The organism is Geodermatophilus sp. SYSU D00079 (assembly GCF_054050635.1).
Window position 1 is genome coordinate 1 of sequence record NZ_JBJGZS010000024.1, and the last position, 55559, is coordinate 55559.

At 75.2% G+C, this 55559-nt stretch carries 59 protein-coding genes, 1 tRNA gene and 1 other RNA gene (1 of these 61 running past the window's edge); 22 read left to right on the forward strand and 39 right to left on the reverse strand.

Features of this window, described 5'->3' with window-relative positions:
• Positions 1 to 133: 133 nt before the first annotated feature.
• From ACI79E_RS17330 to ACI79E_RS17340, 3 genes are all read right to left on the reverse strand, one after another.
• Complete coding sequence (locus tag ACI79E_RS17330; RefSeq protein WP_456933806.1) at positions 134 to 1132, reverse strand: ABC transporter substrate-binding protein; 999 nt, start codon at positions 1130 to 1132, stop codon at positions 134 to 136.
• A 46-nt stretch (positions 1133 to 1178) separates the two neighbouring features.
• A complete protein-coding gene (locus ACI79E_RS17335; RefSeq protein WP_456933807.1) occupies positions 1179 to 2375 on the reverse strand; it encodes a cytochrome P450 in 1197 nt (398 codons plus the stop codon).
• Between the two features lie 170 nt (positions 2376 to 2545).
• The gene (locus ACI79E_RS17340) at positions 2546 to 3070 is read right to left on the reverse strand and encodes a MarR family winged helix-turn-helix transcriptional regulator (protein WP_456933808.1); all 525 of its coding nucleotides are present in this window, start codon (positions 3068 to 3070) and stop codon (positions 2546 to 2548) included.
• A 64-nt stretch (positions 3071 to 3134) separates the two neighbouring features.
• Here ACI79E_RS17340 and dhaL point away from each other — a divergent pair, with 64 nt between their 5' ends.
• Positions 3135 to 4838, forward strand: a complete 1704-nt coding sequence (gene dhaL, locus ACI79E_RS17345) for a dihydroxyacetone kinase subunit DhaL (protein ID WP_456933809.1) — start codon at positions 3135 to 3137, stop codon at positions 4836 to 4838.
• Positions 4839 to 4842: 4 nt separating this feature from the next.
• On the opposite strand, the gene ACI79E_RS17350 is transcribed toward dhaL, so the two are convergent.
• From ACI79E_RS17350 to ACI79E_RS17360, 3 genes are all read right to left on the reverse strand, one after another.
• A complete protein-coding gene (locus tag ACI79E_RS17350) occupies positions 4843 to 5355 on the reverse strand; it encodes a DinB family protein (protein ID WP_456933810.1) in 513 nt (170 codons plus the stop codon).
• A 107-nt stretch (positions 5356 to 5462) separates the two neighbouring features.
• On the reverse strand, positions 5463 to 6032 hold the full coding sequence (locus ACI79E_RS17355; RefSeq protein ID WP_456933811.1) for a hypothetical protein: 570 nt from the start codon (positions 6030 to 6032) through the stop codon (positions 5463 to 5465).
• A 148-nt stretch (positions 6033 to 6180) separates the two neighbouring features.
• Entirely contained in the window at positions 6181 to 6738 is a 558-nt protein-coding gene (locus tag ACI79E_RS17360) for a hypothetical protein (RefSeq protein ID WP_456933812.1), read from the reverse strand.
• A gap of 200 nt (positions 6739 to 6938) precedes the next feature.
• On the opposite strand from ACI79E_RS17360, the gene ACI79E_RS17365 reads away from it, so the two are divergent.
• Both ACI79E_RS17365 and ACI79E_RS17370 read left to right on the forward strand, forming a co-directional pair.
• Positions 6939 to 8909 carry a hypothetical protein gene (locus ACI79E_RS17365; RefSeq protein ID WP_456933813.1) on the forward strand — a complete coding sequence of 657 codons (1971 nt, stop codon included), beginning with the start codon at positions 6939 to 6941 and terminating at the stop codon, positions 8907 to 8909.
• Between the two features lie 59 nt (positions 8910 to 8968).
• Entirely contained in the window at positions 8969 to 9370 is a 402-nt protein-coding gene (locus ACI79E_RS17370) for a hypothetical protein (protein ID WP_456933814.1), read from the forward strand.
• A 22-nt stretch (positions 9371 to 9392) separates the two neighbouring features.
• On the opposite strand, the gene ACI79E_RS17375 is transcribed toward ACI79E_RS17370, so the two are convergent.
• Complete coding sequence (locus ACI79E_RS17375) at positions 9393 to 9614, reverse strand: hypothetical protein (protein ID WP_456933815.1); 222 nt, start codon at positions 9612 to 9614, stop codon at positions 9393 to 9395.
• A gap of 105 nt (positions 9615 to 9719) precedes the next feature.
• Entirely contained in the window at positions 9720 to 11891 is a 2172-nt protein-coding gene (gene helR, locus ACI79E_RS17380; RefSeq protein WP_456933816.1) for an RNA polymerase recycling motor ATPase HelR, read from the reverse strand.
• Positions 11892 to 12116: 225 nt separating this feature from the next.
• On the opposite strand from helR, the gene ACI79E_RS17385 reads away from it, so the two are divergent.
• Positions 12117 to 13181: a DUF2332 domain-containing protein gene (locus ACI79E_RS17385; protein ID WP_456933817.1), complete on the forward strand. Its 1065-nt coding sequence runs from the start codon at positions 12117 to 12119 to the stop codon at positions 13179 to 13181.
• Positions 13182 to 13255: 74 nt separating this feature from the next.
• Here the strand turns inward: ACI79E_RS17385 and ACI79E_RS17390 are convergent, their stop codons facing one another.
• Positions 13256 to 13819, reverse strand: a complete 564-nt coding sequence (locus ACI79E_RS17390) for a dihydrofolate reductase family protein (RefSeq protein ID WP_456933818.1) — start codon at positions 13817 to 13819, stop codon at positions 13256 to 13258.
• Positions 13820 to 14196: 377 nt separating this feature from the next.
• Positions 14197 to 14445 (reverse strand): hypothetical protein, encoded by a 249-nt coding sequence (locus ACI79E_RS17395; protein ID WP_456933819.1) that lies wholly within the window; start codon positions 14443 to 14445, stop codon positions 14197 to 14199.
• A 143-nt stretch (positions 14446 to 14588) separates the two neighbouring features.
• On the opposite strand from ACI79E_RS17395, the gene ACI79E_RS17400 reads away from it, so the two are divergent.
• Positions 14589 to 15305 (forward strand): TIGR02391 family protein, encoded by a 717-nt coding sequence (locus tag ACI79E_RS17400; protein ID WP_456933820.1) that lies wholly within the window; start codon positions 14589 to 14591, stop codon positions 15303 to 15305.
• On the opposite strand, the gene ACI79E_RS17405 is transcribed toward ACI79E_RS17400, so the two are convergent.
• The 13 genes from ACI79E_RS17405 to ACI79E_RS17465 form a co-directional block, all read right to left on the reverse strand.
• Complete coding sequence (locus tag ACI79E_RS17405) at positions 15302 to 15862, reverse strand: hypothetical protein (RefSeq protein ID WP_456933821.1); 561 nt, start codon at positions 15860 to 15862, stop codon at positions 15302 to 15304. The two genes, ACI79E_RS17400 and ACI79E_RS17405, sit on opposite strands and share 4 nt — an antisense overlap.
• The gene (locus ACI79E_RS17410) at positions 15859 to 16983 is read right to left on the reverse strand and encodes a hypothetical protein (RefSeq protein ID WP_456933822.1); all 1125 of its coding nucleotides are present in this window, start codon (positions 16981 to 16983) and stop codon (positions 15859 to 15861) included. Before ACI79E_RS17410 ends, ACI79E_RS17405 begins: the two co-directional genes overlap by 4 nt.
• A gap of 162 nt (positions 16984 to 17145) precedes the next feature.
• Complete coding sequence (locus ACI79E_RS17415) at positions 17146 to 17439, reverse strand: hypothetical protein (RefSeq protein WP_456933823.1); 294 nt, start codon at positions 17437 to 17439, stop codon at positions 17146 to 17148.
• A 192-nt stretch (positions 17440 to 17631) separates the two neighbouring features.
• Positions 17632 to 18318: an E3 binding domain-containing protein gene (locus ACI79E_RS17420; RefSeq protein ID WP_456933824.1), complete on the reverse strand. Its 687-nt coding sequence runs from the start codon at positions 18316 to 18318 to the stop codon at positions 17632 to 17634.
• Positions 18315 to 18482, reverse strand: a complete 168-nt coding sequence (locus tag ACI79E_RS17425; protein ID WP_456933825.1) for a hypothetical protein — start codon at positions 18480 to 18482, stop codon at positions 18315 to 18317. Before ACI79E_RS17425 ends, ACI79E_RS17420 begins: the two co-directional genes overlap by 4 nt.
• Before the next feature lie 189 nt (positions 18483 to 18671).
• Positions 18672 to 19163: a helix-turn-helix domain-containing protein gene (locus ACI79E_RS17430; protein WP_456933826.1), complete on the reverse strand. Its 492-nt coding sequence runs from the start codon at positions 19161 to 19163 to the stop codon at positions 18672 to 18674.
• Between the two features lie 223 nt (positions 19164 to 19386).
• Positions 19387 to 19599, reverse strand: a complete 213-nt coding sequence (locus ACI79E_RS17435) for a hypothetical protein (RefSeq protein ID WP_456933827.1) — start codon at positions 19597 to 19599, stop codon at positions 19387 to 19389.
• A gap of 178 nt (positions 19600 to 19777) precedes the next feature.
• A complete protein-coding gene (locus tag ACI79E_RS17440) occupies positions 19778 to 20689 on the reverse strand; it encodes a WhiB family transcriptional regulator (protein ID WP_456933828.1) in 912 nt (303 codons plus the stop codon).
• Entirely contained in the window at positions 20680 to 21456 is a 777-nt protein-coding gene (locus ACI79E_RS17445; RefSeq protein ID WP_456933829.1) for a hypothetical protein, read from the reverse strand. Before ACI79E_RS17445 ends, ACI79E_RS17440 begins: the two co-directional genes overlap by 10 nt.
• The gene (locus ACI79E_RS17450) at positions 21453 to 22178 is read right to left on the reverse strand and encodes a hypothetical protein (RefSeq protein WP_456933830.1); all 726 of its coding nucleotides are present in this window, start codon (positions 22176 to 22178) and stop codon (positions 21453 to 21455) included. Before ACI79E_RS17450 ends, ACI79E_RS17445 begins: the two co-directional genes overlap by 4 nt.
• A gap of 584 nt (positions 22179 to 22762) precedes the next feature.
• Positions 22763 to 22972: a hypothetical protein gene (locus tag ACI79E_RS17455; protein ID WP_456933831.1), complete on the reverse strand. Its 210-nt coding sequence runs from the start codon at positions 22970 to 22972 to the stop codon at positions 22763 to 22765.
• Positions 22973 to 23118: 146 nt separating this feature from the next.
• On the reverse strand, positions 23119 to 23376 hold the full coding sequence (locus tag ACI79E_RS17460; RefSeq protein WP_456933832.1) for a hypothetical protein: 258 nt from the start codon (positions 23374 to 23376) through the stop codon (positions 23119 to 23121).
• Positions 23373 to 23621, reverse strand: a complete 249-nt coding sequence (locus ACI79E_RS17465; RefSeq protein WP_456933833.1) for a helix-turn-helix transcriptional regulator — start codon at positions 23619 to 23621, stop codon at positions 23373 to 23375. Before ACI79E_RS17465 ends, ACI79E_RS17460 begins: the two co-directional genes overlap by 4 nt.
• 140 nt (positions 23622 to 23761) lie before the next feature.
• On the opposite strand from ACI79E_RS17465, the gene ACI79E_RS17470 reads away from it, so the two are divergent.
• Positions 23762 to 24295, forward strand: coding sequence for a helix-turn-helix domain-containing protein (locus ACI79E_RS17470; RefSeq protein ID WP_456933834.1), 534 nt, complete (start codon positions 23762 to 23764; stop codon positions 24293 to 24295).
• A gap of 3 nt (positions 24296 to 24298) precedes the next feature.
• Positions 24299 to 25438: a tyrosine-type recombinase/integrase gene (locus tag ACI79E_RS17475; RefSeq protein ID WP_456933835.1), complete on the forward strand. Its 1140-nt coding sequence runs from the start codon at positions 24299 to 24301 to the stop codon at positions 25436 to 25438.
• Positions 25439 to 25461: 23 nt separating this feature from the next.
• Here the strand turns inward: ACI79E_RS17475 and rnpB are convergent.
• Positions 25462 to 25862, reverse strand: an RNA gene (rnpB, locus tag ACI79E_RS17480) — RNase P RNA component class A.
• 53 nt (positions 25863 to 25915) lie between these two features.
• A complete protein-coding gene (locus ACI79E_RS17485) occupies positions 25916 to 26638 on the reverse strand; it encodes a PIG-L deacetylase family protein (protein WP_456933836.1) in 723 nt (240 codons plus the stop codon).
• Between the two features lie 203 nt (positions 26639 to 26841).
• On the opposite strand from ACI79E_RS17485, the gene ACI79E_RS17490 reads away from it, so the two are divergent.
• Positions 26842 to 27318 (forward strand): nucleoside deaminase, encoded by a 477-nt coding sequence (locus ACI79E_RS17490; RefSeq protein ID WP_456933837.1) that lies wholly within the window; start codon positions 26842 to 26844, stop codon positions 27316 to 27318.
• On the opposite strand, the gene ACI79E_RS17495 is transcribed toward ACI79E_RS17490, so the two are convergent.
• Positions 27315 to 28019 carry an alpha/beta fold hydrolase gene (locus ACI79E_RS17495; RefSeq protein WP_456933838.1) on the reverse strand — a complete coding sequence of 235 codons (705 nt, stop codon included), beginning with the start codon at positions 28017 to 28019 and terminating at the stop codon, positions 27315 to 27317. The genes ACI79E_RS17490 and ACI79E_RS17495 overlap by 4 nt on opposite strands.
• A gap of 160 nt (positions 28020 to 28179) precedes the next feature.
• Here ACI79E_RS17495 and ACI79E_RS17500 point away from each other — a divergent pair, with 160 nt between their 5' ends.
• The 4 genes from ACI79E_RS17500 to ACI79E_RS17515 all read left to right on the forward strand — a co-directional run bounded on the left by ACI79E_RS17500 (position 28180) and on the right by ACI79E_RS17515 (position 31801).
• Positions 28180 to 28935: a sulfite exporter TauE/SafE family protein gene (locus ACI79E_RS17500; protein WP_456933839.1), complete on the forward strand. Its 756-nt coding sequence runs from the start codon at positions 28180 to 28182 to the stop codon at positions 28933 to 28935.
• Positions 28936 to 29004: 69 nt separating this feature from the next.
• Positions 29005 to 31293 (forward strand): putative bifunctional diguanylate cyclase/phosphodiesterase, encoded by a 2289-nt coding sequence (locus ACI79E_RS17505; protein WP_456933840.1) that lies wholly within the window; start codon positions 29005 to 29007, stop codon positions 31291 to 31293.
• Positions 31290 to 31490: a hypothetical protein gene (locus ACI79E_RS17510; protein ID WP_456933841.1), complete on the forward strand. Its 201-nt coding sequence runs from the start codon at positions 31290 to 31292 to the stop codon at positions 31488 to 31490. The genes ACI79E_RS17505 and ACI79E_RS17510 overlap by 4 nt, the downstream gene beginning before the upstream one ends.
• A 92-nt stretch (positions 31491 to 31582) precedes the next feature.
• Positions 31583 to 31801, forward strand: coding sequence for a hypothetical protein (locus ACI79E_RS17515; protein ID WP_456933842.1), 219 nt, complete (start codon positions 31583 to 31585; stop codon positions 31799 to 31801).
• 16 nt (positions 31802 to 31817) lie between these two features.
• Here the strand turns inward: ACI79E_RS17515 and nadA are convergent, their stop codons facing one another.
• The 4 genes from nadA to ACI79E_RS17535 all read right to left on the reverse strand — a co-directional run bounded on the left by nadA (position 31818) and on the right by ACI79E_RS17535 (position 35642).
• Positions 31818 to 32849, reverse strand: coding sequence for a quinolinate synthase NadA (nadA, locus tag ACI79E_RS17520; RefSeq protein ID WP_456933843.1), 1032 nt, complete (start codon positions 32847 to 32849; stop codon positions 31818 to 31820).
• A gap of 120 nt (positions 32850 to 32969) precedes the next feature.
• Positions 32970 to 34064, reverse strand: a complete 1095-nt coding sequence (locus ACI79E_RS17525) for a bifunctional RNase H/acid phosphatase (protein ID WP_456933844.1) — start codon at positions 34062 to 34064, stop codon at positions 32970 to 32972.
• Positions 34061 to 34801, reverse strand: coding sequence for a zinc ribbon domain-containing protein (locus tag ACI79E_RS17530; protein ID WP_456933845.1), 741 nt, complete (start codon positions 34799 to 34801; stop codon positions 34061 to 34063). The genes ACI79E_RS17525 and ACI79E_RS17530 overlap by 4 nt, the downstream gene beginning before the upstream one ends.
• A gap of 4 nt (positions 34802 to 34805) precedes the next feature.
• The gene (locus tag ACI79E_RS17535) at positions 34806 to 35642 is read right to left on the reverse strand and encodes a Nif3-like dinuclear metal center hexameric protein (protein WP_456933846.1); all 837 of its coding nucleotides are present in this window, start codon (positions 35640 to 35642) and stop codon (positions 34806 to 34808) included.
• Between the two features lie 152 nt (positions 35643 to 35794).
• Between ACI79E_RS17535 and ACI79E_RS17540 the strand changes: the two genes are divergently transcribed.
• The 3 genes from ACI79E_RS17540 to ACI79E_RS17550 all read left to right on the forward strand — a co-directional run bounded on the left by ACI79E_RS17540 (position 35795) and on the right by ACI79E_RS17550 (position 40236).
• Positions 35795 to 37705: an FUSC family protein gene (locus ACI79E_RS17540; RefSeq protein WP_456933847.1), complete on the forward strand. Its 1911-nt coding sequence runs from the start codon at positions 35795 to 35797 to the stop codon at positions 37703 to 37705.
• A gap of 93 nt (positions 37706 to 37798) precedes the next feature.
• Positions 37799 to 39199, forward strand: a complete 1401-nt coding sequence (locus ACI79E_RS17545; protein WP_456933848.1) for a WS/DGAT/MGAT family O-acyltransferase — start codon at positions 37799 to 37801, stop codon at positions 39197 to 39199.
• 38 nt (positions 39200 to 39237) lie between these two features.
• On the forward strand, positions 39238 to 40236 hold the full coding sequence (locus ACI79E_RS17550; protein WP_456933849.1) for an NAD-dependent epimerase/dehydratase family protein: 999 nt from the start codon (positions 39238 to 39240) through the stop codon (positions 40234 to 40236).
• Position 40237: 1 nt separating this feature from the next.
• On the opposite strand, the gene ACI79E_RS17555 is transcribed toward ACI79E_RS17550, so the two are convergent.
• Positions 40238 to 41131 (reverse strand): alpha/beta fold hydrolase, encoded by an 894-nt coding sequence (locus ACI79E_RS17555; RefSeq protein WP_456933850.1) that lies wholly within the window; start codon positions 41129 to 41131, stop codon positions 40238 to 40240.
• 174 nt (positions 41132 to 41305) lie between these two features.
• Here ACI79E_RS17555 and ACI79E_RS17560 point away from each other — a divergent pair, with 174 nt between their 5' ends.
• On the forward strand, positions 41306 to 42109 hold the full coding sequence (locus ACI79E_RS17560) for an esterase/lipase family protein (protein ID WP_456933851.1): 804 nt from the start codon (positions 41306 to 41308) through the stop codon (positions 42107 to 42109).
• Between the two features lie 48 nt (positions 42110 to 42157).
• On the opposite strand, the gene ACI79E_RS17565 is transcribed toward ACI79E_RS17560, so the two are convergent.
• From ACI79E_RS17565 to ACI79E_RS17585, 5 genes are all read right to left on the reverse strand, one after another.
• On the reverse strand, positions 42158 to 42958 hold the full coding sequence (locus ACI79E_RS17565; RefSeq protein ID WP_456933852.1) for an alpha/beta fold hydrolase: 801 nt from the start codon (positions 42956 to 42958) through the stop codon (positions 42158 to 42160).
• Between the two features lie 10 nt (positions 42959 to 42968).
• Positions 42969 to 44216 (reverse strand): LLM class flavin-dependent oxidoreductase, encoded by a 1248-nt coding sequence (locus ACI79E_RS17570; RefSeq protein WP_456933853.1) that lies wholly within the window; start codon positions 44214 to 44216, stop codon positions 42969 to 42971.
• Between the two features lie 179 nt (positions 44217 to 44395).
• Positions 44396 to 44467, reverse strand: a tRNA-Val gene (locus ACI79E_RS17575).
• Between the two features lie 106 nt (positions 44468 to 44573).
• Positions 44574 to 45035, reverse strand: a complete 462-nt coding sequence (locus ACI79E_RS17580; protein WP_456933854.1) for a peroxiredoxin — start codon at positions 45033 to 45035, stop codon at positions 44574 to 44576.
• Between the two features lie 52 nt (positions 45036 to 45087).
• Positions 45088 to 45513 carry a DUF3052 domain-containing protein gene (locus ACI79E_RS17585; protein ID WP_097204297.1) on the reverse strand — a complete coding sequence of 142 codons (426 nt, stop codon included), beginning with the start codon at positions 45511 to 45513 and terminating at the stop codon, positions 45088 to 45090.
• A 385-nt stretch (positions 45514 to 45898) separates the two neighbouring features.
• Here ACI79E_RS17585 and aceE point away from each other — a divergent pair, with 385 nt between their 5' ends.
• Positions 45899 to 48700 (forward strand): pyruvate dehydrogenase (acetyl-transferring), homodimeric type, encoded by a 2802-nt coding sequence (gene aceE / locus ACI79E_RS17590; protein WP_456933855.1) that lies wholly within the window; start codon positions 45899 to 45901, stop codon positions 48698 to 48700.
• Between the two features lie 52 nt (positions 48701 to 48752).
• On the opposite strand, the gene ACI79E_RS17595 is transcribed toward aceE, so the two are convergent.
• Genes ACI79E_RS17595 through ACI79E_RS17605 form a run of 3 tightly spaced genes read right to left on the reverse strand, consistent with a single transcriptional unit; the run spans position 48753 to position 51221 of the window.
• The gene (locus ACI79E_RS17595; RefSeq protein WP_456933856.1) at positions 48753 to 49955 is read right to left on the reverse strand and encodes a M20 metallopeptidase family protein; all 1203 of its coding nucleotides are present in this window, start codon (positions 49953 to 49955) and stop codon (positions 48753 to 48755) included.
• A 31-nt stretch (positions 49956 to 49986) separates the two neighbouring features.
• Complete coding sequence (locus tag ACI79E_RS17600) at positions 49987 to 50535, reverse strand: pirin family protein (protein ID WP_456933857.1); 549 nt, start codon at positions 50533 to 50535, stop codon at positions 49987 to 49989.
• Positions 50532 to 51221 carry a phosphatase PAP2 family protein gene (locus tag ACI79E_RS17605; protein WP_456933858.1) on the reverse strand — a complete coding sequence of 230 codons (690 nt, stop codon included), beginning with the start codon at positions 51219 to 51221 and terminating at the stop codon, positions 50532 to 50534. Before ACI79E_RS17605 ends, ACI79E_RS17600 begins: the two co-directional genes overlap by 4 nt.
• 72 nt (positions 51222 to 51293) lie before the next feature.
• On the opposite strand from ACI79E_RS17605, the gene ACI79E_RS17610 reads away from it, so the two are divergent.
• The 5 genes from ACI79E_RS17610 to ACI79E_RS17630 form a co-directional block, all read left to right on the forward strand.
• A complete protein-coding gene (locus tag ACI79E_RS17610; RefSeq protein ID WP_456933859.1) occupies positions 51294 to 52469 on the forward strand; it encodes a PucR family transcriptional regulator in 1176 nt (391 codons plus the stop codon).
• A 149-nt stretch (positions 52470 to 52618) separates the two neighbouring features.
• On the forward strand, positions 52619 to 53821 hold the full coding sequence (locus ACI79E_RS17615; protein WP_456933860.1) for an acyltransferase domain-containing protein: 1203 nt from the start codon (positions 52619 to 52621) through the stop codon (positions 53819 to 53821).
• The gene (locus tag ACI79E_RS17620) at positions 53818 to 54786 is read left to right on the forward strand and encodes a beta-ketoacyl-ACP synthase III (RefSeq protein WP_456933861.1); all 969 of its coding nucleotides are present in this window, start codon (positions 53818 to 53820) and stop codon (positions 54784 to 54786) included. Before ACI79E_RS17615 ends, ACI79E_RS17620 begins: the two co-directional genes overlap by 4 nt.
• A gap of 75 nt (positions 54787 to 54861) precedes the next feature.
• Positions 54862 to 55101, forward strand: a complete 240-nt coding sequence (locus ACI79E_RS17625; RefSeq protein ID WP_456849652.1) for an acyl carrier protein — start codon at positions 54862 to 54864, stop codon at positions 55099 to 55101.
• A 53-nt stretch (positions 55102 to 55154) separates the two neighbouring features.
• A protein-coding gene (locus tag ACI79E_RS17630; RefSeq protein WP_456933862.1) for a beta-ketoacyl-[acyl-carrier-protein] synthase family protein crosses the window boundary here: on the forward strand, positions 55155 to 55559 show its start. The gene runs 837 nt beyond the window's last position; 405 of the gene's 1242 nt are visible here — the first part of the coding sequence; its start codon is at positions 55155 to 55157; the stop codon falls past the right edge of the window.

Genomic DNA, 55559 nt, shown 5'->3' on the forward strand with positions numbered 1-55559 from the left:
CCCCCCCCCCCCCCCCCCCCCCCCCCCCCCCCCCCCCCCCCCCCCCCCCCCCCCCCCCCCCCCCCCCCCCCCCCCCCCCCCCCCCCCCCCCCCCCCCCCCCCCCCCCCCCCCCCCCCCCCCCCCGGGAGGTGCTCAGCCCTGCTCGTGGTACGCCAGGAGCCCGTCCAGTGCGGTGGCGCCGTCCTCCAGGACGCCGTTGCGCTCCGCGACGTCGGCCACCCGCTCCAGCGGCTCGCGGGGCAGGTCGCTGCTGAACCGGGTCAGCACCATGGTCGGGATGAGCGCCGGGTCGATCTGCGTGAAGTTCGGCAGCTCGGCGCGGACCTCGTCGTCGTGCCCGGCCGCGTACTCCATGGACTCCTCGACCGCGGCGGTGAAGGCCTCGACCAGCTCGGGGTCCTGCTGCGTCTTCCGGTCGGTGGTCACGTACAGCGCGGTGATGAAGTCCGGGTCGGTCTCCACGAACTGGGACGCGACCAGGCGGTTGCCCTGGGCCTTGGCCACCCCGAGGAAGGGCTCGCTGGTGGCGATCGCGTCGACCTGGCCGGCGGCCATGGCACCGGCCATGTCCTGCAGCGGCAGCTCGACGAACGACACCGAGTCCGGGTCGGCGCCGGCCGCCTCGACCGCCGCGCGGGTGGTGAGCTCGTGCAGGCCGAGCAGCGCGTTGACCGCGACGCGGCGGCCGGCGAGGTCACCGGCGTCCTGGATGTCGCTGGCCTCGGGCACCAGGACCCCGCCGTGGTCGGCGCCCTCCTCACCGGTGGACCGGCCGCCCTCGGCCACGGCCGACAGCGGCAGGCCCTCGTCCCGCGCCTGCAGCAGCGTGACCACGTTGGCGTAGACGAAGTCGTAGGAGTCGTTCATCAGGCCGGGGACGAGGGCGGCGCCGCCGGTGCCGAACTGGATGTCGAGCTCGATGCCGCGGTCGGCGAAGAAGCCCTGGGCCTCCCCGACGTAGAGCGAGGCGACGTCGACCACCGGGACGACGCCGACGGTGACCGTCTGCAGCTCGCCGGCGCCCGTGGTCGCGGCGCTGCCGGCGGCGTCGTCGTCACCGCCCCCGCAGGCGGACAGGGTGAGCGTCGCGGCGGCCAGGCCGGCCAGCAGCGTGCGCGTGGGGGTTCTCATGTCGTCCTCCGTTGGTCGACGAGGGGTCGGGTGGTGCGCGGGTCGGTCAGGCGGCGTGGGCGCGGACGGGCAGCGACCGCAGTCCGCGCAGCCAGTTGTTGGCGATCAGCTCGGGCTCGCCGGTGAGCTCGAGGCGCTCGACGCGGCGGGCCAGCGCGGTGAGCAGGCACTCGGCCTCCAGCCGGGCGATGAGCGAGCCGACGCAGCCGTGGACGCCGGTGCCGAAGGCGAGGTGGCCGGTCGCGCGGCGGGTGATCCGGAACTCGTCGGGGTCCTCCCACCGTCGCGGGTCGCGGTTGGCCGCGCCGAGGAAGAGCAGCACCTTCTCGTCGGCGCCCAGCTCGATGCCGCCGAGCTCGACCGGGACGTTCGTCGTCCGCCCGATGATCGGGCTGGGGGCGGTGTGGCGGAGGCCCTCGTCGAAGGCGAAGCGGGCCAGCGTGGGCGTCTCCCGCAGCAGCTGCCACTGGTCGGGGTTCTCGATCAGCGCGCGCAGCGTCAGGCCGATGCCGAAGATCGTGGTGTCGACGCCCGCGGACAGGATCGAGCGGACCATCATCGACGCCTCGTGCTCGGAGATCTCCCCGCTGTCGGCGGCGGCGAAGATGTCGGCCGCCAGCCCGTCGGGGCGCAGCGCCTCCCGCCGCATCTGCCAGGCCACGTAGGCCGGTGAGTCCCCCGCCAGCTCGACGGCCTCCTCGTAGAGCTCGTTGCGCGGGCCCATCGCCTGGAAGTTGAGGTTCGAGTACGGCAGCAGGTGCCTGCGCCCCTCGGGCACGAACCCGACCGCGTCGGGCAGCACGGTGAGGGGGAACGCCTGGGCGAGGTCGATGGCGGCGTCGAACTCCCCGCGCTGGAGCACCTCGTCGACCAGCCGCTCGGCGGTGGCGGCGAAGTCCGCGCGCAGCCGGCGGACGGCGGCCGGCCCGAGGGCCCGTGTCATGACCGCCCGGCGCGGGGTGTGGTCGGGGGGGTCGGCCTCGAGGAGCACGCTGGGCTCCCGCCAGTTCTCCGCCCGGCGGGTGTTGGTGACGCCGGTGCCGGCGGTGGAGGTGAACCGCTCCCAGTCCTTGAACACCTGCTCGACCAGGTCGTGCCGGCCGGTGGCCCACACCTCGTGGGCGGGCAGCCACACGACGGGCGCGGTCTCCCGGATGAGCGCGTCGACGCGCAGGGGATCGGCCAGCGACTCCCTGCTGAACGGGTCGACGTCCACGACGGGGCGTCCGGTGGTGCTGGTCATGACGGGGCTCCAGGGGCGTGACCGGGATTACGAGTTGCTATATCAACTCGGCGTAGTGGACAGTCCCGGTCGCGCCTTGTCAAGCTTGCGGCGAGCGCGAGTTGCTATGTCAACTCCCGACGTCCGACCCGACCCCGCGAGGAGGACCGATGCCCGTGGCCCCCGGCCGCTCAGGGGTGCGGTGCCGGCCCCGGGGAGGCGTCGGAGGCGGGGTCCTCCCCCTCCCCCGGGCCGGCCGCCTCGGAGAGGTTGTCGTGCATGCGGCGCAGGAAGTCCCGCAGCAGGCCCACCTCCTCCTCGCTGAAGCCGCGCAGCATCCGGCGTTCCCGCTCCAGCGCCAGGGGCAGCAGCTGGTCGTGCAGGGCGACGCCCTCCGCGGTCAGGTAGAGGCGCCGCTGGCCGTCGACCCGCTCGATGGTCACGAGGCCGCGCCCGGCCAGCCCGGCCACGCTGCGGGAGACCACCGACTTGTTCAGGCCGAGCACGGTGCAGACCGCGCCGGCGGTCGCACCGGGGTGGTTGCCGAGCGCGGAGACGATCCGCCAGTCGTTGACCCCCACGCCGAAGCGGCGCATGTACTGGAACGTCGAGCCCCATGACAGGGCGTTGGCCACCAGGGACAGGTAGGCAGGGGTGTACGCCTCGCGGTCGATGGTCACCGGCAGCTTCTCCCGGTGCGGCTGCAGACCGCCCACCCCGGCCCCCCTCCCTGTCGTGTCCGTGCCCTCCCCACCCCGAGCCCGTCGAGGAGACCATCCCATGACCAAGCTGATCAACGAGCCCGGCAGCGTCGTCGCCGAGGCCCTCGACGGGCTGACCGGCGCGGTCGCCGGCACGTCCCGCCTCGCGGGCTGGACGACGGCGGTGCGCAGCGACGTCTCGGCGGTCCGGGACGCGGGGCGGGTCGCGGTGGTCTCCGGCGGCGGCGCCGGCCACGAGCCCGCGCACGCCGGCTACGTCGGCGCCGGGATGCTCACCGCGGCGGTCGCGGGCGAGGTGTTCACCTCCCCGTCCGTGGACGCCGTCCTGGCCGCCGTCCGGGCCGTGGCGTCACCGGCCGGGGTGCTGCTGGTGGTCAAGAACTACACCGGGGACCGGCTGAACTTCGGGCTGGCCGCGGAGCTGGCCCGGGCCGAGGGCACGCCGGTCGAGGTGGTCGTGGTCGCCGACGACGTGGCCCTGGCCGCCGGCGGGGGCGCCGGGCGGCGCGGGATCGCCGGCACCGTCCTGGTGCACAAGGTCGCCGGCGCCGCGGCCGAGGCCGGCCTGCCGCTGGCGGAGGTCGCCGCCCGGGCGCGTGCGGCCGCCGACGCCGTCCGGACCATGGGGGTCGCCCTGTCGCCGTGCACCGTGCCGGGCGCGGACCGGCCGTCGTTCACGCTGGGCGAGGACGAGATCGAGTGGGGGCTGGGCATCCACGGCGAGGCCGGGGTCGAGCGCACCCCCGCCCGACCGGCCGACGAGATCGCCGCCGGGCTGCTCGACCGCATCGTCGCCGACGGCGGCCACGGGACGGGCACCCGCGTCGCCCTGCTGGTGAACGGGCTCGGCGCGACCCCGCCCCTCGAGCTCGACGTGGTGGCCCGCGCGGCGCTGGCGGACCTGCGCCGCCGCGGCCTGGTCGTGGAGCGGGTCTGGGTGGGCAGCTTCCTCACCGCGCTGGACATGGCCGGCTGCTCGCTGAGCCTGCTGCCGGTCGACGACGACGTCCTGGCCGCGCTCGACGCCCCGACCACCGCGCCGGCGTGGTCGGCGCACGGCGGCACCCCGCCGGCCGCGCCCGGCACCGTCGAGGTGTCCGGCGCCGACGACCCGGCCGCCAGCGGGGAGCTGGCCGCCGGGGACCCGCTGCGCCGGGCGCTGGAGGCGGCGGCCGGCTGCCTGCTCGACGCCGAGCAGGAGCTCACCGACCTCGACCGGCAGGTCGGGGACGGCGACCTGGGCACCAGCCTGGCCCGCGGCGCTCGGCAGCTCCTCGCGGACGTCGCCGGCTACCCGGGTCAGGACGGGCCCGCCGCGGTGCTGCGGGCGGCCTCGGCCACGGTCCGCCGCTCGGTCGGCGGGACGTCGGGGCCGCTGTACGCGGCGATGCTGATGCGCGCCGCCGCCGCGCTGCCCGACGACGGCGCCGTCGACGCGGCCGGGTGGTCGGCGGCGTTCACCGCGGCCGTGGACGGCGTGCAGGAGATCGGCGGCGCGCAGCCCGGTGACCGCACCATGGTCGACGCCCTGCGGCCCGCCGCCGACGCCCTGGCCCGCGGCCTGGCCGACGGCTCGGGCGTGCGGGCGGCGCTGGAGGCCGCCGTGGCCGCGGCGCAGGAGGGCACCCGGGCGACCGCCGACGTCGAGGCCCGGCTCGGCCGGTCCAGCTACCTCGGGGCGCGGGCGGTGGGGCACCCCGACCCCGGCGCCTCCGCCGTCGCGCTCTGGCTGGCCGCCGTCACCGGGACCGTGGGCGGCTGACCGCTCAGTAGTAGCTCCGGACGCCGTCGAGCTGCTCCCGCAGCAGGTCCAGGTGCCCGACGTGGCGGGCGACCTCCTCGACCATGTGCAGCAGGATCCACCGCAGGGTCAGCGCGTCGGCGCCGTACCGGGTGTTGCGGCCGCGGACGTCCAGGTCGGCCGCGGCGGTGATCGCGTCGGAGGCGGCGCACTGCCGCGCGTACTCGTCCAGCAGCTGCGCCAGCGGGGTGTCCCCGACGTCGTAGTCGGCCGAGGCGTCGTCGCCGAACTGCGGGTTGCCGTCGGCGGGGCGGTCGAGGAAGAGCACCTCGAACCAGCAGTGCTCCACCCAGCGCAGGTGGCCGACCAGCCCGGCGACGGTCATGCGCGGTGACGTGGGCAGCAGGGCGCGGTGGGCGTCGTCGTCGGACAGCCCCTCGCACTTGTGGTGCACCACCGCGCGCTGCAGGTCCAGCCAGGCCACCAGCTGGGTGCGTTCGTCGGCGGTGCCGGGCGGGCGGTTCCGCGGTGGTGTCACCCCGCGGACCGTAGCGGCGTCGCCGGTCCGGCTGCGGCGCGACGGTGCGCGCCGCAGCCGGCCGTGCAGCTCGGCGTCGGTGGCGGCCCACCCCGCCCGGCACGCGCCTAGCCCTGCCCGCGGCACCAGGCCTGCAGCGTCTCGCGGGCGTCGCGCCACGGGTCGGCGTCGCTCTCGTCGAGGGTCTCGCGGGTGGCGAGGCCGTCGTGCAGGGCGGTGACCGCGGCGAGTGCGGGCGCCGCCGCCCCGGGCAGCCCGGCGCCACCCCGGGCCGCGGCGTCCTGGGCCCGCTGCCAGGCGGTGCGCATGTCCGCGGCCGCGGCCGTCCGGTCCCCACCACCGGCGCCCTCCGACAGCGCCTCCACCTCGTAGCGGGCCACCGCGGCGGTCAACGCGTCCACCACGTCGGCGCAGGCCGCCACCACCGGCGACACGGTGACGGCGGCCTCGCGCGCGGCCTCCTCCGAGTCGGCCGCCTCGACCGGCCCCGGGTCCGGGGCCGGGTCCGGGGCCGGGTCCGGTGGGGCCGGATCGGGTGGGGCCGGATCGGGTGGAGCGGGGTCGGGCGCGGCCGTCGCCGGGGCGGCGCCGGCGGCCGGGTCGGTCGCCTCGCCGCTGCAGCCGCACAGGACCAGGACGACGAGCGCCGAGCCCAGCAGCGGTCCGCGCGTGCGCATGCCCGACGGTGACACCGCCACGGCGACGGCGCACCCGGCGGCGCCGGGGCACCGTCGCGTCGTCACCGAGCGGCGGCCCGACCCGACGCCGCACCGGCCATCCGCGACCGGCCCGGGGGATCCGCCCCGGGCCGGTCGCGGGTCCGGCTCACAGCACGAGCTCGGCCACCAGACCGGCGAGCGGCTTCCCGAGGGAGCCCCACCAGTTCGGACTGGTCGTCCAGCCGACGTCGGCGACCCCGGGGTGGCGGTCCAGGTGCACGAGGAAGTCCGCCGCCGGCTTGACGTTGACGTTCAGCAGGGCGACCGGCGTGCCCGTCGGGATGGGGCGGCCCGGTTCGCCCGTCGCCCCCCAGACGAGCCACTCCGGCCGGGGCGACCCGCTCCACTTCAGGTTGATGCCGGCGGTGCGCTCGGCGTAGTGCAGGAAGGCGTCGCCGCCGCCGATGCCGAAGGAGACCGGCTCACCGGTCAGGACCTCCCGCTCCTGGCCGTCGGGCAACCGGAGGTGCACCTTCCGCTCCTGCGGGTTGGTCGTGAACGCGAGGTTGATCCCCGCCGGCTGCTCCCCGTACGTGAGGAAGGCGCCCTTCGGCTGGCAGAACAGGTTGTAGCCGCTGTGCGCCGTGTACGAGTTCTGAGCGGTCAGGTTGCCCGGCTTGCCGCCGAACTGCCAGATCAGGACGGGGGCGGGGAGAGCGGTCATGTCGGTGCCTCTCGTGAGGGACTCGGAGTCGCGCCGGGCTCGGCCGCCCGGCGGGAACGGGGGTTCCACCCGGTACGGCGTGACGTCCCGTTCCACGCCGTTCCACCGGGACGGCCGGTGCGCGCCGTCGGCCGTATCAGCGGCACGGACCGTCGCCTCCGTCTCCAGGAAGGGTCGTCACCGGAGGACCGGGAGGCTGCGTGACCACGTGTGCTGGCTCGATCCGCATCGGGGCCCCCGACGCCGCGGAGCCGACCGAGCCCCTGGGCGCGGACGTCCCCGACCTGCTGCGCCTCGGGGAGGAGGCGCTGCACGTGGACGGGTGCCTGCTCGCCGGTCGGCGGTGGTTCGACGCGGCGTACCGGGCGGCACGGGCCCAGGAGCGGCCCGAGGAGACGGCCCTGGCGGCGGTCGGGCTCGGCGGCCTGTGGGTGCACGAGCGCCGGGCCGCCACGGACGCCGCCGAGGTCGAGGCGCGCCAGCGCGAGGCCCTGCGTGGGGTCGACCCGCGCTCCCCGGTGGGTCTGCGGCTGCGCGTGCGGCTCGCCGGTGAGGCGGACTACCGCGGCGGCGGGCACGCCGCGGTGCTGGCCGCGCTGGACGAGGCCCGTGCGGCGGACGACCCGCTCGCGCTGGCCGAGGCGCTCAGCACCGCACACCACTGCCTGCTGGGGCCGGAGCACGCCAGGCGGCGGATCGCGCTGGCCGACGAGCTCCTGCGCGCCGGCGCCCGGACCGGTCGTCGCGGCGACGTCCTCATGGGCCTGCTCTGGCGCACGGTCGACCTCTTCCTGGTCGCCGACCCGCAGGCCGAGCGGTCGCTGGCCGAGCTCGACGCCGCCCTGGCCGACCAGGACCACCGGGCCGTCGGCTTCATCGCCGCCGCCTGCCACGTCATGCTGCGCATCCGCGACGGCCGCTTCGACGAGGCCGAGGCCCTCGCCGCCGACTGTGCCGAGCGGGGCGCCACGGCGGGGGACGCCGACGCCCTGGGCTGGTACGGCGCCCAGCTGGCCGCCATCCGCTGGTTCCAGGGACGCAGTGCCGAGCTGGTGCCGGTGCTCGCGGACGTGGTGCACTCACCGACGCTGAGTGCGGCCGACAACGCCTTCTTCGCCGGGCTGGCGGCGGCCGCCGCGACCGCCGGCGACCAGCGGCAGGCGCGCTGCGCGCTGGGCCGGCTGTGCGGTCGCGGCCTGTCCACGGTGGTGCACTCGAGCAGCTGGCTCGTGGCCATGAACGGCGTGGTGGAGACCGCCCACCTGCTGGACGACGTGCCGACCTCCGCCGAGGCGTACGCCCTCCTGCTGCCCTTCGCCGAGCTGCCCATGATGGCCAGCCTCGCCGTGGCCTGCTTCGGCTCCACGCACCACGCACTGGGCGTGGCCTCCCTCACCGTCGGGGACCTGGATCGCGCGGTCACGCACCTGGAGGCCGCGGTCCGGGCCAACGAGGCGCTCGGGCACTGGCCGGCCGCCGTCCTGTCCCGGCACCGCCTGGGCGAGGCGCGCCGCCGCCGGGCACGCCCGGGCGACGGCGCGTCGGCCGACGCCGACCTGGCCGCCGCGGCCGCCGAGGCCGCGTCCCTCGGCATGGTCCTGCCCCCGGTCGGCGTCCCACCCGGCGCTCGCGTCCCCGACGTGCCCCGGTGCCGGCGGCGGGGGCGGACGTGGGAGGTGCGGCTGGGATCCCGCACCGCGGTCGTCGACGACAGTGTCGGGATGCGGTACCTGGGCACGTTGATCGCCCACGCGGGGCAGGAGATCCCGGCCATCGAGCTCGCCCAGGGAGCGCTGCCGGCCGGCGCGCCGGACCCCGCGCGGGCGGTCGGGTCGAGACAACCGCGGCTGGACGAGGCGGCCGCGCGGGACTACCGCCGCCGCCTGGCGGAGCTGCAGGCGGAGATCGACGAGCACGACGCCGCGAACGACCCGGAGCGCGCGGCGCGGGCCCGCGCGGAGCGGGACTGGCTGCTCACCGAGCTGCGGGCCGCGGCCGGGCTGTCCGGGCGGGTGCGCCACTTCACCGACAGCTCCGAACGGGCCCGCATCGCGGTGACCAAGGCGGTCCACCGCGCCCTGGACCGGCTGGAGGCGGCCGACGCGGTGATCGGTGCCGAGCTGCGCAGCCGCGTGCAGACCGGTCTGCGCTGCTGCTTCCACCGGGAGTGAGCGCCGCGGGCCCACCCCGGCAGCGGCGGGGTGTCGGTGCCCGCGGGCAGGATCGGGGCATGGCTGCCTTCTTCCTCCCCCGGGCGAGCGACGACGAGCAGGCGGAGCGGCTCTACGACGCCCTCGCCGAGTTCGCCGGGTGCGAGCCCGCCCCGCCCGGCCGCCGCGTGCAGGCGATCGCCTTCACCCAGGACGGCGCCGAGTGGGTGGCCGAGGTCGGGGAGGAGCTCCGCGGGCGGCGGACCACGCAGCAGCTGCGCCGCGGCGAGCTCATCGAGCGCACCGAGACCCTCACGTCGACGTCCCGCGTCCTCGCCGTCTACCCGGGCACGCCGTTCGTGGTCGTCACCGACGCCCAGCCGATCACCGGCACGCCGTCGGAGTGGGCGAACCCGTTCACCGCCCGGCCCGACCGGGTCACCTGGTTCGACGGCGCCCGGCCGGGTGGGTCGTCCACGTGATGCCCGGCGGCCGGCGGGCCGTTCAGTCCTCCTCCTGCGCGGCCGCCCGTCTCTCCGCGCCGGTCTCGCCCTCGTAGCCGACGTCCTGACCGGCCACGCGCCCGACGAAGGTCGCGGACTCCCCCGTCCCCGTCGTGCCGTCCGCGTCCGGCTCGTCGCCGGCGCCACCTCCCGTGGCACGCGACAGCGCCTGCGCGTCGTCGCGTCCGACGTCGTCCTCTCCCGGTCGCGGGTCAGGCTGCATGGCTCGTCCTCCGTGTCACCCGGCGGTCCCGCGTGGGCAGCGGGCAGGGCGGACCTGATCTGCCCGGCTCGGGCCGTCACCACACGGCCTCGCGGGCTGCCGGGGTCAGGCGCTGGTGAGGACGACCAGCTGCTGGGTCGCCCGGGTCATCGCCACGTAGCGGTCGACCGCCCCCTCGGTGCCCGTGCCGAAGGCCTCCGGGTCGACGAGCACGACCAGGTCGAACTCGAGGCCCTTCGACAGCTCCGGGGTCAGCGACCGGACGCGGGGCCGCGGGCGGTACCGGGCCGGGGACGCCGGGGCGCCGATGACGCAGGCGACCCCCTCGGCGTGCGCGGCGAGCCACGTGTCGAGGATCGACTCCAGCTCCGCCACCGGGGCGTGCACGACGGGGACGCCGCTGGTGCGGATGGACGTCGGCACGTTGGCGTCGGGGAGCACCGCGCGGATGACCGGCTCGGCCGCCGCCATGACCTCGGCCGGCGTCCGGTAGTTGACGGTGAGGGTGGCCAGGCGGACGTCGTCGAGCCCGATCCGCCGCAGCCGTTCCTCCCACGACCCGGGGAACCCGTGCCGGGCCTGGGCGCGGTCGCCGACGATGGTGAGGCTGCGCGACGGGCAGCGCAGCAGCAGCATCTGCCACTCCGCGTCGGTCAGCTCCTGCGCCTCGTCGACCACGACGTGCGCGAACGGGCCGGCCAGCAGGTCCGGATCCGCGGTGGGCAGCGCGGCCTCGTCGACCAGGGCCTCCCGGAGGTCGGAGTGGCGCAGGCTGGTCATCAGCAGCAGCTCGGAGTCGTCGGTCGCGATCAGCTCGTCGATGACGTCGGCCATGCGCTCGCGCTCGGCGGCGGCAGCGGCCTCCTGCCGCCGCCGGCGCCGCGAGGTCCCCGGGTCGCCGAGCCGCTGCCGCGCCGCGTCCAGCAGCGGCAGGTCCGACACCGTCCAGGCCCGGGGGTCGTCGCGCTGCAGGGCCCGGACGTCCTCGCGGCTGAGCTCCGGGGCGCACCGGCGCAGGTAGGCGGGCACCGACCACAGGTCGGCGACGACGTCGGTCGCCTCGAGCAGCGGCCACGCGCGGTCGAAGGCCGCGACCAGCTCCCTGTCCCGCGCCAGCGACCGGCGCACGAGCTCCGGCGCGGCGTCCTCGTCGTCGTCCCCGTGCTTGTCCACGAGGATCGCGACGAGTGCGTCCCAGACCTGGTCGCGCGCCTCGTTGTGCGGCGTGCCGGGGTCCGGCGTCTCGAACGCCTCGGCCCAGTCCTCGGGCCCCAGCCAGACCTCGGACCACGGGGTCTCGACCCACGTGCCCGTGGTGGGCGGTTCCTCGTAGAACCGCACCGCCGCCTCGATCGCCGACACCAGGGCCGTCGACGACTTCACCGCGGCCACGTGCGGGTCGTGCTCGGTCCCGGCGGTCGCGCCCTCCGGGACGAGGTCGCGCAGGGTGCAGACCTGCACCCCCTCCTCCCCGAGGCTCGGGAGGACGTCGGAGACGTAGGCCAGGTAGGGCTGGTGCGGACCGACGAACAGCACGCCGCCGCGGCGGTGGCCGAGGCGGGAGTCGGAGTACAGCAGGTAGGCGGTGCGGTGCAGGGCGACGACGGTCTTCCCCGTGCCGGGACCGCCGTCGACGACGAGCGCGCCGCCGGACCCCGCCCGGATGACCGCGTCCTGGTCGGCCTGGATGGTCCCGAGCACGTCGCGCATCCGGTCCGACCGGCTGCCGCCCAGGCTGGCGAGGAAGGCGGACTGGTCGTCGAGCGCGGCGGCGTGCCCCTCGAACCCGTCCGGGGTGAAGACCTCGTCCCAGTAGTCGGTGATCCGGCCCCGGGTCCAGCGGTACCGGCGGCGGCTGACCAGGCCCATCGGGTGGGCGTGGGTCGCGCCGAAGAACGGCTCGGCGGCCGGCGAGCGCCAGTCGACCAGGAGCCGGCGTCCCGAGCCGTCGGTCAGACCCAGCCGCCCGACGTACACCGGCTCGGGGTCGTCGGCGCCGACCACGTGCCCGAGGCACAGGTCCAGCCCGTAGCGACGCAGGGTGCGCAGCCGGGTGGTCAGCCGGTGGATCTCCAGGTCCCGGTCCAGCGCCTCCTGGCCGGTGCCGCCGGGCGCCCGGCGCTCGGCGGCGAGGCGGTCGGACAGGTCGGCGATCGACTGCTCGAGGCTGGCGGCGATGGCGGCGAAGTGCTGCTCGTCGCGGGCGGTCAGCGCCGGGTCGTCCTTGGCGGCGAGGTCCTCGGGGAGGTCGAACACGCTGGTGGTCAGCGGACTCACGTCATCTGCTCCGATCTGGGGCCGACCGCGGCCACCGGTTCGCCCCGGTGCCGCCGATCCCGGCCTCGGCCGGCGATTCTGCGGCCCTCCCGGGTCTTGCCACAAGCCCCCGGGTGCGCTATACGTTCGAGTGGGACGGAGATCGAGTGCCTTCTCTCCCGTCCCCGTGGTCCGGCCGATCCCTCGTGACGCCGGTTGCCGACCGATCGCAGGGAGCGCCGCCCCGTGGCCAGGGCCCGCACGCTCGCCGAGGTGTACCGGCGCTTCGGCGAGGCCGAGGCCGCCGGCACCTCGCCGCTGTACGAGCGCGTCGCCGTCGCCCTGGGCGGGTCGGACGAGGCGCTGCGCGCCATCGGGACGGCGCCGGCGCGCGGGCGGCACCCCGCGGTGGTCCTCGCCGCGCTGCACGACCTCGTCCTCGCCGGACGCGCCCCGGCGCTGGCCGCGGCCTACGCCGCCGGGGACGGCGACGCCGCCGCCGGCGCGGCGGTCGACACGCTGCTGCGGATGACCGCCCCGGTCGTGGCCACCGCCGGACGCCGGAGGACGCAGACCCTCGAGACCGCACGCTGCGCCGTCCTGTACCCGGCCGTCGCCGAGGCGGCGCGCCGGGTGGGCGCGGACGCGGTCGGGCTGGTCGCGGTGGGCTGGTCGGCCGGGCTGGACCTCCACCTCGACCGCGTCGGCGTCACGTACAGCACCGGGCAGACGCTGGGCGACCCGTCGTCCCCGGTGCAGCTGTCGGCGTCGGTCGTGGGCGACCGGCCCGTCCCGGCCCGGACGGTGCCGCCGGTCGTGGCCCGGATCGGCGTCGCCCCCGAGCCGGTGGACCCGGCCGACCCCGACGACGCCCGGTGGTTGCGCGCCTGCGTGGCGCCGGACCGGCCCGAGGAGGCCGCGCTCCTCGACGCGGGGCTGGCGGTGGTGGCGACGGCCCCTCCGCTGCTGCTGCGGGGGGACGCCGTCGAGGGCCTGCCCGACGCCGTCGCCCGTGTGCCCGCGGACGCGCTGCCCGTCGTCACCACGACGTGGGCGCTGTCCCGCCTGCCGCTGGAGGGCCGCCTGCGTTTCCTGCACCGTCTCGACGAGGCCGCGGCCGGCCGGCCGGTGGCGTGGGTGTCCGCGGAGGGGGTGGGGGTCGCCCCGGCGATCCCGACGCTCGGCGACCGCCGCGCCTCCGGCCACAGCACGATCGGCCTGGCGGTGTGCGCCGGGCCGACGCTGCACGCCGAGGCGGTCGGCCGCTGCTGGTCGCGGGGCCGGCTGCTGGCGTGGCTGGCCGGTCCCTGAGCCCGACCGCGTCGGTGTCGGGGCCGCCCTCGTCGCGCTCGGGCCGCTGGAGGGCGTCAGGGACCGTCGGGCACTCAGTGCCTGGTCTCGTACCTGGTCAGGACCACGCCGTCGGGGAAGGTCCGGGTCTCCACCAGGGTCAGGTCCACCCAGTCGTCCAGGGCCGTGAAGAACGGCGTGCCGCTGCCCACCAGCACCGGTGCGGTGACCAGCACGTACTCGTCGATCAGCCCTGCCCGCATCGCCGCTGCGGCGAGTGTGGCGCCGCCGATGTCGATGGGGCCGCCGTCCTCGGCCTTGAGCCGGGTGATCTCGGTGACCGCGTCGCCGGTGACCAGCCGGGTGTTCCCGTCGACCGCGCTGATCGTGGAGGAGAACACCACCTTCGGCATGTCCCGCCAGCGGCGGGCGTACTCGATCTCCGCCGGGGTGGCGCCGGGCTGCTGGTCGGCGGTCGGCCAGTGGGAGCTCATCGCCTCCCACAGTCTGCGCCCGTACAGCGCCAGGCCGGTCGCCGCCACCCGGTCGGACCAGAACTGGAACAGCTCGTCGCTCGGCACGCTCCACCCGAGGTCGTCGCCGGGCGCGGCGACGTAGCCGTCCAGGGTCACGTTCATGGCGAAGGTCAGTCTCCGCACGGCGTCAGCCTCCGGTGAGTCGGTGTCCGGCGTAGAGACCGGCGCGGCGCGGGCAGCTCATCGGTCAGGCGACACCTCCGTGCTCGGCGGGTCGCAGACTGTGTCCGGACCGTCGCCCCCGCTGGACGCACGGGTCCAGGTCGGCGGGGGCGACGGACGAGTCGGCCTGTACGCCGGGTACAGGTGGGGCCTGTTCCGGCGCTCGGCGCTGACGTGGCCGGACCCTACGTATGGCGGGTCTGACCTGCGAGGAGGCGTCCCGAGGGCGTCATGCCGTGTCACTGCGCATACCGGGGTTCTGTGGGCAGCGTGTGGGCAGCGCGCACGGCTCGGAAAGGGCCTGGCAGAGACAGCACGGACGACCACCGGCCACTGTGTCATCGGTGGCGGCGCTTCTCCCGCAGCCGGGCAATCTCGTCGCGGACCTCCTGCCGCCGCTTCTCCCGTATCCGGCGCTCGGCGTCCCGCTCGCCCTCCGCCCAGGCGTCATCCAGGGCGTTGCGGCGGCGGACGCCCGCTTGCCGCCGCCACCTCTCTTGCTTGGCCTGGTGGTAAGTGGACGGCCCGGTATGCCGCCACACCAGCCACACCAACCAGAACAGCCCGGCGATCAGCAGGAACTCCACGGCGTCACCTCCGCCCTGGAGTCTGCAGCGGCAGCCAGGAAGGCGGCCAGGGGTGGAGCGGGGGCAGCGAGTCAGTCGTCGAGCGAGACCTGTACGGAGACACGTGAGTAACAGCCCGTGCACGGGCGAACTAACCTGCGAGTGTGGGGGTTGACGCTAGCTTCGCGCAGCAGCGGTTCGGGGCCTACCTGGATCTTTGGGACCGGTACCTCAACTACTACAACTACGACCAGGAGCAGGACCGCACCGAACTCGCCGACGACATCATCAGAGCTCAGCCGACGATCAGCCGGCTTGTGACGGCGTGTGGGCAGCGCATGCTCGCGCGCAGAGGGACGAGCGAGGACACCTACAAGGAACATCGAGCGGCTGTCCTGCGCGCCCAGGGCTATCTCAACGACCGCGAGCCGCTGGCGAAGGCCTTGGGACCCCAGGCCCCCCAACTTCGGGCTGACACATTCCATCCGTGGGTCTGGGAGACGGCCGCCCCGCTGTGGACCAGCAAGCACTACCGGCAGGCTGTAGCCGCCGCTGCCGGGAACCTCAGCCTCAAGGTGCAAAGCAAGCTGGATCGCTGGGACGTGGCCGACGACGCCCTCATGACGGAGGCGTTGAGCGAGAAGCCGCCTGCGCCTGGCAAGCCCCGTCTACGAGTCCCGGCCACACCGGGACGACCGTTCGAGGAGGCGTTGCAGACCGGCGCGCTGTTCTTCGCCCGCGGGGTGTTCTCACTGCTGCGGAACCCAGCGACGCACAACGTCACCGAGGTGTGGGACGAGCAGCGAGCGCTGGAGGCCCTGGCCGCGCTCAGCGTCCTGGCGCGAACTCTGGACGCCGCCGTCGTGGAGGCTACCGACTAGCGGTGACCTCGGAGCGTCCCGTCGAGGTTGGCTCGTGGCCGGGCGACGTGGACGTATGCCGCGTACAGCCGGGACACCAGCATGTAGAAGACGACGGCGATGTAGGCGCTCAAGGCGACGGCCACCGCAGCCCAGAAGCCCACTACGTCGTTCTGGTCGTTGACCGAGACGTTCATGCCGATGACAAGGGCCACCCCGTCCAGCACACACGCCAGTGTGGCTGCGAGCAGGTGCGCCACGCTCTCGTCCAGACTGTCCCGCGCGGCATCTGGCTCTTCGCTGTAACCCACCTGCGTCTCCACCAGCCGCAGGCGCAGCGAGGCGATGAAGCCGAAGGAACCGACCAGCGCACCCGCGAGGAGAGACACCCCAGCGAGGAGCGCGTCAGGGGCGGCCAGCTTCCACCCCAGGCAGTGCGCGGGGATGAAGAGCAGCAGGGGCAGCGCCACCGCCACGCGGCCCACCCAGTCGGGCTCGTACCGCGAGGTGTCGCCCTTGGTCAGACCCTTGATCTGGGCGCGGATGACGGCGGTCGGGAGCAGTCGGTCGAAGGTCAACGCCCCTCCCCTACGTCCAAGTCTGTTGGCCACTGCAAGCCCACAGCGCTGGCATCCTCGCGGCCACCGAGCCGCTGCGCCACCGTCTTCACGGCCCGGTAGAAATCTATGCCGGAGGTACGACGGTTCGAGGGACCGTTGGTCTGCGGATACACGAACAGGTCCGTGAGCCGGCTCGGGCTGATTGCCCGGGTCCCGGCCTCGTCGGGCTTGATGTAGCCGTCACTGAAGTCGATTTCGGCCAGGTCTGTGTCGTCGATCAGGGCCGCCAACTGCTTGGCCCCCGCCGCGTCCGTGACCTTCTTGTCGTCAGCGACGTCCCGCTTGAGCCACCCACCGACGACCTGCCGGAGCTCGTCCACCTTGCTCTCGGCGATGTGGGGCGCGGTGACCCGGTAGAGCAGGTTGCCCTTGGGGCTCCGGGCAGTGTCGAAGCCGCGCTTCTCGAGGCGTATCTCGCCGAACTGTCCCGACTTCAGGATTTCGTCGAGGTGGTCCGGGTCGGTCATCTGCCGGAACAGGGGGTTCCACCACGGTCGTTCCTCGACGACAGCACCCGGGTTCTCCGCCTTGCGCTTCGTCATCTCCGCCCGGGCGAGGGCCTGGCTCTCGTGACGGAGCCAACGGGCCAGCAGGTCCGCTGGGCAGCTACGGCCGATGTCCTCGACGGCGAGTGTCCCGACCATGCCGGTGGAGGGCAGGTTGAGGATGAACCGGTAGCCGGACGACGGGGCGAACCCCTCTAGGGGCAGGTCCTCGGCATCCGGGTCGGGACCGAGCGCCAGGTCGTGCGAGCCGTACACACCCTTGCGGATCAGGCCGTAGACGATGTTTCCGCTGACGGCGGACCACTCCAGGCGGAACGCGGCCTTGCCGCGCAGCCGGTCCAGGATGGGCGCGTCCTCGTCCACCTCGGTGGCGTCGTCAGGAGCGTTCAGCTTCGGCTCACCGATGAGGAGGCGCTTCCCCATTCCGTTCAAGACCTGCGCCACCACCTGCCGGTAGTGCACGGCGTTGTCCTCGGTGCCGCAGGACTCCATGGGGTGGTACTTGCGCCCGTTGCTGCCCTCGGTGGATCGACGGATGGTCGCGTCGAACAGCCGGAACCCGTAGCGCGTCAAGCCTGAACCCCCCTGGAGTGACGCGAGCCAGGACAAGAACGGAAGTGGACCCGCGCGTCCTGGAACGTACTCGGCTCCTACAACGAGCGCTCCGTCCCGTGACGGAGCCGTGACAGCGCTGATCACTAAGGTCGGAGCGCACTGGTCCGACGACATGACGGGTTACGCGGGCACCCCGCCGGTGGACAGGACCACGCGCACCCCGAAGGGCAGGGCGTAGACCACCGGCCCGGACTCCCCCTCGCGGTCCAGCGTCACCAGCCCCACCACGTGCAAGGCGCTCAGGGCCACCGTGGCCCGCGTCCACGGCACCCCCAGGGCGGCGGCCACCTGATCGGCGGTGGCCGGACCGTGCTCACTCAGCCAGACCAGCAGCGGCACGGACAGGCCGGTCTCGTGGGCTGCGGTCAGCCGGTTCGCTGTCTCGAGTCGCTTGCGCAGGCCCCGGCGGGTCATCGCTGATCGGTCCTCTCGGTGGTGACGGTGCTGCTCGGGTGGACGGTGCTGGTGGCCGCTGCGCGGCGGGGTGCCACCCGAAGGGGCGGGGAGAAGGAGGAGACCCACCCCCTCGGGTGGCGGTGCGCCCCGGCGGGCACCTCGGTGGGACGAGCACCAAAGGGCAGGACCCCGCCAGGGCTGGTCGTGCGGCTACTCCCAGCCGGGCACGCTGCGCCGGGTGGGGCCGCTGCCGCCGTAGTCGACGGACACCTGCCGGTCCTGCGCCAGCAGCGCGCGGGCCTCGGTGTCCGCCTTGCCCTGGTACCGCTGCACCAGCGCGTACGCCTCGGCGTGCGTGGCGGCGGCGGCCACCGCGCGGCGGACCGGGGCGGGCACCTGGGCCAGCACGGACACGGGCAGCCCGGACGCGGTGAAGGCGATGCGCGGCTCGGGCTCGGGCTGCGCCTGGGGGGAGGCGGCGGCGTGCCAGGCGGCCCGCTCCGCGTCCTGTAGGTCCGCAGCGGCGCGCACGTCCGCCACGGTGACCTCCCCGCGGGGGCCGGTACCGGTCACCCGGCGCAGCGCCACCCCACGGGCGTCGGCGACCTCGCGGGCCTCGTACGAGCCGGCCGCGCCCGCGTTCTCGTTGACGATGGCGCGGTCCTGGGCCGGGAGGCCGCCCACGGTCAGGGACCGGGGCGCGGGCGGCACCAGGCGCAGACGGGGGGCGGGTGGCTGCGCGGCCTCCGTCTGCGGCTGCGCAGCGGCCCGCACGTCCTGTAGCCGGACCCGGCCGCCCTCCCCGGTGCCCTTCACGGCCACCAGGTTCACGCCCAGCTCGGCGGCCAGGCGGCGGCACGTGGGCGTCGCGCGGACCTCCCCCTTCCGGCGGCTCACCGGTTCATCCCAGCCAGGGCACGGGCGGCGGCGTACTGCGCGGCCAGCCGCTCCGCCTCGGCGCGGGCCTCAGCCCCGGACCGCTCCGCCGGGGGCGGGCTGTAGGCCGGGGCCGTGGTGGGCAGGCCCACCTTCGCGCGGGCCGCCAGGTACAGCGGCTCCACGGCCCGCTGCGCGGCCAGCTCGGGCAGGTCCCGCGTCGTCGTCGGTCAGCCCGTACGTGGCGCGCATCGCGTCCGCGCGGACCTTCGCCCGCCGGGCCTCGTCGTCGGCCGTCAACGCGGCCGCATACGCGTTGACGGCATCGGTGGCCCGCTCGTAGGCGGCCACCTCGTCCACCGTGGGGATCGTGGTCACTGCTGCTCCCTCCTGCTCTGCGCTGCCGCCAGGACGGCGGACAGCTCCACCAGCCACGTCCCGCCCCGCTTGGTGCCGGGCAGACGACCGTCGGCCAGGTAGTCCCGCACCCGCCGGGGCTTGAGCCCCAGCAGGCGGGCGGCTTCGCTGACCGTGACCAGCTCCGCCGGTGCCTCCCACGATGCCGAGCCGGGGCCAGGCGGCAGAGACGCTTGCCGGGTGCGGCAGTCCGGGGCGGCAGGGACGGCCCGGAGCGCGTCCAGGCGGGCGGACAGGGTGGCCATGAGGTCCAGCACCTCGGGCCGCACCGGCACCCCCGTGGACCGCTGATCGCGGACCGCGCCTGCCAGTGCGGTCAGCACGTCCTGGCAGGCCAGCGGGCTACTGAGGAGCACTCCCCCCGCGCCGAGGTCCAGGCAGTAGACCCCCGCGACCTCGGCTGGCCGGGCCACGCGGCGGCTGACCGGCTGCCGGGCGGGCCGTGCCACGGCCGGGGACGGGCCGGGGTGGGGACGCGGCGCGGTCACCGGGACACCACATGACGGGCGGCGCGGGCCGCGCGGCGGGCAGCGCGGGTGGCAGCGGTCCAACCCAGCAGCCGCAGACGACGGCAGGTGCGGCAGGACCGGCGGCCGTCCGGGTGCCGGTAGACCGTGCTGCCTGTGATCTGGTGCCCGCACTCCCCGATGACCGGCGGGGGCTGGCGGCCGGTCACCGGTCCACCCCCAGCAGCGCAGCCAGCTCGGCGCGCTCGGCGGGGGTGGTGTCTAGCGGCAGCAGGGCGGCGACCCGGCGGATGCCGTCAGCAGCGCGGCCCAGAGCCACGTCTCGGCGGGCGGCCACCATCACCGGGTCGTCCGCGCTGCGGCTACGGGTCAGGGCGGCCATGCGGCCAGCGGCGGCATGGCGGTCTGGAAGTGCCACGGTCGGCGGCCCTCCTGGGGGCCGTGCGTCCCCCTGGCGGGCCTACCGGGCTCGGCGGCGGACCAGGGGCGGCGCGGCAGCCCCGGCGGTGCGGCGGCTGCGATCACCACAATGCAGCGATCGGCCAACCGTGACGAGCGAGCGTGCCCAATCGGGCAGCGGCCCCAGCCGCCCCCCGCTACTGCCCCACCGCTACCGGGGAGACGGGCGCGCGGCAGCCCTGTTGCCGCAGCAGGCGGCGGCGCATCTGCGGGTCCATCCCGCCCCACACACCAAAGACCTCGCGGCCCGCCAACGCAGCGGCCAGGCACTCAGCGGCGACCGGGCAGCCCGCGCACAGCTCGGCAGCCCGCCCCGGCGGAGTCCCGTCCTCGTACCAGTCGTCCGGCCTACCGCTGACCCGGCACGGCGTGCGACCGCCCACCCGCGCCAGGGCATCCCCCAGGGCGGCGTAGGCAACCTCCGCCTCCGAGCTGCGGCGCTCCGTAGACGGCCACGGCCTCCGCCTTGACCAGTCCTGCGGCCACCGCCCGCCCCCGCCCCGCTCCACACGAGCCGGCATCAGACCCACCCCACCACAGCCACCAACGTGCTCGTCACTTCCTGGGCTCCTTCCGGCCGCCAGCTTGGCGAGAGCTGTGCTCGGCCGCGGTCTTGGCGCGAGTTGGGCTGCTATCGGGCATCCGTTGGCTCTTTCGTGAGTTCCGCTCGAATGGGGGAACGCCTGACGGACCGGCGCGGGGCCAGGCCCCGGGGGGTCCTGACTTTTTGCACGCCCCCTGCCTCCGTCTCTGTGGATCGTGCGGCGGGGTGCTGACTCAGCCGGCGGTTCGTACAGCGGTGGGCTGCTGCGCTGCTGCTTCGAGTTCTGGCTGGTGGCTGCGACTGGCCTGGCCGGTGTCTGGCTGCTCGGTACTGCTGTTGGGCAGCCGTGGTCTGCGTCGCGCGGCTGCTGGTGGTGCGTGGGGTGCGTGGCCTGGTGCCGGTGTGCCGGTGCCGTGGTGCCGGTGCCTCGCCAGCCTTCGCGCGCTGCGCTGCGCTGCGGTGCCCGTGTCCCGCTGTCGGTGTCCCGGTGCCCGCTCACAGCCATAGCCCAGGCAGGTCCGCCACGGCGGCGCTCATCGCGGCGGGGTCCGCCTCGTCGGGCAGCTCGTGGACGGTGACCCACGGGTGCCACGTACGGAGGGCGGTCACGTGCTCGCGCATGGCGGGCCCGACCCACAGGTGCCTGCCTACGCGGCCGGTGGCGGCGCGGAGGGTGCCGCGCGGCGGTCTGCACGCCACTGTCCGGGTCCACCCGTACCCCTGCCGGAGCACGTAGGGCGGGATGGCGCTGGGGGTGACGCCCGGACCCAGGATGCGCCCGGTCAGTTCCACCACGCCCAGGACGGCGTGCGGGACGGTGGCGAGATACATCGGGTCGTAGGCGAGGAGGGTGTCCAGGTGGGCGAAGCCGCGCACCCCGCAGGAGCAGTCTTCGGCGGGGGCGTCGAACGTGTAGGGGTGCGGCCGGTACTCGCTGGGCCAGTCGCATAGGCCGCGCAAGCTGCCACTGGTCCACCATCCGGCCGGCTTGCCTCGCGGGTACGGGGAGGACAGGACGCCCCGGTTCGGCGTCTCGGTGCCCAGGTACCACCAGCGCCAGGCGAGGACGGGCTGGTCGTCGGTGGCGGTGAGGGGGAAGGCGGGGGCGTACCCGTCGCGGTCGTCCTCGTCCGGCCCGAGGCGGACGGTGGGGACGCCGCCGAAGAACTGCCGGTACAGGCGGACGTGGCACGGCTGGCAGTACTCGGCCAGCGGGGAGGGCGGCCGGTCCGGGCCGAACGTGCGGAGGCAGTGCTCGCAGCGGTCGGTCACTGCGCCAGCCCCAGGGCGGCCTGGGTGCGAGCCCACTCGGCCTGGCGGCGGGCCTCGATGTCGGCGAGGGTCATGGGCTTGGGTGCCTCCTGCGCGGGGCGGGTGCTGGTCCGCTGGCGTGCTCGGTCACGCAGGTAGGTGGGGCCGCGCCTGTCGTGGAGGTACCGGCCCAGGCCGGACAGCACCTCGCATAGCAGGGCGTCCGCGACGCCCTCCCCGGTCAGTTCGGCCCAGGCGTCCACGTAGGCGGTCCGGTGCCCGTTGAGGTGCTGGCCGGTGTCCTGCTCCCAGCGGTCCAGGCGGCGGTCGGCCTGGGCGCGTAGCTCCTCGGGGCTGGGCGGCGGGACCGCCAGCACCAGGAGGTCGCTACGGTCCACCGGCCCGGCGGCGGCGTGCAGCGCCACCTCGGGATCGTCGGGGCGCAGGGCTCCCTCGGGGTCACCGCGCCAGCAGCCGAGCTCGTCCCACCGCTTCAGCCGGTGCCCGGCCTCGGTGCCGCAGACGGGGCAGAGGGTCAGCCGGTCCGTCACGTCCGCTGGCAGGTCCCGCAGCCGGTAAGCGCGGAAGCCCCGGCTGTCGCTGACCAGGCGGGTTCGGGCCGCGCTGCCGCGCCCGGCGTAGGGCAGGGACAGCACCAGGGCGCGCAGGTCGGCCTCGGTCTCGTGCGCGTCCTGCTGCGGCGGGTCCTGGCGGGGTGACACCGGCGTCACCCCGGTCGGCACGTCGACGACTGTGCCTGGCTGGCCGGGCTGGTCAGCGCCGTCGGCGGTGGCCCTTCCACTGACGGTTCCCTTGACGGTTATCGCGGGGCTGTCGCCCGCCACGGTGCGGGTCTGTCGCCCGCCACGGTGCGGGTCTGTCGCCCGCCACGGCTCGCTATCCGTGGCGGGTCTGTCGCCCGCCACGGCTGCCGCAGCGGCACGCTTCTCGGCCGCCTTCCTCCGGTCCGACACGCGCCGGTCGGCCTCCTTCCGGCGCAGCGCGTCCCGCTTGGCCTCCCTGACGTTCGGCGCGCCGGTCCGCAGCGTCAGCAGCCAGGCGGTGACCCCCCGCCGCATCGCCTCGTCCTCCGGGTGCGGCAACGGCTCGGACGCGGGTATGCGGACGATCTCGCCGTCCCGCTGCATCTGCGCCAGGGCGTCCCGCACCGTCCCCAGGTCCGTCCGCGCCTTGGCTGCGAGGGTGATGACTGCGGGCCAGGCGTAGCCGCGCTCGTTGGCGTGGTCTGCCAGCGCCACGGCCACGGCCATGAACGTCGCCGTCCTGGCCTGGCTGTGGTCCCACATCCACTTCGTCGCCTCGTGACTCACTCCCGCCCCCTGTCCAGCTCGGTGCGGACCACGCCGTCTGCGGCGCGCTGGCTGACCCCACCGGCGGCAGCGGCAGCGGTCAGGCACGACAGGACGACGACGCGGTCCAGGTGGCCCGCGGCCACGGCCGGGTGGAGGCGGGTGGCCTGGTCCGCCAGCAGGCCCATGAGCCCCGACTCGTAGCGGTGCTCGATGAGGAGGCGCACGGCATCCGTGAGGGCGGCACGCGCGGCGGTCCTGTCACCGGCTGCCGTACCGTCGATAGACGAGGCGGCTCGCTTGGTGGCGGTGCGCCTCTCGGTACTGGCCCGGTCCTCCGTTGGCAGCGGAGACCGGGCCGCGCCATTCCGGGTCACAGCGCACCACCACCGTCGGGCATCGGGAGGACCGCGAGCCGGCCGTCTGCGTGCTGGTGGAGGGCTTGGCGGGCGAGGAGCGCGTCCACGGCAGCGGCCACCACCTCGCGGGGCAGGCACACGCACGCGGCCACGTGGCCCAAGTCCACGCGGGCACCGGTGCGGGCACGGGTCACCTCGCGCAGGTGGCTCAGTACCAGGCGCTCACTGGTGGACAGGCGGCCGGGCATGACGGTGGGCGTGCGGCGGTTCACCTACGGGCCGCCTTCCGGCTGCGGGCCTCGCTGGCCCGCTCGTGGCGGTCCACCAGCGGGTCCCTCTGGGTCTGCTGGGCAATCCAGGCGTCGATGTCAGCGCGCCGGTAGCGGACGTGGCCGCCGATCCGCGCGCCCTTCGGGCCGCGCCCGTTGACCCGCCAGTTGCGCAGCGTGCCCGGCGTCAGCCCGAGCTCGGTCGCGAGCTGGGTGGTGCTGAGGAAGGTGTTCTCGGTGCTGGTCAAGGCGCTGCCTCCACGCCGTCGCGGGTGTGCGGCCCGGCACCTACCGATGCGGTGCGTTGCGGGCGGCCCCTGCTGCGACGGTACGTGGTTCATCACGCAGGAACATGGAAAGTGACCGTTCAAACGCCTATTCTCTTGTTATGGAGGCGCTGAGGGGCACCGCACGGGGCCAGGTACGGCGGCACACCAGCAGCGGGGCGGCCGGTAGCCCCGTGGAGAACGTGGAGCGGCAGGTCATCGAGCGGCTGCGGGCGGTCCGTAGCGCGCGGGGCCTGTCCCAGCGGGCCGTCGCGGAGGCGATGGTGGCCCGAGGCTTCGACGGCTGGTCCCAGGTCACGGCGTCCAACTGCGAGGCGGGCAAGCGGCCGCTGCGGCTGGGCGAGCTGGCGGGGCTGGCGGACGTGTACGGGGTGACCGTGGCGGACCTGCTGACGCCGGGTGAGGACGACCGTCCGGCCGCGCTGGCGGCCGTGGTGGAGGCGTCCGCCCGCATGGCGGAGGCGATGGAGGCGGTGCAGGCGGCGGAGCAGCGGCACGCACGCGCCGAGGCGGAGCTGGCGGCAGCCGCGCGGGAGCTGACGGAGGCGACCAGGCGTCAGTCAGCCGCCTTCCAGGACGCCATGCGGGCTGACCGGCACCTCGAGCAGATCCGCGCAGCGCGGCAAGAGGGCTGACCGGTGGCAGGCAGCATCACCCGGCACCCCAACGGGTCCTACCGGCCGCGCTACCGCGATGCGGACGGCAAGCAGCACGAGCGGCACTTCAAGACCCGCGCTGAGGCGCAGGCGTGGCTGGACCAGCAGACGGCGGCGATGGTGACGGGCACGCACGTGGACCCGCGCGCCGGGCGTCAGACCTTCCGCGAGTACGCGGAGGGCTGGCGGGCGATCCAGCACCACCGGCCCACCACGCAGGCGTACGTGGAGACGATGCTGCGGCGGCACGTGTACCCCACCCTCGGGGACCAGGCGTTGGGCGCGATCCGGCCGAGCCATGTGCAGGCGTGGTCCAGGGGCCGGGGTGACGCGCTGGCCCCGTCCACGGCCACGGTGGTGCATCGCATCGTCAGCGGCATCGTCCGGGCGGCGGTCCGTGACCGGCTCATCGCGTCCAGCCCGGCTGAGGGTGTCCGGCCACCGAAGCGGCACAAGCAGCGGGTGACTCCGCTGCCGGTAGAGGCGGTACACGCCCTGGCGGGTGCGGTGCAGGACCGCTGGCGTGCGGCGGTCCTGCTGGCCGCCGGGACGGGCATGCGGCAGGGCGAGGTGTCCGGCCTGACCGTGGACCGCATCGACTGGCTGCGGCGGACGGTGACGGTGGACCGGCAGCTCATCACCGTGCCGGGGAAGCCGCCGCACCTGGCCCCGCCGAAGACGGAGGCGAGTGTGCGGACGATCCCTCTGCCGCAGGTGGTGGTGGACGCGCTGGCCGCGCATCTGGCCGCCTACCCGGCGGGGCCGGACGGCTTCGTGTTCACCACTGCGGCCGGGACGCCGATGCGCCGGACCGCCTTCTCGGCCCAGGTGTGGCGTCCTGCGGTACGTGCTGCCGGGCTGCCGGTGGACACGGTGTTCCACAGCCTGCGGCACCACTACGCCTCCCTCCTCATCAGATACGGGGAGAGCGTGAAGACGGTGCAGGCCCGCCTCGGGCACGCCAGCGCGGCGGAGACGCTGGACACCTACAGCCACCTGTGGCCGGACAGCGATGACCGAACCCGCGAAGCCGTCGACAGCGCCCTAGGCGCACCGGCTGACGCTGCCGCCGACGGGCCGCCTGTGGGCAGATTGCGGGCAACCAGCACCCCCGCGAGGTGAACCCGCTGGTCAGCGGCGGGCGACGGACGAGTCGGCCTGTACGCCGGGTTCTGTCCACGGGCGCCTCGCGGCGTCCCGATGGGCGGTCATCCATCTAGGCCTGCCGTTGCCGGCAGGCTCCAGCGGTCCACCCGCAGGCATCGGGCGGGCAGCCCTCGAACGCCTGCGCAGGACGGCGTCTCCGCCGTCCCTCTCGACCTTGCTCCGGGTGGGGTTTACCGAGCCACACCGGTCACCCGGTGTGCGGTGGTCTCTTACACCGCCGTTTCACCCTTACCAGCGGCGGACCGCTGGCGGTCTGTTCTCTGTGGCACTGTCCCGCGGGTCACCCCGGGTCGCCGTTAGCGACCACCCTGCCCTGTGGAGCCCGGACGTTCCTCGGCGACGGGGTCTCCCCCGCCGACGCGACCGCCCAGCCGACTCGTCCGTCGTGGCCCCAGTCTAGAGACAGCCCCGGGCGGGGGACGGCCGAGGCCGTCAGCCCCAGTAGAGGCGGAAGCCGACCCGCCGCTCGCCGTCCTCGGTGAGCGTCGCCATGTCGATCTGTCGACGTGCCTGCTCGTCGACCGGCTCGTCGGACAGCACCTCCAGGTACCGCCGGTGCTCGCACAGCGAGGCGACGGCCTTCTCCACCGCGCTGGCGACGTCGACCACGTGCGGCGGCTCCTCCCCCGCCGTCTGCACCGCGATGTACTGGACGCCGGTCCAGCGCGGCTCGGTCAGCTCCGGGAAGATCCACTCGTTGGCGGCGTCGGCCACGGCGTCCAGCACGCTCCGGGACAGCGCCCGGTGGTCGGGCGAGTTGAGGACCCCGGGCGTGGTGCCGGGTGCGGTCCAGGTGTCGCCGCCGTGCAGGGTGACCACCAGGTCGGGGCGGTGCCGGCGGATGGCGGCGGCGAGGTCGCGGCGCAGCGGCAGCCCGGCCTCGAGCACGCCGTCCCGGTGGTCGAGGAACTCCACCTCGGAGACGCCGACGACGGCGGCCGAGCGCCGTTCCTCCTCCTCGCGCAGCGGCCCCGCCTCGGCGGGGGTGAGCCCGGCGATGCCGGCCTCGCCGCGGGTGGCCAGCAGGTAGTGGACCTCCTTGCCGGCCGCGGTCCAGACGGCGACCGCGGCGGCCAGGCCGTACTCGATGTCGTCGGGGTGGGCGGCCACGACGAGGGCGCGCTGCCAGTCGTCGGGCATCGGCAGGGGCGGCATGGCGGGCAGTGTCCTCCCGGGCGGGGGCGGCGGGCGAGGCTCACCCGCGCGCCGACCGCGAGGTCGCCGGACTGCGGGTCGAACCACCCGCCGAGGGCCTCCACCACGCCGTCCAGCGTCGTGCCCCGCGAACCACGACCCGTCCCGTGCCAGGGACGACCCTCCGGGGCCCGCCACTCACCGCCGTGCACCACCATGGCGACGTGGTCGACGACGCAGACCGTGCCCACCTCCGCCGCTGTGTGGAGCTGGCCCGCGCCGCCCTCGACGACGGCGACGAGCCCTTCGGCTCGGTGCTGGTCGACGCCGACGGGCAGGTACTGTTCGAGGACGCCAACCACGTCGCCGCCGGCGACGCCACGCAGCACCCCGAGTTCGCCATCGCGCGGTGGTCGGCCGCGCACCTGACGCCGGAGCAGCGGGCGGCGGCGACGGTCTACACCTCCGGCGAGCACTGCCCCATGTGCTCGGCCGCGCACGCCTGGGTGGGGCTCGGGCGGATCGTCTACGCCAGCTCGTCGGCCCAGCTCACCGCCTGGCTCGCCGACCTCGGTGCCGCTGCGCCACCGGTGCGCCCCCTCCCGATCGGCGAGGTCGCCCCCGGCGTGCCCGTGGAGGGGCCGGTCGAGGGACTCGACGAGGAGGTCCACGACCTGCACCGCCGCTTCCACCGGGGCTAGCGCGCGGCGACGTCCAGCAGCACCGCGGCCAGCTCCTGCGGCGCGCTCACCATCGGGTCGTGCCCGGTGGCCAGCTCCACGACCTCCCAGCCGGGTTGCGTGCGCGCCCGCTCGCGGGACGGCTCGATGCTCGCCAGCGCCGGGACGCTGCAGTCGACGTAGGTGCGTGGGCGGGCCGCCCAGCGCTCGCCGTCGAAGGGCAGCGGCTGGTCGTAGACGCCGCCGGGCTGCGGCGTCTGCCGCCGGTCCACCCACGCGGCGTCGGCACCGGCCAGCCCGAAGGCCGACGCCGGTGGCGGCGGGATGACCCCCGTCTCCCGGATGACGGCCCGCCGCTCCTCCCGCACCGCCGGGGGGTTGGGCGTGGACCAGGACTCCCCCGGCGCCGGGACGACGCCGTCGACGTAGACCAGCCGGCCGACCCCCTCCCCGAGCCGGTCGGCGGCACCGGTGACCACCATCCCGCCGTAGCTGTGCCCCACGAGCACCGCGTCGCGGCACTCCTCGGCGCGCACGGCCGCGACCACGTCCTCGACGTGCGTCGCGAGGGTGATCGACGGCGACAGCTGGTGTGCCCGCTCCCCGAGCCCGGACAGGGTCACCGGGACGACGTGGTGCCCGGCGGCCCACAGCGGCGGGAGCACCCGTCGCCAGCACCAGGCCCCGTGCCAGGCGCCGTGGACGAGGACGATGTCGGTCATCGGGTCATCGTGCCGGGGTGCGCTCCCGGTCCGCCTGCGGGGCCGGCCCGCCCGCCGGCGCCGACGCCCTCCCGCGGGTCGGCGGGTCGACGACGGGGCGACCGGCCGCTCCGCTGTGGGTCCGTCGCCCCCGCGAGGGCCCACCGTAGGCTCGCCGACCGTGTCCGCCCTCGACCTGGCCACCGCGGCGGGCGTCGCCCTCATCGCCGGCGTCATCAACTCCGTCGCCGGCGGCGGGTCGCTGATCCTGTTCCCCACCCTGGTGGCGCTCGGGCTGGGCACCGTGGCCGCGAACGTCACCAACTCGATCGCCCAGTGGCCCGGCTACCTCGGCGGGGTGCTCGGCTTCCGTCGCGAGTACGCCGGCCAGCGCGGGCGGCTGCTGCGCTTCGGGCTGGTGGCGCTGCTGGGCGGCACGGCCGGCAGCGTGCTGCTGCTGACCACCCCGACCGAGGCCTTCGACGTCGTCGTCCCCGCGCTGGTCCTCCTGGCCAGCCTGCTGCTGGCCCTGCAGCCGCTGCTCACCCGACGGCTGCGCGGCGCCGAGGACGGCGTCCCCCGACCGGACCCGTGGTGGCTGTACGCGGCGCTGTTCCTGGCCACCGTCTACGGCGGCTACTTCGGCGGCGCGCTCGGCGTCATCCTCGTCGGCGTCCTCGGGGTGGGCCTGCACCGGCTCAAGCTGGCCAACGCGCTGAAGTCGGCGCTGTCGGCGGTCACCGCCACGGTCACCCTCGTCGTCTTCGGCATCTGGGGGCCGGTGGACTGGCTGGTGGTCGCCGTCGCCGCGCCGGCCAGCCTGCTCGGCGGGTTCGTGGGCGCGCGGATCGCCCGCCGCATCCCCGTGACGCCGCTGCGGGTGTTCATCGTCGTCTTCGGCGTCGCCGTCTCGGCCTACCTGTTCGCCCGCCTCTGACCTGCCTCGTTAGGGGGAACCGGCCGCGCGCGCGTTCACCGGCGGTGCCCGGCGGTCGATCCAGGGGACATGCCCCCCACCCCGTGCGCCCGGCTGCTCCCCGGTGCACCCCGATGGGCGCTCGGGCTGGCCGTGGTCCTCGTGGGCGTCCAGACGACCGCGCCGCTGACCGGCGCCGCCGCCCGTGGGGGGCCGCTGGGCGTCCTGGTCGGCCTGGCCCCGTACGCGCCGGTCGCCGGGATCCTCCTCTGGCGGGCGCTGCGGGTGCCGCACGAGCGCGCGGTGTGGATGCGGCTCGCACTCGGTGTCGTCGTGCTGGGCTCGACGTCCGCCGGCCTCGCCGTCCTGGCCGCCGGCGTCCCCGCTGCGCGTGGCCTGGCCGGTCCGATCGGGCTCTGGCTGCCGGTGCTGGCGTTCCCCCTCTTCTACGGCGCCCTGGTCCGGTGGAACCGGTACAGCACGACGCTGGCCGACCCGAGCGACGTCCTCAACGGGGTGTCGGCCGTGCTGGCCGTCGTGGCCGTCGCCGACGTCCTGCTGGCGTCCACCGGCGCCGCGGTGGTGGACGTCCCCGCGAGCCGGCTGCAGCCGTTGCTGGCCCAGGGCGCGGTCGGGTTCGTCCTCGTCGGGACGGCGCTGTCGCTGGCCTCCCTCGGGTCGATGGCCCGGGACCCCCGCATGTGGCTGGTCACCGCCGCCTTCAGCGGCCACCTCGTGGCCGGCGCCGGTGGCCTGCTCCCCGGTGGCCGGCCGTGGTGGGCGGCCGGGGTCGAGTCGATCGGGTTGCTGTGCCTCGCCGTCGCCGCGACCCTGCGGTCGGCGCGGTCCGCCCCGCAGCCGACCGACCCGACGGCGTCGACCGTGGGCGCGTTCGTCGTCATCGTCGCCGCCATCGGGGTGCTGGCCTCGGGCGGTCTCACCGACCTGCCCGCCGCCGCGACCTGGTGCGCGGCGCTGGCGGCGCTGGGGTCCGGGGTCCGGCTGCTGGTGAACGTCCGCGAGCTCGCGCTGCTCGCGGTGACCCGGCGGGAGGCGCTCACCGACGAGCTGACCGGGCTGGCCAACCGCCGCGCCGTCCTGCGCCGCGCCGCGGAGCTCACCCGCGCCGGCAGCCCGCTGGTCTTCGCGCTGCTGGACCTGGACAAGTTCAAGGAGGTCAACGACGGCCTGGGCCACTCCGCCGGTGACGAGCTGCTGCGCCTGGTCGCCGCCCGGCTGGAGCCCCTCCTGCGCACCGGTGACCTGCTCGGCCGGCTCGGTGGCGACGAGTTCGCGATCGTCGCGCTGGTGGAGCACGGCGTCGCCCCCGAGGACACCGCGGCCGCGCTGGGCCGGCGGCTGTTCGCCGAGCTCGGCGAACCGTTCCGGGTCGGGGGCATGTCGGTGCACGTGGCCGCGAGCGTCGGCCTCGCCTGCTGGGAGGGGCCGGTGCCCAGCAGCGCCGGCGGCGGGACGACCGGGCTGCTCCTCCAGCAGGCCGACACCGCGATGTACGACGCCAAGCGCACCGGCGCGGGGGTGGCCGTCTACGACCCCGCCCGGCACGGCGAGAGCAGCTCGCACCTGGCGCTGGTCGAGGAGCTGCGCACCGCCCTCGCGACCGGTCAGCTGGTGCTGCACCACCAGCCGCAGCTCGACGTGGCCAGCGGCGCGACGCTCGGGGTGGAGGCCCTGGTGCGCTGGGCGCACCCGGTGCGGGGCCTGCTCGGGCCGGCCGAGTTCCTGCCGCTGGCCGAGGTGCACGGGCTCATGCGGCCGCTCACCGACGAGGTGCTGCGTCAGGCGGTCACCCAGGCCGCGACGTGGCGCCGCGGCGGGCGGCACCTGCGGGTCTCGGTCAACCTGTCGGCCAGCAACCTTCTCGACACCGACCTGCCCGAGCGGGTCGCCGACCTGCTCGACGGGGCGGACGTGCGGCCGGAGCAGCTCGTCCTCGAGGTGACTGAGAGCGTGCTGCTCAGCGACCCGGAGCGCAGCCTGGCCGTCGTGGGGCGGCTGGCCGACCTCGGGGTGACCGTGAGCATCGACGACTTCGGCACCGGCTACTCGTCGCTGTCCTACCTGCGCGACCTGCCCGTCGCCGAACTCAAGCTCGACCGCTCCTTCACCGTCGACCTGCTCACCGACGCCCGGACCGAGGCCATCGTCGCGAGCACCATCGAGCTGGCCCACCGGCTGGGCCTGCGGGTGGTCGCCGAGGGCGTCGAGCACCCCGCGACCCTCACCCACCTGGCGGCACTCGGCTGCGACGAGAGCCAGGGCTACCTGCACTCCCCGCCGCTGCCGCCGGCCGAGCTGGAGCGCTGGCTGGACCGGGCCGGCGCTCCCCGGCGGATGACCGAGCTGCTGCGGTCATGAGCTCGCCGTCCGTGCCGGGCGGCGTCGACATCGGCCCGGACCTGACCTACGCCGGGTCGCTGGCCAACCTGCTGTGGCGGCGGGCCCTGGGCCCGGGCGCGCCGTCCGGGGCGCGGTTCAGCGCCGTCGGGCTGGCCACCGTCCCGCTGACCCTGCTGGCCGCCACCACGGCGCTGTGGGCGGCGTTACAGGTCTGACGCGCCGGACGGGTGTGACGGACGGGTCCACGGCGAGGGGACACGCGCCCGCGGTGCCCGGACCGGCGGCCGCGGCTGCCTACCGTCGGGCCATGCGCGAGAACCGACTCCCCCCGGTCCCGACCGCCCCCGAGAGCCCCGCCGCCCGGGCGCAGCGACTGCACCTGGTCGCCGCCGCCCGCGTGGCCGCGGTGCGGCCCACCTCCCAGCAGCAGGTGTCCGACATCGTGCGGGTCACCGTCGACGACGAGGTGGACACCCGCACCTTCAAGGCGATCGTCGCCGACCTCTCCACCGCCGTCCGGCCCTGATCGCCGGCCGACGGCCCTACTCGCCGCCGCGGCCCGGCTCGCCGATCGCGATCATCGCCTCGACCGCCCGCCGGGCCCGCGCCGCGGTCTCCGGGTCGACGTCCACGGCGCCCTCGCCGGTGCGCAGGGTCCGCAGCAGCTTCTCCGGCGTGATCATCTTCATGTAGCGGCAGGCGGCGCGGTCGTTCATCGGGATGAACGCCGTCCCGCTGTTGAGCGCCCGCAGCTGGTGCAGGATGCCCACCTCGGTGGCGACCAGCACCTGGCTCGCCGAGGTCCGCGCCGCCTCCTCGACCATGCCACCGGTGGAGAGCACCCGCGTGCGCTCGGCGGGCAGGTCGCCGTGGCTGACCAGGTCCAGCACCGAGGTGGTGCAGCCGCACTCGGGGTGCACGAGGATCTCGGCGTCCGGGTGCGCGGCCACCTGCGCGCGCACGTCGGAGGGGCTGATGCCGGCGTGCACGTGGCACTCACCGGCCCAGATGGAGATGTTCTCCCGGCCCGTGACCCGCTTGACGTGCGCGCCGAGGAACTGGTCCGGGCAGAAGAGGACCTCCCGGTCGGCCGGGATCGAGCGGATCACGTCGGCGGCGTTGGACGACGTGCAGCAGATGTCGGTCTCGGCCTTCACCGCGGCGGTGGTGTTCACGTAGCTGACGACGACGGCGCCCGGGTGCTGGGCCTTCCACTCGCGCAGCTGGTCGGCGGTGATCGAGTCGGCCAGCGAGCAGCCGGCCGCGTGGTCGGGCAGCAGCACGGTCTTGTCCGGCGACAGGATCTTCGCGGTCTCGGCCATGAAGTGGACGCCGCAGAAGACGATCTCGCGGGCGTCGGTCTGCGCCGCGACCCGCGACAGGTACAGGGAGTCGCCGGTGAAGTGGGCGACGTCCTGGATCTCGGGGACCTGGTAGTTGTGCGCCAGGATCACCGCGCCGCGCTCGTCGGCCAGCCGGCGCACCTCGGCGGCCCAGCTCTCGTACTCCGCGGGCGACAGGGTGCGCTCGTCACCGACGACGGCGGACGTGGCGGGCGCGATGGTGGCGGTCACGGAACTCCTCGGGTGTGGGCGTGCGGCCCCATGATCCACCGCACCGGCGGCCGGGTGTGGTGCGGGGCACCCCCTGCAACGCCGGTCCCCGACCGCCCCTTCCCGGCGGGGGGACCCGGCTCAGCGCAGGTGGCTCGTGTCGTTGACCAGCCGGACGGCGGAGCGCCCGTCGGAGCTCCACGCGACGGTGCACAACGACGCCGCCTCGAGGAACACCCGGTGGACGACGTCGTCGGGCACGTCGAGGCCGGCCGCCAGCAGCAGCTTGATCGGCGTCACGTGGCTGACGACGAGCACCGTCCGCCCGGCGTGCTCGCGCAGGATACGGGCGCGGGCCCGGCCCACCCGGACGCTGACCTCGGCCACCGACTCCCCGCCCGGGGCCGCGACGGTGACGTCCTCGGAGAACCGGCGGGTGGCCAGCGGGTGCTGGGTGCGGGCCTCCTCGGCGGTGAGCCCCTCGAGCCGGCCGAAGTCGAGCTCCACGAGGTCGTCGTCGAACTGCACCGGCAGCCCCAGCGCCCCGGCCACGACCTCCGCGGTCTCCCGCGCGCGGCGCAGCGGCGAGGAGACGACGACCTCGATCCCCAGCTCCGCCGCCCGGTGGGCGGCGGCCTCGGCCTCGGCGCGCCCGGTGGCCGACAGCGGCAGGTCGTTGCGGCCGCTGTACCGGCGCTCCGGGGTGTGCTCGGTGCGGCCGTGCCGCAGCAGGTGGGTCAGCGTGGTGACGGCGGGCGCGGGCGCGGCGACCGGCTGGACGTCGTCCTCGGTCGTCGCCGGCTCGGCGGCGAGGTCGCGGCGCACCGGGCGGCCGTCCATCGCGCTGTTGGCCAGGGCGTCGGCGGCGCTGTTCTGTGCCCGCGGCACCCAGGTGTAGCGGACGCCGCCGAGCTGCCGGGCGATCTGCTGGGCCTGCAGGGCCAGCTTCTGCATGTCCGGGTGCTTGACCTTCCAGCGACCCGACATCTGCTCCACGACGAGCTTGGAGTCCATGCGGACCTCGACCTCGGCGCTCGGGTCGAGGTCCAGGACCGCCTGCAGCCCGGCGACCAGGCCGCCGTACTCGGCGACGTTGTTGGTGGCCCGGCCGACCGACTCCGCCCGCTCGGCGAGCACCTTCCCGGTCTGCGCGTCACGCACCAGCGCGCCGTAGCCCGCGGGGCCGGGGTTGCCGCGGCTGCCGCCGTCGGCCTCGACGACGAGCCTCCGGCTCACAGCCCGCTCTCCGCGGTGCGGACCAGGATCCGGCCGCAGTTGTCGCACCGGACCACCTCGTGCGGGTCGGCGTTGCGCACCGCGGCGAGCTCGCGGCCGAACAGCTCCAGCCGGCAGCCCTGGCACTGGCGGGCCTTGAGCATCGCCGCGCCGGTGCCGCCGGTCTGGCTGCGGATCCGCTCGTACAGCGCCAGCAGGTCCGCCGGGATGGTGGCCGCGGCCGCGCTGCGGGCGGCCTCGTGCCGGGTGGTGCCGTCGGCGATGTCGGCGAGGGCGTCGTCGCGCAGCTGCTCGGCCCGCTCCCGGTCGGCCACCGCCCTCGCCTGCCCCTCCTGGGCGCGGGCCAGCGTGGCCTCGGCGGTCTCGAGCTGCTCCATGAGCTCGAGCTCCTGGTCCTCGAGGTCGGACTGGCGGCGGGCCAGCGAGTCCAGCTCGTGCTGCAGGTCGGTCATCTGCTTGGCGGAGACGCTGCCGGAGTCCAGCAGCCTCTGGTCCTTGGCCGCCCGCTGACGGACGGTGTCGACGTCGCCCTCCAGCCGCTTGACGTCGCGCTGCAGGTCGCGCACCTCGGTCTCGGCGCGCACCACCTGCTCGGCGAACTCGCGCTCCGCCTCGGCGGCGCTGTCGACGGCGGCCAGTTCCGGCAGCGTGCGCCGGCGGTGGGCCAGCTGGGACAGCGCGACGTCCTCGGCGGCGAGGGCCAGCAGCTTCTGCTGGTCGAAGTGGTCGGCCTTCACCCGCTCAACCTACCTGCGCCGGCGGTCGCGCCCCGGCGCTGCAGGTCCACGGGTCGGTGCGCCGGTGCGAGACCGCCACCTCCACCTGTCCGCCCAGGTCGCGGCGGAGGACGTCGGCGGCCACCGGCAGCCACGGCCACTCCGAGGCGAAGTGCGCGACGTCGCACACCGCGGGGCCGGGCGCCTCCTGCGACTCGGAGACGGGGTGGTGCCGCAGGTCGCTGGTCAGCAGGACGTCGGCACCGGCGGCCGCCGCGACCGGGAGGAGGGAGCCCCCGCTGCCCCCGCAGACGGCGACGGTCTCGACGCGGCGGCCGGGGTCGCCCGCGGCCCGGACCCCGCCGACGGTGTCCGGCAGCGCGGCGGCGACGAGGTCGGCGAACCGCTGCAGGGTCAGGGGCTCGGGCAGGCGGCCGACGCGGCCCAGCCCGGCGCGCGGGTCGCCGGCCGCCGGCTGGAGGGGGGTGGTGTCGCGCAGGCCGAGCGCGGCGGCGAGGGCGTCGTTGACGCCGGAGTCGGGCGCCCGGTCGGCGTTGGTGTGGGCGACGAAGAGCGCGGCCCCGGCGCGGACCAGCCGGTGCACCAGGCGCCCCTTGGGGTCGGTGGCCGGCACCCCGTGGACCGGGGTCAGCAGCAGCGGGTGGTGGGTGACCAGCAGCTGGGCCCCGGTCTCCAGCACCTCGTCGACCACCGTGGACACCGGGTCGACGGCGAACAGCACGCGCCGCACCGGCTCGTCGGGGTCCCCGCAGACGAGGCCGACGGCGTCCCACTCCTCGGCGAGCGCGGGGTCGTAGCGGGCCTCCAGGGCGGCGACGACCTCCCCCAGCGTCACGGTCACGGGCCGGACTGTAGGGGAGCGCCGGGTCCCCGCCGACTCCCCCGGCAGCAGCGTGCCCATGGCGCGGCGCACGCGCGGCACCGACCGGGGTGGAAAGCTCGGGGACCGTGGCGGAGAGGGGCCCCCGGGCACCGGCGTGGCTCGAGGAGCTGGTGCGGACCAAGCGCCCCCCGGTGCCGTGGCGGGACGTCGTCCGGTTCGCGGTCGCCATCCCCGCCCCGCTCGCCGTGGCCGTCGTCGTCGGCGGTGGCGTGGCGCCCGGTCCGGAGCTCGGCGCCGGTGTCTTCGGCACCATGGGCGCCCTCGTCACGACCCTCGCGCCGCAGGCCGGGCCGCTGCGGGACCGGCTGCGCCGCATCGCCGCCGCGGTGGGCTTCGGCACCGTCGGCCTGCTGGCCGGCCAGTACGCCACGGGCGGCGGGTGGCAGCCGGTGGTCGTCGTCGCCCTGCTGTCGGTCGTGGCGGCGCTGGTGAGCGGCGTCAACGCCGCGCTGTCCCTGGGCGGGCTGCAGCTGCTCGTGTACACCGCGCTGTCCTCCGGGCTGGTCACGGAGCTGTCCACGGCCGAGGAGGTCGGCTTCTTCCTCGCCGGGGCGGCGTGGGCGACGCTGACCTCGCTGGTCCAGGCCCGCACCGAGCTGCTCGACCCCGACCGCACCGCCGTCGCCGCCGTCTTCACGCGCATCGGCGAGCTGCTCACGGCCAGCGGCACGCCGGGGTCCGACGACGCCCGGCGGGACCTCACCACGGCGCTGAACGCCGCCTACGACCGGGTGATCCGCAGCCGCAGCCTCTCCTCCGGCCGCACCAGGGAGCTCTCCGAACTGGCCGGGGTGCTCAACGCGGCCGCACCGCTGGTCGAGGGCACGGTGGCCGCCGCCCGCGCCGGCGTGCCCGCCGACCCGCAGGACGTCACCGCCGTCCACGCGCTGGCCGCCGCGCTCACCGGCACCCGCGACCTGCCGGCCGAGCGGCCCCCCGCCCTCGAGGACGGGCTCCCGGCCCGCCGGGCGGTGCGGCACGGCGTCCGGCTGGTGTGGAACGTCGTCGGTGACCCCGAGGAGCGGGCCGGTGCCGCCGCCCCCCGACCCGAGGTGGACCTCCGTACCCGGCTGCGGGAGCTCGCCGACCGCACCCTCGCCAGCCGGGACACCCGCGACTTCGCCCTCCGCCTGGCGCTGTGCATGTCGATCGCCGAGGTGGCCCGGCAGTACCTGCCCGTCCAGCGTCCGTACTGGGTGCTGCTGACGGTCGCGATCGTGCTCAAGCCGGACTACGGGTCGGTGTTCAGCCGGGCCGTGCAGCGCGGTGCGGGCACCGTGCTCGGCGTGCTGCTGGGCTCGGCCCTGCTGGCGGTGCTGCCCCGCGACGCCTGGGTGCTGGTCGCGATGGCCGCGACGGCCGCCGTCCTGCCCTGGGCGCGGGCGGCGAACTTCGGCCTGTTCGCGGTCTTCCAGACGCCGGTGATCATCCTGCTGCTCGACCTGGCGCTGCCCAGCGACCCGGGCCTGGTCGGCGCGCGCCTGGTGGACACCCTCATCGGCTGCGCCATCGTGCTCGTCTTCGGCTACCTGCTCTGGCCGCAGACCTGGCGGGCTCCGCTGGACGAGGCGCTGCGCGACGCCGCGCTGGCCCTCGACGCCTTCGTCGACGCGGCGTTCACCGGCGGTCCCGTGGAGCGGCGCCGCGCCCGCCGCCGCAACTACCGCGCCCTCACCGAGCTGCAGACCCAGCTGCAGCGCCGGCTGGCCGAGCCGCCGCCGGTGAGCACCCGCGCCGCGGCGTTCTGGCCGGTCATCGTGCAGTTGGAGCGGACCTCGGACGCCGTCACCGAGGCCGTCATCTCGACCCGCCAGGGGGAACCGGCGCCCGACCTCGCCCAGGTCGCCGTCCTCCGCCGGGCCATCCGGGAACTGGAGGCCGACATCGAGGCCCACCGCCCGCCCGACGACGCCGAGATCCACGCCGAGGGGGTGCTGGCGCCCGTGGCCCGCGAGGTGGACGCCGCCCGCCGACTGGTCCGCGACGCCGCCCCCGGCCGCCCTCGCCCCGGGGAGGGATGACCGGCGCCGTCCCGGTGGACGCGACCGGCGGCTCGTGGTCGGCTTGCAGCCCCAGCGAGGACGACGAGAGGTGGGCTGCCGACCGTGGACCGCATGAGCCCGACCGATGCCGGCTTCTACTACGCGGAGAGCGAGAACACCCCGCTGCACGTCGGCTCGGTGTCGGTGTTCGAGGGGCCGGCCCCCTCCTACGGCGACGTCGTCCGGCTGCTGCTGGCCAAGCTGCCCCTGGTCCCGCGCTACCGGCAGCGCGTGCGGGAGGTCCCGCTGCAGCTGGGCCGGCCGGTGTGGGTCGACGACCCGCACTTCCAGATCCTGTACCACGTCCGGCACGCCGCGGTCCCGAGCCCGGGCGGCGACGAGCAGCTGCGCAACCTCGCCGGCCGGGTCCTGGGCCAGCGCCTGGACCTCGCCAAGCCGCTGTGGGAGCTCTACCTCGTCGAGGGCCTGGAGGACGGCCGCTGGGCCCTGATCTCCAAGGTGCACCACTGCATGGTCGACGGCGTCGCCGGCACCGACCTCATGCAGCTGGTCTTCGACCTGAGCCCCGACGCCACCCACCCCGAGCCCCAGGACTGGACGCCGCAGCGCACCCCCTCGGGTCTGTCGGTCGTCGCCGGCGCCGTGCAGGACGCCGTCACGCACCCCCTGCGCCAGCTCACCCGCCTGCCCGGTTCCGGCGGCCTGACGCAGGCCTCCAAGGAGGCGGTGCGGACCAGCCGGCAGCTCGCCGCCGGCCTCCCCGCGGCCGCCCGGCGGGTCACCAGCCCCGTCGCCCGGTCGCTCAACGGCCCGATCGGCCCGCACCGGCGCTGGGCGTGGACCGAGGCGCAGCTGGCCGAGCTCAGGAGCGTCCGGACGGCGCTGGGCGGCACCGTCAACGACGTCGTCCTCGCCGGCATCACCCGCGGCTTCCGCGACCTGCTGGAACGGCGCGGCGACCTGCGCGACGGGCTGGTCGTGCGCTCGATGGTGCCCGTGTCGGTGCGCCAGGCCGGTGAGCGCAACACCCTGGACAACCGGATCTCCGCGGTCTTCGTCGACCTGCCGGTCGGCGAGGCCGACCCGGTGGCGCGGCTGACCTCCGTCCGCCGGCAGATGGACGACCACAAGCGGACCCTCGCCGCGGTCGACGCCCGGTCGATCATCGCGATGGGCGACTTCGTGGCGCCCACGCTGCTCGCCCTGGGCGTGCGGGCGGCGCTGGCGACCGGTCAGGTGCTCGGCCAGACCGTGACCACCAACGTGCCCGGGCCGCGGGTCCCCCTCTACGTGCTGGGCCGGCGGATGTGCTCGGCGCACGCCTACGTGCCGATCGCCGGCGGCATGCGCGTCTCGATCGGCATCTTCTCCTACCTGCAGACGATGACCTTCGGCATCAACGCCGACTTCGACGCGTTCCCCGACGTCGACGTCCTGGCCGGGGGCATCCGCCGCGGGGTGGAGGAGCTGGTCGCCGCGGCCGGCGACGGCGCCGCGTCGGCCACCCCCTGACCGGTTCGGCCCCGTCCACGGTGGGGTAGCCGACCGCCGTGGCCGCCGCAGAGACCGACCTGACCGTCGCCGTCACCGGCCCGACCGGCACCTTCGGGGCGGGACTGCTGCCGCTGCTGCAGGCCGACGACCGGGTGCGGCGGGTCGTCGGCATCGCCCGGCGGCCGTTCGACCCGGCCGGGTACGGCTGGACGAAGGTGGAGCACCGCCGGGGCGACGTCCGCGACGCCGACACCATGCGGGCCGCGCTGGCCGGCGCCGACGTCGTCGTCCACCTGGCGTTCTCCGTCACCGGCAACGCCCCGCGGCGCACGGTGCGGTCGATCAACGTCGACGGCACGCTGACCGTCTTCCGGGCCGCGGCCGAGGCCGGCGCCCGCCGGTTCGTGCACGCCTCCTCCGTCGCCGCCTACGGGTGGCACCCGGACAACCCGGAGCGGATCGGCGAGGACTGGCCGGTGCGGCCGGCCGCCCGGCTGTTCTACGCCCGGGAGAAGGCCGAGCTCGAGCACCTGCTCGAGGCCGAGGCGGCGGCCACCCCCGGCCTGGCGCTGTACCGGCTGCGCCCGACGGTCGTGCTGGGCCCGCACGCCGCCGGCGCCAAGGACGTGCTGCCCGGCCCGCTTGCGCCGCTGGGCCGCCGGCTGTTCGGCCGCCCCCGCCGGCTGCCGGTGCCCCTGCCCGTGCTCGTCCCCGAGCTGCCGGTGCAGTTCGTGCACGAGGAGGACGTCGGCCGCGCGCTGCAGCTGTGCGTCGTCGGGGCCGGCCCGCCCGGGGCCTACAACATCGCCGGGGACGGCGTGCTCACCGCCGCCGACGTCGTCCGCGAGCTCGGGGCGCTGCCGGTCCCCGTGCCGGCCGCGCCCGCCCAGCTCACCGCCCGCGCCGTGGCCCGGCTGCCGTTCCTGCCGCCGGTCGCCGAGTGGGTGGAGGCCCTCAGCCGGCCGGCGATCATGGACACCTCCCGCGCCAAGGAGCAGCTGGGCTGGCGGCCGCGCTTCACCGGGCTGGAGGCGCTGCGGGCCACCCTGCGGTGACTCAGGCGACGGCGGGCAGCCAGTCGAGCAGGTGCCCGGCCAGCCGCTCGGGGCACTGCAGCTGCGGCACGTGCCCGACGTCGGCGAGCTCGACGTAGGTCCAGTCGGGGTGCCGGCGGGCAGCGTCCCGGGCCGCGGACACCGGCACGAGCCGGTCGCGGTCGCCGTGCACCAGGAGCACCGGGACGTCGACGTCGGCCATCGCCCGCCGGACCAGCCGCGGGTCGGCCAGGAGCAGCAGCAGCGACCGGGCCGCGGTGAGGAAGGCGCGGTCCATCCCCGCCACGTCCTGCCGCTCCTCGATCAGCGCCGCGGAGCGGTCGACGAGCCGCGGCGGCAACGTGGCCGGGTCGACCCCGCACAGCTCGAGCATGTCGGTGACCGTGCCCCGCGCGCCCCGCCGACGGTGCCGCGCCGCGAGGTACCGCTCCCCCACCCCGGGCAGGGCGTAGACGAGGAAGTCCCGGGCCACGGCGGGGTCCAGCCGGCCGCGCGGGCCCGGGACGGCGGGGTCGACCAGCACCAGCCCGCTGACCCGCGCGGGTGCCCGGGCGGCCTCGAGCAGCGAGATCATCCCGCCCATCGAGTTGCCGACCAGCACCACCGGCGCGCCGGTCACGTCCCGGATGAAGCGGTCGAGCACGGCGACGTTGTCGCGGACCCGTGTCGTCCGGCCACCGGGCTCGCTGCGGCCGAAACCGGGCAGGTCGAGGGCGTGCACCCGCCCGTGCGGGGTGAGCAGCGGCGCCAGCAGGTCCCAGTTGAGGTGCGAGCCGCCCAGGCCGTGCACGAGGACGAGGGTCGGGCCGTCGTCGCGCCCGCCGAAGTCGACGTGGTGCACCGGACCGTCCAGGTCCGCGGTCAGGCTGCGCCCGGGCGCGGTCGCGTCGTCCACGCCCGTACGGTTCCACGGCCGGCGGGGACCGGCGCGCCCGGCCCGGCCCGTTGTGTCACAGGCCACAGGCACACTGCCGATGAGTCCCGGTGGGAGCGTCCGGGTGTCGCCGGCGTCCCCGGGTGGTACCGGGCGGAGGGCCGACGACACCGGTCGGCCGGCGAGGAGGACGACGTGGCACGACTGCGGGGCGATGGTCCGGCCATCCCGCTCTACCTGACCGAGCCGGGGCGCGCGGTCGCCGACCTGGGCCTCTACCTGGCCGCCCGCCCGGCGCTGGTGCCGCGGATGCCGCAGGGCGACGGCCACCCGGTGCTGGTGCTGCCCGGCCTGCTGACCGACGACTCCTCCACCCGGGTGCTGCGCTCGGTGCTGCGCCGGCTGGGCTACCGCGTCCACGGCTGGCGGCTGGGCCGCAACATCGGCCCGACGGCGCGCTGCGTCCAGGGCATGCGCGACCGGGTCGACGACCTCAGCGACCGCTACGGGCGGCCGGTCAGCCTGGTCGGCTGGAGCCTGGGCGGCATCTTCGCCCGCGACCTCGCCCGCCGGACGCCGGACTCGGTGCGCCAGGTGGTCACCCTGGGCAGCCCGTTCCGGCTGACCCGGCACAGCCAGAGCCACGCCTCCCGGGTGTTCGACCGGTACAGCCACCTGCACGTGGAGCACCGGGCGCTGCCGCTGGAGCCGGACGGGTCGCCGCTGCCGGTCCCCTCGACGTCGATCTACTCCCACCTCGACGGCATCGTGCACTGGGAGACGTGCCTGGACACCCCCGGCGAGCGGTGCGAGAACATCGCCGTCCTGGCCAGCCACCTCGGCCTCGGCCACCACCCGGCGGCGCTGTGGGCGATCGCCGACCGGCTGGCGCAGCCGGAGGGCACCTGGACGCCGTTCCGCCCACCGCTGGTGCTGCGCCCGGCGTTCCCCCGCCCCGACGTACCCGGCACCGCGCAGCGGACGGTCGCCGCGGCCTGAGGCCGTCCCGCCCCCGCCGCGCGCAGCGGCAGGGGCGGGACGCCGTGGTCAGCCCTCCCGGCGGTCGAGGAAGCCCAGGACGAGGTCCCGGGTCGCCTCCGGCTGCTCCAGCTGCGGCAGGTGACCGGCGTCCTGCACCAGCTCCAGCCGCGAGTCCCGCAGGCGGGAGGTGAACTCCTCCGCGTACACGGGGTCGACCAGCCTGTCCTGCGCGCCCCAGACCAGCAGCGTGGGGGCGGTGACACGGTGGATGCGCCGGTACAGGCCCTTGTCCGGCAGCGGCCAGATGAAGTGCAGGATGCTGGCCATCCGCATCGCGGCCTCGAACAGCGCCTGGGGGTCGTCGGCCGGCGGGGTGAGCATGCCGGCCAGCGGGCTGGACGGGTCGGCGAGGACCAGCCCGGGCAGCGCCTCCGGCGGGATGCCGGCGATGTCCGGGATGGGCTTGTCCTCCCGCCAGAAGCCGATCGGCGCGATCAGCACCAGCCGGGACACCCGCCGCGGACTGTTGGCCGCCAGTTCCGCGGCGACCATGCCACCGAACGAGTGGCCGACCAGCTGGACCTGGTCGAGCCCCAGGGAGTCCAGCAGGGTGTCGTAGAACAGGGCCAGCTCCCAGATGCCCGGCAGGTGCTTCGCCAGGGCCTCGGTGTCGTTGGCCCCCGGGTGCTCGACCGCGTAGACGGTGTGGCCGGCCGCCAGCGCCTCGAGGAAGGGGTCCCAGAACAGCCCGCCGGCGCCGTGGAGGAACACGACGGGGTCACCTGTCCCGGCGACGAGCACGCGGGCCTGCATGGGGCCGACCTCGACGATGCGCTCGTCGACCTGCGCGGGTGCGGTGGTGGTCATCGGATCCTCCTCAGGCCTGCGCGCCGGCGGGCTCGGTGACGGCTCGGACGGCGGCCCCCGACGGCCACCACTCGTGGGTCCACCCCTCGGCGTCCCACACGGTGCGGATGCGGGGCATGACCTCCTCGGCGAAGAGCGTGATGTTCTTCTTGGTCAGCTCGTGCGGCATCGAGCCGATCTGCAGCAGCGCGTGCAGGTTGCCCACGCGCAGGGTCTTGGCGACCTCGATGAGCCGGTCGGCGACCGTGGTGGGGCTGCCGGCGATGATGAAGCCCTCCTCGTTGAGGGTCTTCCAGTTCTTCTCCAGGGCGGCCGCCGCGGCGATGGCGCCGGGCTGGTTGGTCTTGATGGCGAACTCGGTGCTCTTGCGGGTGCGGTAGCCCGGCGCCTCGAAGAAGTACGGCGGGATGTGCAGGCACTTGTTGAAGAAGTACGAGACGTGCTCCAGGTACTCCTTCTCCGCGCGCTCGTCGGTCTCCGAGACGCAGATCTGCTGCGCGAAGCCGGCGCGGAAGGGGTTCCGGTCCACCCCCATCTGGTCCATCGTCGCCCAGAAGCCGTCCATCAGCTTCTTGCCGAACTTCGCGCCGAAGAACGACAGGTAGCTGTAGGTGTAGTTCTTGTTGGCGGCCAGTTCCCACGTCTCGACCGACCCGCCGCCGGCCAGCCACACCGGCGGGTGCGGCTTCTGCAGGGGCTGCGGCCACGGGTTGACGTAGCGCAGCTGGTTGTACTGGCCGTTGAAGGCGAACGGCCCCTGCTTCGTCCAGGCCTGGATGATCAGCTCCTCGGCCTCCCGGAACCGCGGCCGCGTCTGGGTCGGCGGGATCCCGTAGCAGAAGTTCACGTCCATCGACGTGCCGACCGGGAAGCCGGCGGCGAGGCGTCCGTTGGACAGGACGTCGAGCATCGCGAACTCCTCGGCCACGCGCGTGGCCGGGGAGTACAGGGCCAGCGTGTTGCCCAGCACCATGATCGCGCTGTTGTTCGGCGTCCGGCGGGCCAGCGAGGCGGCCATGAGGTTGGGCGAGGCCATGAAGCCGTAGCCGTTCTGGTGGTGCTCGTTCACCCCGACCCCGTCGAAGCCCAGCCGGTCGGCCAGCTCCAGCTCGTCGAGGTTCCACTGGTAGTACTGCGCGACCTGCTTCGGGTCGCACAGCTCGGTGTTGGGTGGGGTGATCCAGATGCTCTCGTACCTCTGCTCGAAGTCCGCCGGGAGGTCCCGGTAGGGCATCAGGTGGAAGAAGATCGACTTCATGGCCATCCCTTGGCTGAGTCGGCTCGCTGGTCGGTGCGGGCTTCCGAGAACGTTGTGACTCGGGTCACAACACCGGCAGCCCAGCACTGACCGCCGAGCCGTGTCAACGGCCGAGGGCGTGCAGGGAGCCGACCGGGCGCGGCGCGGTGGAGACCGTCCGGTCGACGGAGCGGGATGGGTGGGCGCGGCAGGGATCGAACCTGCGACCGCTCGCTTGTAAGGCGAGAGCTCTCCCGCTGAGCTACGCGCCCCGCGCGCCCAGCCTAGGCGGCCGGGCGCGCGGACCCTCGAGGTGCGGGTCGGAGCCCCGTCCCGGGCCCCGCCCCAGCGTGCGGAGGGCGGGGGAACGGGCCTCGCTCAGGCCGCCAGCTGGGCGACCGCGTCCTTCCAGCCGGACTGCTCGCGGGCGTCGCCGGGCGCGTTGACCTCGGCGAAGGCGATCCGCCCCTCGGCGTCCACGAGGAAGGTGCCCCGGACCGCCATGCCGGCCTTCTCGTTGAACACCCCGTAGGCCTGGGCGACCGCACCGTGCGGCCAGAAGTCGCTCAGCAGCGGGAAGTCCAGGCCCTCCTGCGCCTTGAACGCCTTGAGGCTGAACACGGGGTCGGTGCTGATCGCGAGCACCCGGACGCCGGCGTCGGTGTAGGTGGTCAGCTCGTCACGCAGCTGGCACAGCTCACCGGTGCAGATGCCGGAGAAGGCGAAGGGGTAGAAGACCAGCAGGACCGGGGTGCCCCGCAGCTCGCTCAGGGAGACGACCTGCTTGTCCTGGTCGGGGAGGCTGAACTCGGGCGCGGCGTCGCCGACGGAGAGGCTCATGGGCCGATCGTGCCGCACGCCCGGTCGCGGCTGTGGGGCGAGGGTCCCCTCCTCAGCGGCGGCTGCGCGCGGTCTTGGGGGTGACCAGCCGGATGCCCGACCAGTCCTTGGCCGCGGAGATGCTGCTGGTCTGCGACAGCCCGGCGGTCGGGGCCACCTCGGTGACGTCGCCGGGCTCGACGTGGCCGGGACGGCCGGACTTCGGCACCAGCAGCCAGACGACACCGTCGTCGGCGAGGGAGGTGATCGCGTCGGTCAGGGCGTCGAACAGGTCGCCGTCGTCCTCGCGCCACCACAGGACGACGACGTCGGCCACCTCGTCGGTGTCCTCGTCGACCATCTCGCCACCGGAGACCTCGACGATCGAGTCGCGCAGGTCCTCGTCGGCGTCCTCGTCCCAGCCGAGCTCCTGCACGACCATGCCCGGCTTGATGCCCAGCCGGGCCGCCATGCTGGCGCTGCCCGAGTCGACGCTCATCCCTGCTGATCCTCCATGGGTTCCGATGCTGCTGACCGGTGCGCACGATCGTGCACCGTCCGGCGGTGGGTTGCTGGGTGGGGACTCACGGGCGCGGACCCCTGCCGCACGTGCGACAGCGGGGGCGGACGCCACGGGGGCCGGACACGACCAGCGGGAACGTCCCCCGCACCCTGGTCATGTCACCCCTCTCCGTCCGCACCGGTGCCCGCGCCTCCGGTCGGAGGCGCCCCGTCCGGCCGGCGGTCCCGGTCGGACGTTGGCGGAAGCGTAGGGCATGCCTGGTCAGGTGCAACCTCTCGCGGAACGGCACCGGGCGGCCGCGCCGTCCCGACACGTGGGCGGCCGGGTGACGCCGGGCGGGCCCGCGGGGGACGATGTGCGCATGAGCGCACCGCAGCAGTCGGACGGGGACCCCGCCCGCGATGCAGGTAAGGCCCGCGCGGTCATCACCAACGGGCTCCCCAGTCAGCTGGTCGACATCGACCCGGAGGAGACCCAGGAGTGGCTGGAGTCCCTGGACGGCGTCGTCGAGCACGCCGGCCGCGGCCGGGCCCGCTACCTGATGCTCCGCATGCTGGAACGCAGCCGCGAGCAGCAGGTCGGCGTGCCTTCCCTGCGCAGCACCGACTACATCAACACCATCCCGCCCGAGCGCGAGCCGTGGTTCCCCGGCGACGAGCACGTGGAGCGGCGCATCCGGGCCTACATCCGGTGGAACGCCGCGATCATGGTCCACCGCGCCCAGCGGCCGGGGATCGCCGTCGGTGGCCACATCTCCTCCTACGCGTCGTCGGCCTCGCTGTACGAGGTCGGCTTCAACCACTTCTTCCGCGGCAAGGACCACCCCGGCGGCGGCGACCAGATCTGGTTCCAGGGCCACGCCTCCCCCGGCATCTACGCCCGCGCCTTCCTCGAGGGCCGCCTCGGCGAGCAGCAGATGGACGGCTTCCGCCAGGAGGTCAGCCACCCCGGCGGCGGGCTGTCGAGCTACCCGCACCCGCGGCTGATGCCGGAGTTCTGGGAGTTCCCGACCGTCTCGATGGGCCTGGGCCCGATCAACGCGATCTACCAGGCGCGGTTCAACCGCTACCTGCACTCCCGCGGCATCAAGGACACCTCCGACCAGCACGTGTGGGCGTTCCTCGGTGACGGCGAGATGGACGAGCCGGAGTCCCTCGGCGCGATCGGCCTGGCCGCCCGCGAGGAGCTGGACAACCTCACCTTCGTCGTCAACTGCAACCTGCAGCGCCTCGACGGCCCCGTGCGCGGCAACGGCAAGGTCATCCAGGAGCTGGAGTCCTTCTTCCGGGGTGCCGGCTGGAACGTCATCAAGGTGATCTGGGGCCGGGAGTGGGACCCGCTGCTGGCCGCCGACCGCGACGGCGCGCTGGTCAACCTGATGAACACCACGCCCGACGGTGACTACCAGACCTACAAGGCCGAGGACGGCGCGTTCGTCCGCGAGCACTTCTTCGGGCGCGACCCGCGCACCCGCAAGATGGTCGAGGGCATGAGCGACAAGGAGATCTGGGCGCTCTCCCGCGGTGGGCACGACTACCGCAAGCTCTACGCCGCCTACAAGGCCGCCGTGGAGCACAAGGGCCAGCCGACGGTCATCCTCGCCAAGACCATCAAGGGCTGGACGCTGGGCAGCCACTTCGAGGGCCGCAACTCGACCCACCAGATGAAGAAGCTGACCGCCGAGGACCTCGCCGCGTTCCGCGACCGGCTCTACCTGCCGATCCCCGACGAGGCGCTGGACAAGACCCTGCCGCCCTACTACAAGCCGGCGCCGGACTCCGACGAGATGCAGTACATGCTCGAGCGGCGCCGCGCCCTGGGTGGGGCGGTCCCCCGGCGGCGGTCGGAGTTCAAGACGCTCAAGACGCCGGAGGACAAGGCCTTCGACGTCCTGCGGCGGGGCTCGGGCAAGCAGGACGTGGCGACGACGATGGCGTTCGTCCGCCTGCTCAAGGAGCTGCTCAAGGACCCGGAGCTCGGTCCGCGGTTCGTGCCGGTCATCCCCGACGAGGCGCGCACCTTCGGCATGGACGCGATGTTCCCGACGCAGAAGATCTACTCGCCGCACGGGCAGCGCTACACGTCGGTCGACCGCGAGCTGATCCTCGCCTACAAGGAGTCCGAGCAGGGGCAGATCCTGCACGAGGGCATCAACGAGGCGGGCTCCGCCGCGTCGTTCACCGCCGTCGGCACGTCGTACGCCACGCACGGCGAGCCGATGATCCCGATCTACATCTTCTACTCGATGTTCGGGTTCCAGCGGACCGGCGACGCCTTCTGGGCCGCCGCCGACCAGATGACCCGCGGCTTCCTGCTCGGCGCCACCGCCGGCCGCACGACGCTCAACGGCGAGGGCCTGCAGCACGAGGACGGCCACTCGCTGCTGCTGGCGCACACCAACCCCGGCGTCGTCAGCTACGACCCGGCGTTCTCCTTCGAGGTCGGCCACATCACGAAGGACGCCCTGCGCCGGATGTACGGCGAGGACCCGGGCGCCCCGCTGGGCGGTTCCCGTTCGCCGGACGTCATGTACTACCTGACGGTCTACAACGAGCCCTACAACCAGCCGGCCGAGCCGGAGGGCCTCGACGTCCAGGGTGTGCTGGCCGGCATGTACCGGTACGCCCCGGGCCAGGGGGACGGCCCCAAGGCGCAGGTGCTGGCCTCGGGTGTCGCGGTGCCGTGGGCGCTGCGGGCGCAGGAGCTGCTGGCGAACGACTGGGGCGTCTCGGCCGACGTCTGGTCGGTGACCTCGTGGACCGAGCTGCGCCGCCAGGCCGACGCGGTCGACGAGCACAACCTGCTGCACCCGGAGGAGGAGCCGCAGGTCCCCTACGTCACGCAGCAGCTGCAGGACACGCCCGGCCCGGTCGTGGCGGTGTCGGACTGGATGCGGGCGGTGCCCGACCTCATCGCGCCGTACGTGCCCGGCGGGATGGCGACGCTGGGCACCGACGGGTTCGGCCTGTCCGACACCCGCCCGGCGCTGCGGCGGCACTTCCACGTGGACGCCGAGTCGATCGTCGTCCGCACCCTCGGGGCGCTGGCCAAGCGCGGCGAGGTGGACCGCGACGTGGTCCGGCAGGCGGTGGAGAAGTACCAGGTCCGCGACGTGCAGGCCGCGCCGGAGGAGGAGCGGTCGGACCCGAGCCCGGCCACCTGAGCACGACCAGGCGGCGGCCCGTCTCCCCTCGGGGAGGCGGGCCGTCCCGCGTTCAGGCCAGGGCCGCCAGGGCCACCGCGGCGTGGAGGGCGGCGCCGTCGGGGAGCACGGCCTCGTCGAAGACGACGAGGTTGGAGTGGTTGCCGGCAGCGGTCGCCGGGTCCGCCCCGGGCGGACAGGCGCCGAGGAAGGCCATCGCGCCGGGCACCTGCTGCAGCACGTAGGCGAAGTCCTCCGCGCCCATGAGCGGCTCGCGCGCGGCCACGCTGCGCTCGGGCCCGAACAGCGCCGCCGCGGTGGCCCGCACCGACTCGGCCGCGTGCGGGTCGTTGACCGTCACCGGGTAGCCCTCGCGGTGCTCGAACTGCACCGTCAGCTCGTGCGCCGCGGCCACGTGCCGGGCCACGCGCTCCACACCGGCCACCATGTCGGCCCGCCGCTCGGCCGACAGGGTCCGGATGGTGCCCTCCATGAACGCCGTGTCCGGGATGACGTTGTCGGTGGACCCGGCGGTGAGGTGCGCGACGGTCAGCACGGCCGGGTCGAAGACCGGCGCGCGGCGGGTCACCGTCGCCTGCAGGGCCAGCACGATCTCCGCGGCCACCGGCACCGGGTCGGCCGCGGCGTGCGGCATCGAGGCGTGCCCACCGCGGCCCTGCACGGTCACCATCCAGTGGTCGGCGGCGGCCATCATCGGGCCGGGCCGCACGCTGACCACGCCGCTGGGCTGGGTGGAGAAGACGTGCAGCGCGAAGGCACCGCGCACCGGCGCCTCGGGGACGACGTCGAGCAGCCCCTCCTCGAGCATGTACCGGGCGCCGTGGAAGCCCTCCTCCCCCGGCTGGAGCATGAGCACCACCTGACCGGCCAGCTCGTCGCGGCGCTCGGCGAGCAGACGGGCGGCGCCGAGGAGCATCGCCACGTGCAGGTCGTGCCCGCAGGCGTGCATCGCCCCGGGCACCTCGGAGGCGAAGGGCAGCCCGGTGTCCTCGTGCACCGGCAGGGCGTCCATGTCGGCCCGCAGCAGGTACGTGGGCCCGGGCCGCGCGCCGCGCAGGACACCGACCACCGAGCTGGTCGACTTCCCGACGGTCACCTCCACCGGCAGCGCCGCGAGCTCCTCGAGCACGGTGGCCTGGGTGCGCGGCAGGTGCAGCCCGATCTCGGGGTGGCGGTGCAGCCGGCGGCGCAGGTCCACGGTCCGGTCGGCGTCGGCCCGCGCCGCAGCGAGGACGTCGGCGGTGGGGGTCGGCATGCCCCCACTCTCCCCCAGGGAGGCCGCCGGTTCAGTCCGAGGCCCAGACGGGCCGGCCCGCGTCCAGCTCCCAGACGAGCACGGTGCCCGGGCCCGCGACCCGGCCGCCGTCCTGGCGCCCGACCCGCGTGCCCGCCGGGCCGGCCAGGACGAGCAGCCCGGCCGGCACCTCGACGGCGCCGTCCGCGGGAGCGTGGCCGACCCACAGCCGCGCGTCCGGGCGGTCCAGGTCGACCCAGCCGGCGGGCGCCGTGCGCACCTCATGGCCGGGGGCGGTGTCGGGCCGGGCGCTGCGCAGGTAGGTCTGCAGCACCCGCGCACCCGCGTCCCCGGCCACCTCGTCGTGCTCGAGGCCGGTACCCGCGCGCAGCACGGCGACGTCGCCGGCGGTCATGAGCGCGCCGCTGCCCCACCCGTGGCGCAGGGTCCCCTCGAGGACGACGGCCACGACGTCGACCGCCCGGTGGGGGTGCCGCCCGTAGCCGGCGCCCGGCGCGAGGCGGTCGTCGGCCAACCGCAGCAGCGGCCCCAGCGAGCCGTCGTCCGGGTCGAGCAGCACCTCGGACCGCAGACCCGTCACGACGCCTCCCGGGGCGGCAGGGCGGCCCGGCCACCGGGCAGCGCGTCGAAGGCCAGGGCCACCGCGAGCGTCCACGCCCCGCCCAGCGCCAGGCCCCCGACCACGTCGGAGAGGAAGTGCACGCCCAGCCACATCCGGGTCAGCCCGACCAGGACGGCGAGCGCGACGCCGGCGGCCAGGGCGGGGCGGCGCCACCTCGGGGCCAGCCGCGGCCAGGCCAGGACCAGGGCGACGGTGACGAGTGTGGCGATGCCGGAGGAGTGCCCGCTGGGATAGCTCAGCCCCTCGTAGCCGGCACCGCCGTTCTCGAACGCCGGGCGCACCCGGCCCACGAGCTCCTTGAGCCCGGCGGTCAGCGGGCCGACGACGACGTTGGCGGTGACCACCCACGCCGCGGTCCGCCACGCCCGCCGGGTGCCCAGCCAGAACAGCACCGGGAGGGACACCAGCACCCGGAACCAGGCGACCCCGGGGGTGGTCAGCACCTCCAACAGCACGTCGAGGGCGCGCGAGCGGTCGTCGCCGGCGTAGAGCGCCCGGCTCACCGCCTCGTCGAGCCGGACCTGCGGGGCGAAGCCGACCAGCACACCCGCGCCCAGCAGGCCCACCACGCCGACCCCGGCCCCGGACGCGGCGAGGGCACGGCCGCGCAGCGCCGTCGTCCCCACCCGCCGGAGCACGTCCACCGCCCCACTGTCCCCGACCCCGCGCCCCGGGACGACACGGGTCCCGTCGGCGCCGCGTGACAGGGTGGGGACGTGTCCGACCGGGGAACCCGCCCACCCTCCGCCGCCACGCTGCGGCGGCTGGAGCGCGCCTCGGGGTCGCTGGCCACCCGCGCCGTCGCCCGCATGGACGACGTCCTGCCGTGGTTCCGCACCATGCCCGCCGACCAGCGCTCGTGGGTGATGCTCGTGGCGCAGGCGGGCATCGCCTCGCTGGTGGAGTGGTGCCGCACGCCCACCCGGCCGCCGCGGCTCACCGGCGAGGTCTTCGGCGCCGCCCCCCGCGAGCTGGCGCGGGTGGTGCCCCTCAAGCACACGGTCGACCTCATCAAGGTGACCGTCGAGGTGATGGACGACTTCGTGGAGTCCGTCGCCGAGCCCGGCGACGCCGACGCGCTGCGTCTGGCGGTGCTGCAGTTCAGCCGCGAGGTCGCCTTCGCCACCGCGCACGTCTACGCCAGCTTCGCCGAGAGCCGCGGCGCCTGGGACGCCCGCCTGGAGGCCCTCGTGGTCGACGCCCTGGTGCGCGGGGAGCGGTCCGAGGAGCTGTCCGGGCGGGCGTCGGCGCTGGGCTGGGCGGCGATGAGCCCGGTCACCGTGCTGGTCGGCTCCGCCCCGGCGGCCGGTGACGCGCACGGCGCCGCGCGCCGGGCCGCCCGGCAGCTGCGCAGCGAGGTGCTGGTCGGCGTGCACGCCGACCAGCTCGTCGTCGTGCTGGGCGGGGCGGAGCAGCTGGAGGCGGTGGCCGAGCGGGTCAGCGACGAGTTCGGCCCCGGCCCGGTCGTGATGGGGCCGGTCGTCGACTCCCTCAGCCGGGCCGGTGACTCCGCGGCCGCCGCCCTGGCCGGTCTGCGGGCGGCGCCCGCCTGGCCCGGGGCGCCGCGGCCCGTGCCGGCCGACGCCCTGCTGCCCGAACGGGCCCTGGACGGCGACCCCGTGGCGCGGGCCACGCTGCAGGAGCGGGTCGCGCTGCCCCTGCAGGGCGCCGGCGGCGAGGTGCTGGAGACGGTGCGCGCGGTCCTCGCCAGCGGCGGCAACCTGGAGGCCAGCGCCCGCGCGCTGTTCGTCCACCCCAACACCGTGCGGTACCGCCTCAGGCGGGCCATGGAGCTGACCGGGCTGTCCGCGACCGACGCGCGCGGCGGCTGGACGCTGCAGGTCGCGCTGGCCCTCGCCGCCCTCGACCAGGAGCGCTCGCTGTGGCACTGAGATCCCCCGGACAGTGTGGTTCCCACCACCGCCACTCGACGAACGCGCCCGGGACGCCGCATCTGTTGTAGGAACCCTCCAAAGAGCACCGGTGTGCTTTCGTGCCGCTCGCCACCACGCGCGACCCCGATGTCTGACACGGTGAGGAGGTGCTGGCCGTCCTCGCCCCCGGACAGGGTGCGCAGAAACCCGGGATGCTGACCGACTGGCTGGAGCTGCCGGGCGCAGAGTCCTTCTTCCGCTGGGCCGGCGCCATCGCCGGCGCCGACCTCCTCGAGCTCGGCACCACCGGCGACGCCGAGGCCATCAAGGACACCGCGGTCACCCAGCCGCTCGTGGTCGCGATGAGCCTGTTCATCGCCCGGGAGCTCGGCGGCCTGCCCGGCCCGGTGGCGCACACCCCGCAGGCCGGCCGCGACGTCGTCATCACCGGGCACAGCGTCGGAGAGCTGACGGCGGCCGCCCTCGCCGGCGTGTTGAGCGTGGAGGCGGCGATCGCGCTGACCGCCGTCCGCGGGCGGGCGATGGCCGCCGCGTGCGCGCAGACCCCCACCGGGATGTCCGCCGTCCTCGGGGGCGACCCCGACGAGGTGGCCGCGAAGCTCGCCGAGCACGGCCTGGTGGCGGCCAACATGAACGGTGGCGGCCAGGTCGTGGCCGCCGGTCCGCTGGAGGGCCTGGCTGCGCTCAAGGCCGACCCGCCGGCCAAGGCGCGCGTCATGCCGCTGTCGGTGGCCGGCGCCTTCCACACCGAGTACATGGCCTCCGCGCGCGCCGAGCTCGAGGGCCTCGTCGGCGGCCTGCGCCCGGCCGACCCGAGCCGGCTGCTGCTGTCCAACGCCGACGGCGCCGCGGTGACCTCCGGCGCCGAGGCCCTGGCCCGGCTGGTCAGCCAGGTCACCAGCCCGGTCCGCTTCGACGCCTGCCTGGACACCATGCGCGAGCTGGGCGTCACCGCGGTCATCGAGCTGCCCCCCGCCGGGGCCCTGGCCGGCCTGGCCAAGCGGCAGTGGAAGGGCGCCGACGTCGAGGTCCTCGCCGTCGCCGGCCCGGCCGACCTCGACCGCGCCCGCGAGCTCATCGCCGCCGAGCGCGGCCGGGCCGAGGCCGAGCACCTGCCCGACTGGCGGGTCGTCGTCTCCCCGGTGCGCGGCACGGTCAGCCCGGCGGAGGTGGCCGAGGGCACCCGCCTGCCGGCCGGCACCCCGCTCGGTCTGGTGCGCAGCCGCCGCGAGGAGGTCAACGTCTCAGCCGGGTACGACGGGGTACTCGCCGAGTGGCTCGTGCAGGACGGCGACCTGGTCGATGCAGGAGACCCGATCGCCCGGCTCTACCCGGAAGGTGCGGAATGACCGCCATCACGTTGCGGAACGGCGCGCCGGGCGCGCGACTGCTGGGCCTGGGCGCCTACCGGCCACGCCGGCGGGTCACCAACGACGAGCTCGCCCAGACGATGGACACCAACGACGAGTGGATCCGCACCCGGGTCGGCATCGCCGAGCGGCGCTGGGCCTCGGAGGACGAGACGCTCGTCGACATGGCCGTGGCCGCCGGCGGCAAGGCGCTGGCGGACGCGGGGCTCTCCCCCGACCAGGTGGACCTGGTCATCGTGGCCAGCGCCAGCCTGCGCGCGCCGATCCCCGGCATCGGCCCCCAGGTGGCCTACCGGCTGGGCGTGCCCCGGCCGGGCTCCTTCGACCTCAACGCCGGCTGTGCGGGCTTCTGCTACGCCCTCGGCGTGGCCGCCGACGCCATCCGCACCGGATCGGCGCGGCACGCCCTGGTGGTCGGCGTCGAGCGGCTCACCGACGTCACCGACCTCACCGACCGGTCGACCGCGGTGATCTTCGCCGACGGGGCCGGCGCCGCCGTCCTGGGCCCGGCCGACGAGCCGGCCGTCGGCCCGGTCGTGTGGGGCAGCGACGGCGACCAGCACAACGCCATCGAGATCGCGGCGGGCAGCTCGACGATGACCATGGCCGGCCAGGCCGTGTACCGCTGGGCCACGACCCGGCTCACCGACACCCTCGTCGAGGCCATGGAGGCCGCCGGCGTCGGCCCGCAGGACATCGACGTCTTTGCCCCGCACCAGGCCAACCTGCGCATCGTGGAGTCGATGACCAAGCGACTGGGGTTCGGGGAGCGGACCGTCGTCGCCCGCGACGTCGTCCAGTCCGGCAACACCTCGGCGGCCTCGATCCCCCTGGCGCTGACCGCGCTGCTGGAGTCCGGCCAGGCCAAGAGCGGTGACCTCGCGCTCGTCCTGGGCTACGGCGCCGGGCTGACCTTCGCCGGTCAGGTGTTCCGCCTGCCCTGACGGGCACCCACCAAGCACCGGGCCACCAGGGCCCGACGGCGGGACCCCCGCCCCACCCGAGAGAGAGGACCCCGCGTGAGCGAGGACATCCAGACCGGTCTGGCCGAGATCCTGGAGGAGGTCGCCGGCGTCGCTCCTGCCGACGCCACCCCCGAGAAGTCGTTCACGGAGGACCTCGACGTCGACTCCCTGTCGATGGTCGAGATCGCCACCGCGGTCGAGGACAAGTTCGGCGTCGCCATCCCCGACGACGAGCTCGGCAACATCAAGACCGTCGGCGACGCGATCAGCTACATCCAGAAGAACCAGGGCTGAAGCCGCTCCCGGCTGCCCCGGCCCCCGGCCGCACGTCCCAGGAGGAACCCGTCATGAGCACGTCAGTCGGCGACGTCGTCGTCACCGGACTCGGTGCCACCACGCCGCTCGGCGGCGACGTCGCCAGCACCTGGGACGCTCTGCTGGCCGGGCGGTCGGGGGTCCGTCGCCTCGAGGACGAGTGGGTCAAGGAGTTCCCGGCCCAGCTGGCCGCGACCCTGCCCACCGACCCCGCCGAGCAGCTCGACCGGGTGCGCGCCCGGCGGCTGGACCGCAGCCAGCAGGTGGCCGTGGTCGCCGCCGAGGAGGCGTGGCGCGACTCCGGCGCCGCCAACGCGGGCGTCGCCCCCGAGCGGGTCGCCGTCGTCTTCGGCACCGGCATCGGTGGGGCGCTGACCCTGCTCGGCCAGGACGACGTCCTGGAGCAGAAGGGCCCCAAGCGGGTCTCCCCCTTCACC

Excerpts from the sequence above, each read along its gene's own strand:
- ACI79E_RS17330 (WP_456933806.1), bottom strand. The coding sequence starts at position 1,132 with ATGAGAACCCCCACGCGCACGCTGCTGGCCGGCCTGGCCGCCGCGACG.
- ACI79E_RS17335 (WP_456933807.1), bottom strand. The coding sequence starts at position 2,375 with ATGACCAGCACCACCGGACGCCCCGTCGTGGACGTCGACCCGTTCAGC.
- dhaL (WP_456933809.1), top strand. The coding sequence starts at position 3,135 with ATGACCAAGCTGATCAACGAGCCCGGCAGCGTCGTCGCCGAGGCCCTC.
- ACI79E_RS17355 (WP_456933811.1), bottom strand. The coding sequence starts at position 6,032 with ATGCGCACGCGCGGACCGCTGCTGGGCTCGGCGCTCGTCGTCCTGGTC.
- ACI79E_RS17360 (WP_456933812.1), bottom strand. The coding sequence starts at position 6,738 with ATGACCGCTCTCCCCGCCCCCGTCCTGATCTGGCAGTTCGGCGGCAAG.
- ACI79E_RS17370 (WP_456933814.1), top strand. The coding sequence starts at position 8,969 with ATGGCTGCCTTCTTCCTCCCCCGGGCGAGCGACGACGAGCAGGCGGAG.
- ACI79E_RS17375 (WP_456933815.1), bottom strand. The coding sequence starts at position 9,614 with ATGCAGCCTGACCCGCGACCGGGAGAGGACGACGTCGGACGCGACGAC.
- ACI79E_RS17415 (WP_456933823.1), bottom strand. The coding sequence starts at position 17,439 with ATGACCCGCCGGGGCCTGCGCAAGCGACTCGAGACAGCGAACCGGCTG.
- ACI79E_RS17440 (WP_456933828.1), bottom strand. The coding sequence starts at position 20,689 with ATGGCTGTGAGCGGGCACCGGGACACCGACAGCGGGACACGGGCACCG.
- ACI79E_RS17470 (WP_456933834.1), top strand. The coding sequence starts at position 23,762 with ATGGAGGCGCTGAGGGGCACCGCACGGGGCCAGGTACGGCGGCACACC.
- ACI79E_RS17485 (WP_456933836.1), bottom strand. The coding sequence starts at position 26,638 with ATGCCGCCCCTGCCGATGCCCGACGACTGGCAGCGCGCCCTCGTCGTG.
- ACI79E_RS17495 (WP_456933838.1), bottom strand. The coding sequence starts at position 28,019 with ATGACCGACATCGTCCTCGTCCACGGCGCCTGGCACGGGGCCTGGTGC.
- ACI79E_RS17505 (WP_456933840.1), top strand. The coding sequence starts at position 29,005 with ATGCCCCCCACCCCGTGCGCCCGGCTGCTCCCCGGTGCACCCCGATGG.
- ACI79E_RS17510 (WP_456933841.1), top strand. The coding sequence starts at position 31,290 with ATGAGCTCGCCGTCCGTGCCGGGCGGCGTCGACATCGGCCCGGACCTG.
- ACI79E_RS17515 (WP_456933842.1), top strand. The coding sequence starts at position 31,583 with ATGCGCGAGAACCGACTCCCCCCGGTCCCGACCGCCCCCGAGAGCCCC.
- ACI79E_RS17545 (WP_456933848.1), top strand. The coding sequence starts at position 37,799 with ATGAGCCCGACCGATGCCGGCTTCTACTACGCGGAGAGCGAGAACACC.
- ACI79E_RS17565 (WP_456933852.1), bottom strand. The coding sequence starts at position 42,958 with ATGACCACCACCGCACCCGCGCAGGTCGACGAGCGCATCGTCGAGGTC.
- ACI79E_RS17570 (WP_456933853.1), bottom strand. The coding sequence starts at position 44,216 with ATGAAGTCGATCTTCTTCCACCTGATGCCCTACCGGGACCTCCCGGCG.
- ACI79E_RS17580 (WP_456933854.1), bottom strand. The coding sequence starts at position 45,035 with ATGAGCCTCTCCGTCGGCGACGCCGCGCCCGAGTTCAGCCTCCCCGAC.
- ACI79E_RS17585 (WP_097204297.1), bottom strand. The coding sequence starts at position 45,513 with ATGAGCGTCGACTCGGGCAGCGCCAGCATGGCGGCCCGGCTGGGCATC.
- aceE (WP_456933855.1), top strand. The coding sequence starts at position 45,899 with ATGAGCGCACCGCAGCAGTCGGACGGGGACCCCGCCCGCGATGCAGGT.
- ACI79E_RS17595 (WP_456933856.1), bottom strand. The coding sequence starts at position 49,955 with ATGCCGACCCCCACCGCCGACGTCCTCGCTGCGGCGCGGGCCGACGCC.
- ACI79E_RS17620 (WP_456933861.1), top strand. The coding sequence starts at position 53,818 with ATGACCGCCATCACGTTGCGGAACGGCGCGCCGGGCGCGCGACTGCTG.